Source organism: Aedoeadaptatus acetigenes (assembly GCF_025566985.1).
GTDB lineage: Bacteria > Bacillota > Clostridia > Tissierellales > Peptoniphilaceae > Aedoeadaptatus > Aedoeadaptatus acetigenes.
Genome location: NZ_JAOQJD010000003.1, coordinates 1 through 57671 on the forward strand (window position 1 = coordinate 1; position 57671 = coordinate 57671).

Here is a 57671-nt window from a genome sequence, read left to right on the forward strand (position 1 = left end):
CAGGATCAAACTCTCAATAAAAACTTTGAGTTTGCTTAGCTCGGATCCACTGACTGTGTTCCGCTTTAAGCTTATAGATTGTTATGGTTTAATCTCTTATACCATTTAATTAACTTGGTTCAGTGCTGTGTCTTGCGAAACAGCTTATTTAGTATATCCCGCAGGGGCTTTTTTGTCAAGCACTTTTTAAATCTTTGTAAAAAGTTTTTTTGACGTGCCTCACGTGACAACTTGTATAGTTTACCATGTCGGTAAGCTGTCGTCAAGCACTTTTTAAATCTTTTTTATTTAGACCGTGCTTGACCCGCCATCGATTTGATGACTTTGCTATTATACTAACTCTCCCGCCCCGTGTCAAGACGTAGTTATCATTCTTTTAGATTTTTGTAAAAGGATTCTTCAGACCATGCGCATGGCGTAGACATCGTCTTCCTTCATTTTCTTGTCAACGTAGGAGCAGTCTGCACGCACGCGAAGATCGTGATCGACGACGTAATTGATGAATGCTTCGAACAGGGCACCGGCTACGCCTTGCCCCCGCACGGCTTCGGTAGTTTCCGTGTGGTAAGCCTGTACGGTTTTGCCGTCGATGAACCGGTAATCCAATACGGCGTCCGGCGAATTTACATCGCCTACATAGAATCGTCCGTCGGTATGTTTAATCTTCATGGAATCTTCCTTTCTTATCCATTTGCTTACGCTGTTTTTACCTTTATACCCGCCCATGAAAAAAGTCCCCGACGAAGCGAGAACTTTCATTGTCTTTCTTATTCGTTTGTCGATTCACCCGTATCGGCTGCGTCGGAATTTTCTTGATTTGCTTTCTTTTGCTCTTGGATTTCATCGTAGTAGCCGATCTTGCCTTCAGCAAAGCGGCGCACTTGCTCTCTGGCCGACGCCTGATCGACGATGTAGTAATCAATGCTTCCGATCCGCTTGTTCTCTCCGACCAAGGTATCGGTTTGGATGTTTTCCCTGTCCATATCCAGGCCCATTTTCGCCAGGTAGGCGATTTGTCCGTAGGTCAGATTTGTCTCGATATTGTCTAAAGCGATGTCGATGAGCTCGGGAATTTTCAAGATCATCATGGGCCGCTTCAGTTTGTCGAAGAGCTGCATGATAAATCGCTGTTGCACTTGGATCCGGTCGATGTCTTGATCTTCATAGATCTTGCGTATACGCAAGTAGCGCACCGCATCGGCGCCATCAAGCTTTTGCTTGCCTTTTTTAAAGTCGATGTGCAGATTTGGCACCACGTAAGTATCTTCGTAGCTGTAATCAAAGGGGATATCCACATCGATGCCGCCCACGGCATCCACCAGGCGTTCCACGGCGTTGTAGTCCACGGTGGCGTAGTAGTCGATCTTCACGTCGAGGAAGTTTTCCACCGTCTCTTCCGCCAACTTTTCTCCGCCGTAGGCGTAGGCGTGGCCCAACTTGGTCTTTCCTTGGTGGCCTTCGATGTCGACATACGTATCTCGAGGCAAGGAAAGGAGTTGTGCCCGCTTGGTCACCGGATCGATGGTAACGAGCATGACCACGTCACTGCGCGTGGGATTGCCCTCCTCGGTCATGTCCGTCGTCGCCGTCTTGTCGATGCCGAAAAGCAAAATATGGAGCGGGTCGTCGCCGGTAAAGGGATTTGTCGTATCTAATTTATTTATTCTTTTCGTCGCCTCTTCCCGCGACAATTCGTGGCTTCTTTTTGTGATCGGTCGATCGACCAATTCATAGCCCAGCACCAAGGCCCCGGACAAGGCGGCGATTAAAAGCGCCGCCACGATGATTTTCAGTACTTTCATTTAACACCTCTTTTTAGTCTTTTACTATCTTACCGAAACAGAAAGGTCTTGGCAATATGGGATGATGCAGTTTTTTTCTTCGTTTTGCTTTCACACATTTGTTTCTATTCATTGTTCCGAGATACTCACATAGTGGACGTGGCGATCCATTTTTGTCTTGCTATAATTATATCTTCGCGATTCTTTCCGGGGGAGGGAAAAAGGGCGTTGCGATTGGATAGGTTACAATAATTAGGACAGTTTTCTTAAGGTGTGGTATCTTATGATCAACAAGGAGGATCAAATGGATAAAGCACCTAGAAAAAGAAGAGTCTTCTCAGACGAGTTCAAGCAGCACGTGGTGGACCTATACGAGGAAGGCATGAGTCGGCAAGAGATCATTCAGAAATATTCGTTAACCCCTTCAGCTTTTGACCGCTGGGTTAGTCAATTCCGCACCACCGGGACCTTCAAAGAGACGGTTTCGTTGAGTGAATCGGATCAGGAAAAGATTGCCTTGCGTAAAGAGATTCAACGACTCAAGATGGAGAATGATATTTTAAAGCAGGCCGCGCTGATACTTGCGGAGAAAAACGATACGTCATCGATCGTTTGAAGCACAAATACCCGGTATCAGCGCTTTGCAGAGTGTTAGGAATCAGCCGTTCCGCTTACTATTACCGGCCGAAGCCTCTTACCGATGAGGCCATCGAGCTGGAGATCAAGGTTCGCTCCATCTTTCGCGCAAGTCATAACGTCTATGGCGCGCGCAGGATAAAAAGTAAGTTAGAAGCAGAAAACATCGTCGCCTCTAGGCGACGAATTCGCGCCATCATGAAGAAACTTCACTTGGTATCCGTCTACACCAAAGCAAAATACAGACACCACCCGACCAGGAAAAACGAAGAGAAAGTACGCAACGTTCTCAACCGAGAATTTAGTCATCGTAAACCGCTGGAGGTCATCGTTTCCGACCTGACCTATGTTCGCATCAATCAGAGATGGGCCTACGTTTGTGCCATTACTGATCTTTTCAATCGCGAAGTCATCGGCTACTCCTGCGGCCTTCGTCGCGATGCTGCCCTTATTCAGGAAGCATTTAACACCATTCCCTACCCCCTCGACGCTGTCCAATACTTTCACACCGATCGAGGCAAAGAATTCGACAACAACACCATTTGTGCCATCTTAAAAGCAAACGGCATCAAACGATCCCTAAGCCGACCTGGCAATCCATACGACAACGCCGCGGCAGAAAACATATTTAAAAGTTTCAAAACCGAGTTTTTAGAGAGAGAAACCTTTCAAAGCCTTAACGAGTTAAGAGAAAAACTCAGCGACTATGTGCAGTGGTGGAACAACGACCGAGTGCACACAAGCCTTGAAAACATGACCCCGCTCGCATACAGGACAAAGAAAGCAGTGGAAGACAAAGACCGTTTACAGTTGACACCTTAAGAAAAGTGTCCAAAAAAGTGTTGCCATTCCACAACTATACATCCGTTTCGTGAAGGCTTCGCCTCCTCGAAACGGTGTAAGACTGCATCTGACCTTCCTACGACTCGCTTCGCTCGTCGGGATAGGTCATGAAATCGCAACGCCTTTTTCCCTCCCCCGGAAGTATCGGTTGAAGTAAAGGTGTGAATTAAAAAATGGTTTTGCTTGTCTCGTCTATCCGTTTTCATAAGAATGAAGACTTACTTAAAAAAAGAGTCCGTGGTCTGTTCCCTTTGGAGAAATATGTATTTTTAAATAGAGAAAGGACGTGTTTCCACGTCCTTTCTCTATTTGTTTGTTTTTTTGTTATTCTACAATCTTGGATACGACCCCGGAGGCGACGGTGCGGCCGCCTTCTCTGATGGCGAAGCGTAATCCTTCGTCCATGGCGACGGGGGTGATGAGTTCGACTTTGAAGGTGGCGTTGTCGCCGGGCATGACCATTTCGACACCGTCTGCTAAGGTGATGTCGCCGGTTACGTCGGTGGTTCTGAAGTAGAATTGGGGACGGTAGCCGTTAAAGAACGGGGTGTGGCGTCCGCCTTCTTCTTTGCTCAGGACGTAGACTTCGGCTTCGAATTTGGTGTGGGGATGGATGCTGCCGGGTTCTGCCAGTACTTGGCCGCGTTCGATTTCGTCTCTTTGAACGCCGCGGAGCAGAAGGCCGACGTTGTCGCCTGCTTCGGCTTGGTCGAGTTGTTTTCTGAACATTTCGACGCCGGTGACGACGACGGTTCTTTTTTCGGTGGTTAAGCCGACGATTTCGACGTTGTCGTTGACTTTGATGGTGCCGCGTTCAACACGACCGGTGGCGACGGTGCCGCGGCCGGTGATGGAGAAGATGTCTTCGACGGGCATGAGGAAGGGGTGATCGATGTCGCGGATGGGATCGTCGATCCATTCGTCGACGGTGTCCATGAGGGCGACGATTTTGTCTCCCCATTCTCCGTCGGGATCTTCCAATGCTTTTAAGGCGCTGCCCACGGTGATGGGGGTGTTGTCGCCGTCGAATTCGTATTCGCTTAAGAGATCTCTGACTTCCATTTCGACGAGTTCGATGAGTTCGTCGTCATCGACTTGGTCTTGTTTGTTTAAGAAGACGACGATTTTGGGGACGCCGACTTGGCGGGCCAAGAGGATGTGTTCGCGGGTTTGGGGCATGGGGCCGTCTGCCGCACTTACAACGAGGATGGCGCCGTCCATTTGGGCTGCGCCGGTGATCATGTTTTTAACGTAGTCGGCGTGGCCGGGGCAGTCGACGTGGGCGTAGTGGCGTTTTTCGGTCTCGTATTCGACGTGGGACGTGGAGATGGTGATGCCGCGTTCTCTTTCTTCGGGGGCTTTGTCGATGTTTGCGTAGTCGACGAATTCGCCGGAGCCGAAGCGTTTGTTTAATACGAGGGTGATTGCCGCCGTAAGGGTGGTCTTGCCGTGGTCGACGTGGCCGATGGTGCCGACGTTGACGTGGGGTTTGTTTCTTTCAAATTTTCCTTTTGCCATTGTATATCCTCCTTTAATTTGGATTTGACTTATTTATTTTTGCCGTTGAGTACTTCTTCGGACACGTTCTTGGGAACTTGTTCGTAGTGGTCGAATTGCATGGAGTAGTTTGCGCGGCCTTGGGTGTTGGAACGCAAGCTGGTTGCGTAGCCGAACATTTCAGCCAAGGGGACGTAGCAGGTGACGATTTGCGCACCGGCTACCAATTCCATCCCTTCCATACGGCCACGGCGGGAGTTAATGTCGCCGATAACATCGCCCATGTACTCTTCGGGAGTTACGATTTCGACTTTCATGACCGGTTCGAGCAGTACGGGATTGGCCTTGGATAAGGCATCGCGCAATGCCATGGAGCCGGCGATCTTAAATGCCATTTCCGAAGAGTCGACATCGTGGAAGGAGCCGTCGTAGAGGCTGACTTTGACATCGAGAACTTCGTAGCCGCCGAGAACACCGTTTTGCATGGCTTCTTCGATCCCTTGTTGGGTGGGTCCGATAAATTCCTTGGGAATGGCGCCACCAACGATGTTGTTTTCGAATTCAAAGCCTTTGCCCGCTTCGAGGGGTTCGACTTTGATCTTGGCGTGACCGTATTGACCGCGACCACCGGATTGACGAACGAATTTGCCTTCGCCGTCGGCGGATCCGAGGATGCCTTCGCGGTAGGATACTTTCGGGTTACCGATGTTTGCTTCAACTTTAAATTCGCGGAGCAGACGGTCGACGATAATATCCAAGTGCAATTCGCCCATGCCGGCGATGATGGTTTGACCGGTTTCTTCGTCGGTGTAGGTTCTGAAGGTCGGGTCTTCTTCGGCGAGTTTTTGCAGACCGATGGACATTTTGTCTTGAGACGCCTTGGTCTTCGGTTCGATGGCGACGGAGATAACGGGTTCCGGGAATTCCATGTTTTCCAAAATGATAAGATCATCTTCGGAACAGAGGGTGTCCCCGGTGGATGTATCTTTTAAACCGACGGCAGCGGCGATTTCACCGGCATAGATTTCTTCGACTTCTTCACGCTTGTTGGCGTGCATCAAAAGGATACGACCGACGCGTTCTCTCTTGCCCTTGCTGGAGTTGTAGACGTAGCTTCCGGCCTTTAATGTACCGGAGTAGACGCGGAAGTAGGAAAGTTTCCCTACATAGGGGTCGGTAACGATCTTAAATGCCAATGCGGAGAAGGGTTCGTCGTCGCTTGCGTGACGATCTTCTTCTTCGTCCGTATCGGGATCCACGCCGACAATGGCGGGAATGTCTACCGGCGAGGGCAGGTAGTCGATAATGGCATCGAGTAAGAGTTGTACCCCTTTGTTTTTGTAAGAGGAACCGCAGGTGACGGGCGTCATGGCCACGTCCAGGGTTCCCTTACGGATGGCGCGTTTAATGGCTTCTTGGGTGACTTCTTCGCCTTCCAAATAGGCCATCATTAAGTCTTCGTCGAATTCGGAGACTTTTTCGATCATGTTTTCGCGCCATTCTTCGGCTTGTGCCTTGTATTCTTCGGGCACTTCCGTGATTTCAATTTCGGTACCCATGTCATCTTTGTAGATTTCAGCTTCCATGGTGACCAAGTCGATCATGCCGATGAAGCTTTCTTCGGCGCCCATGGGAATTTGAATCGGGACGGGATTACCGTGTAATTTGTCTTCGATGGTTTTTACCGAACGGAAGAAGTCGGCACCGGTAACGTCCATTTTGTTAATGTGCGCGATTCTGGGAACGTGGTAGCGGTCAGCTTGGCGCCAAACCGTTTCCGATTGCGGTTCGACCCCGCTCTTCGCATCGAAGAGGGAAACGGCACCGTCGAGGACGCGAAGGGAACGTTCAACTTCTACGGTGAAGTCGACGTGGCCCGGTGTGTCGATGATGTTCAGGCGATAGCCTTTCCAGTGCGCGGTGGTAGCAGCGGAAGTGATCGTGATCCCACGTTCTTGCTCTTGCTCCATCCAGTCCATTTGGGCGCCACCGTCGTGGGTTTCCCCGATCTTGTGGATCCGACCGGTGTAATACAGAATCCGTTCGGTCGTCGTCGTTTTACCGGCGTCGATGTGCGCCATAATTCCGATATTGCGTACTTTATTAAGCGGCACTTCTCTAGCCACGTAATTTCCCCTTTCTTACCATCTGAAATGAGCAAAAGCTTTGTTTGCTTCTGCCGCACGATGCATTTCGTCCTTACGCTTCACTGCGCCGCCCAGGTCGTTGGATGCATCCAAAATTTCTTTGGATAAGCGTTCGACCATGGTTTTTTCACCGCGCTCTCTGGCGTAACGAACGATCCAGCGAAGGCCCAAGGTTTGACGTCTTTCGGGACGCACTTCCAAGGGGACTTGATAGTTGGCACCGCCGATACGGCGTGCTTTGACTTCCAAAACCGGCATGGCATTGTTTAATGCTTTGTAGAATACTTCTAAGGGATCCTCACCGGTTGCTTCTTTTACGGCATCCAGTGCGCCGTAGACGATTCGTTGGGCCGTGCCCCGTTTGCCGTCTAACATGACGTTGTTGATTAATTTGGTAATGACAACGTCGCCGTATACGGGATCGGGCATGACCTCTCTTTTAGGAATATGTCCTTTTCTTGGCATTCTCTTCCCTCCTTAACTATTTGGTTGAGAAAAATCAACGGTACTCGACAGATGTCGTGTGCCAAGAGCATCTATTGAAAAGATTGTGCTCTTTGATTAGTTACTTTTCGGTTTCTTTGCACCATATTTGGAACGCGCTTGTCTTCTTCCGTCGACGCCTGCCGTATCCAAGGTTCCCCGAACGACGTGGTAACGCACACCGGGAAGGTCCTTAACACGACCGCCGCGAACTAAGACGACACTGTGTTCTTGCAAGTTATGGCCAATTCCGGGAATGTATGCCATGACTTCGTAGCCGTTGGAAAGACGAACACGGGCAACTTTACGGAGCGCGGAGTTCGGTTTCTTCGGCGTTACAGTACGAACCGCGACGCAAACGCCTCTTTTTTGAGGGGAGTTAACGACGGTTTGTTCTTTTTGTAAGGAATCGTAGTTGAATCCCAAAGCCGGCGATTTCGACTTCGTTTCGGATCTCTTTCTACCCTTCTTTACAAGTTGGTTAATTGTAGGCACTTAGTGCACCTCCTTTAATTATTGTGTAGTTCTTACAGCACAAATCGATTTTCAATCATGAAAAACTACCCGTAGAGCGGGTAGTTCCTGATGCGTTCGATTTACACTTCGCTAGTGTACCATCTTTTCGTTCAATTTTCAAGCATTTTGCGGGATTTATCCCCCTTTATGCCCGGATTTCTTTTAAAAAACCCGGTTGCGTCGTATAGAGGCGTTCAGCCACCCATGCGACGGGGACGGCCTTCACTAAATCCACGGGTATAAAGGCGATCATGGTCTTAAACGCGGCGGCGAAATTTTCGCTGTTTGCGTACAAACTGATCAGGCCCGAGAAGTTAATGAGCAGGGCGCCGAAGACGACGAAAATCGCAAGAAATGTGAAGTAGCCGCGGCTTTTTGCTTTCTCAAGGGCAAGTCCCACGAAAAAGGGTGAGAGCAGGTAGCCGATAAAGTAGGAGCCGGTTAGGCCGAAAAAGACGGCCGCGCCGCTCCGTCCTCCGGGCAAGACCGGCAGGCCGATGGCGATGCATAGCAGAAAGATGAAGACGGTGAGGGTTCCGTTTTTCTTCCCGAGGACGGCGCCGGCCAGGGCGCACACCATGTTTTGAAGAACGATGGGCACGCCGAGAGGGGTGGGGATTGCAAGCAAGCCGCTTAAAATAATGATGGCGAGATACATGGCCATGGTAGTCAGTTGTTTTGTTTTCATGAATGAACCTCCATTTACAATGCTATTGTAAATTATGGTTCTTTACGATCTTTTTGTCAATAGAAAAACTCCGCCGAAGCGGAGTTTCATATCACATCTCAGGCCTTCATGCCTTCCAGAATATCTAATTCTTCTTTTCGCTTGTCTTCCTCTTCCCAGTAGACCGTGCCGTTTTGGCGGACGCCGGTCCCTGCGGGAATCAGTTGGCCGATGATGATGTTTTCTTTTAAGCCTTTCAGGTAATCTTGCTTGCCTTCGATGGCTGCATCGGTTAAGACGCGGGTCGTTTCCTGGAAGGATGCGGCGGAAAGGAAGGAATCCGTGGCCAGGGAAGCTTTGGTGATCCCGAGCAAAGTGGGAATGGCCGTGGCTTCTTGAAGACCGATCGCTTTCGCCTTTTCGTTGGCGTGTTCGAATTCTTTCTTGCTTACCATGCTGCCGGGCAAAAGACTTGTGCCGCCGGCTTCGTCGACGCGCACTTTGGACATCATTTGCTTGACGATGACTTCGATGTGTTTGTCGTCGATGTCGACCCCTTGCAGGCGGTAGACCCGTTGTACTTCTTTGACGATGTATTCCTGAACGCCCATGACGCCCTTGACGCGAAGGAGGTCTTGGGGATAGACGGAACCTTGGGTAAGCTCGTCGCCTTTTTCCACGCGGTCGCCGGGTTTTACCTTGACCCGTGCGCCGTAGACCACAGTGTAGGCTTCCGAAGCGCCGTCGTCTGCGGTAATGACGATTTCGCGTTTCTTCGCCGTTTCCCGAATGTCCACGGTCCCGCTGATTTCAGCGATAATGGCGAGACCTTTCGGTTTACGCACTTCGAAAAGTTCTTCGACACGGGGCAAACCTTGGGTGATATCCGCTGCCGCTGCGACGCCGCCGGTGTGGAAGGTACGCATGGTCAGCTGGGTTCCGGGCTCGCCGATGGATTGTGCGGCGATGACGCCGACGGCTTCCCCGATGCCTACCGGGCGTCCCGTGGCCATGTTTTCGCCGTAGCACTTGGCGCAGACGCCGTCTTCGGAATGGCATCCCAGGATGGAACGGATCTTCACTTCTTCAATGCCTGCGGCCACAATGGCGTCGGCTTCTTTGGATCCGATCATTTCCCCGCCTTTGGCCAGGAGATCGCCGGTTTCGGGATGGTGAATATCCTCGTATGCCGTACGGCCTTCGATTCGATCGTGAAGTTCTTCGATCATTTCGCGGCCGTCTTTAAAGGACTTGGCTACGATGTAGCTGTCCGTGCCGCAATCTTCTTCGGTGACGGTCACTTGTTGCGACACATCGACCAAACGGCGGGTCAGGTAGCCGGAGTCGGCGGTACGAAGGGCCGTATCCGCCAAACCTTTCCGCGAACCGTGGGTAGACATAAAGAATTCCAAGACGTCCAGGCCTTCACGGAAGTTTGAGGTAATGGGGACTTCGATGGTGCGCCCCGAAGGCGAAGCCATGAGCCCGCGCATGCCGGCCAATTGACGAATTTGGTTCTTGGAACCACGGGCTCCGGAATCGGCAAAGATGAAGATATTGTTCATTTCGCCGAAGCCTTCCATAACTTTGTCCGTTAAGTGATCCGTGGCTTCGTTCCAGATGTCGATGACGTGTTCGTAGCGTTCTTCGTCGCTGATCAGCCCTTTTCTGTAGGCTTTTTCGTATTTTTCCACGTCTAAATCCGCTTGATGGAGGATTTCCGGTTTTTCCACGGGAATTTCGACGTCGCCCATGGAAATGGACATGGCGCCCACGGTGGAGTAGTGGTAGCCCAGGCTCTTCACTTCGTCGAGGAAGGCCGCCGTTTCCAGATTGTCGTGGAGTTTGTAGCAGCGGTCGATGATTTTTCCTAAGAGCTTTTTGTCGATGACGCGGTCGATTTCCAGACTGTAGGGATCTTTTTCGCGATCCACAAAGCCCAAGTCTTGGGGAATGGCCTTGTTGATCAAGAAGCGCCCGACGGTGCTTTCCACGATCTTACCCCGCTTGTCGTCTTCATCTTTGAAGCGGCGTACCTTCACATGGGAATGGAGGTGCACCCAGCCGCAGGCGTAGGCGTGCATCATTTCTTTTTCGTCGATAAAGCTCATGCCGTCGCCTTTGACGTGGCCTTTTCTGTCTAAGGTCAGGTAGTACATACCGAGGACCATGTCTTGCGACGGCGTCGTAATGGGCTTGCCGTCTTTTAATGCCAAAATATTGTTTGTGGAGAGCATCAAGAGGCGGGCTTCCGCTTGGGCTTCCGCCGAAAGGGGCAAGTGAACCGCCATTTGGTCCCCGTCGAAGTCGGCGTTGTAGGCCGTACAGGCGAGGGGGTGCAGCTTAATGGCTTTGCCTTCAACCAAGACCGGTTCGAAGGCTTGAATCCCCAAACGGTGCAGGGTAGGCGCACGGTTCAGAAGCACCGGATGGTCTTTAATGACCTCTTCCAGCACGTCCCATACTTCCGGACGTACCCTTTCCACCATGCGCTTCGCGCTTTTGATGTTGTGGGCCAGTTCCCTCTCAACCAATTCGCGCATGACGAAGGGCTTAAAGAGCTCCAGCGCCATGTTCTTCGGCAGACCGCATTGATAGAATTTCAGTGACGGGCCGACGACGATAACGGAACGGCCGGAGTAGTCGACACGCTTGCCCAGCAAGTTTTGACGGAAGCGCCCTTGCTTGCCTTTCAGCATTTCGGAAAGGCTCTTTAAGGGCCGGTTGCCGGCGCCGGTGACGGGGCGGCCGCGACGGCCGTTGTCGATTAAAGCGTCGACGGATTCCTGAAGCATCCGCTTTTCGTTTCGTACGATAATTTCCGGCGCACCGATGTCCATGAGTTTTCTCAGGCGGTTGTTCCGGTTAATGACGCGGCGATACAAATCGTTTAAGTCACTGGTGGCGAAGCGGCCGCCGTCTAATTGCACCATGGGGCGCAGTTCCGGCGGAATGACGGGGATGCAATCGAGGATCATCCACTCGCATTTGTTGCCGGAGTTTCTGAAGGCCTCGATGACTTCCAAACGGCGGGTAATGCGCACCCGCTTTTGGCCCGTGGCATCGTCCAACTGATCTCTTAAATCCTTGGAAATCGCGTCTAAATCGGTTTTGCGCAAAAGATCGCGAATGGCTTCTGCGCCCATTTTTGCTTCGAATTTGTCGCCGTATTCCCGCTTAAATTCGCGGTATTCCGTTTCAGACAAGAGTTGCTTTTCATATAGATCCGGCACCCCTTCGTCCACGCGAGTGACGATGTAGGAAGCGAAGTAAAGGACTTTTTCCAGCGCCCGGGGGCTGATGTCCATGACCAGGCCCATGCGGGAGGGGATGCCCTTAAAGTACCAAATGTGAGAGACCGGCGCGGCCAGCTCGATGTGGCCCATGCGCTCTCTGCGCACCTTGGATTTGGTGACTTCCACGCCGCATTTTTCGCAGACCACGCCCTTATAGCGCAGGCGCTTGTATTTGCCGCAGGAACACTCCCAGTCTTTCGTGGGGCCGAAGATCTTTTCGCAGAACAGACCTTCTTTTTCGGGCTTCAGTGTTCTGTAATTAATAGTTTCCGGCTTCTTGACTTCCCCGTAGGACCAAGATCTGATTTTTTCCGAGGACGCTAAGCCGATTTTGATGGAATGAAATAATTCGTTTCTGCTCAAGGAGCAAGACTCCTTTCTTTAATAATACCTTCAACTGCCGAAGAGACTTATTCCTCTTCTTCGTCTTGTGTAAAACCTGTCGGAATCGCATCGCCGGAAATTTTGCGAATGCCGGCCAAGGCATTCACGGTGGGTTTTCCTTCGATGAGCTCCCCTGCATCTTCTCCGTCAATTTTTCCGTCCATGGAATCTAAGTGATTGAGATCGTCGTCGTCGGTACTTAGATCCACTTCGTTTTCGTTTTCGTCCAGTACTTGTATTTCAAGAGCTAGTGCTTCCAACTCTTTAATGAGAACTTTGAAAGATTCGGGAATCCCCGGTTGAGGAATGTTTTCGCCCTTGACAATGGCTTCGTAGGTCTTGACCCGGCCCACGATGTCGTCGGATTTTACCGTAAGCATTTCCTGCAAGGTGTGGCTTGCCCCGTAAGCTTCCAGAGCCCACACTTCCATTTCCCCGAAACGTTGGCCGCCGAATTGGGCGCGGCCGCCCAAGGGTTGTTGCGTTACCAGGGAGTAGGGTCCCGTGGAGCGGGAGTGAATCTTTTCATCGACCAAGTGGTGAAGCTTGAGCATGTACATGTAGCCCACGGTCACCGGGTGGTCGAAATCTTCCCCGGTGCGGCCGTCTCTTAATTGCACCTTGCCGTCGGCGGAGTAGCCGGCCTTTTCCAAGGTGTCGAAAATATCCTGCTCGTTGGCGCCGTCAAAGACGGGGGTGGCCACGTGCCAGCCCAGTTTCTTGGCGGCGAGGCCCAAGTGGACCTCCAATACTTGGCCCAAGTTCATCCGCGAGGGAACGCCCAGGGGATTCAATACGATTTGAATGGGCCGTCCGTCGGGCATGTAGGGCATGTCTTCCTTGGGAAGAACGCGGGAGATAACCCCTTTGTTTCCGTGGCGACCGCACATTTTATCGCCGACTTGAATCTTCCGCTTCGTGGCGATAAAGACGCGGACCATTTCGTTGACACCGGGCTGCAGCTCGTCGCCGTCGGCGCGGCTAAACACTTTCACGTCCACGACGATGCCCGCTTCCCCGTGGGGCAGGCGCAGGGAGGTGTCACGCACTTCCCTGGCCTTTTCGCCGAAGATGGCGCGCAATAGCCGCTCTTCCGCGGAAAGCTCCGTCTCGCCCTTGGGCGTTACCTTGCCGACGAGAATGTCGCCGGGGTTGACTTCCGCACCGACGCGGATAATGCCCCGTTCGTCCAGATCCTTGAGCATGTCGTCGCTCACATTGGAAATGTCGCGGGTAATTTCTTCCGGCCCTAATTTCGTGTCCCGGGCTTCGGCTTCGTATTCTTCAATGTGCAGGGAGGTTAAGACATCGTCGATAACCAGCTCTTCGTTGATAAGCATGGCGTCTTCGTAGTTGTAGCCTTCCCAGTTCATAAAGGCGATAAGGATGTTTTTGCCCAGGGCCATTTCCCCTAAATCCGTGGAGGGGCCATCGGCGATGACTTCGCCGCGTTTTACCTTTTGGCCTTCCACGACAATGGGCCGTTGATTAATCGTGGTCCCTTGGTTGGCCTTTTCAAATTTGTGGAGACGGAAGGCGATGTCTTCCTTGCCGCCTTCCGGCGAAAGGACGATTAGATTGCTCGATACCTTTTTAATGGTGCCGTCGTCCGTGGCGATGACGCAGACGCCGGAGTCCCGAGCGGCTTTGTATTCGATTCCCGTGGCGACGATGGGCGCTTCCGTCTTTAACAGAGGCACGGCTTGACGCTGCATGTTTGAACCCATGAGGGCACGGTTGGCGTCGTCGTTTTCAAGGAAGGGAATCATGCTGGTCCCGACGGCGACGATTTGTTGCGGGGACACGTCCATGTAGCTGATGTCTTCGCTCTTGTAAACGTCGACGAGGCCGTCGATGCCTCGGGCGATAACCCGGTCGTTAATGAAGTGGCCGTTTTCGTCTACTTTTTCGTCGGCTTGGGCGATGATGTTTTCATCTTCCACATCGGCGGTAATGTATTCGATCTCGTCAGTGACCAGGCCCTCTCCTTTGACGACCTTTCTGTAAGGCGCTTCAATGAAGCCGTATTCGTTAATACGGGCAAAGGTGGTGAGGGAGGTGATCAAGCCGATGTTCGGACCTTCCGGCGTCTCGATGGGACACATTCTTCCGTAGTGGGAGTTGTGTACGTCGCGGACTTCCATGCCGGCACGGTCTCTGGACAGACCGCCGGGCCCCAAAGCGGAGAGACGACGCTTGTGGGTCAGCTCCGAAAGGGGGTTGTTTTGGTCCATAAATTGCGACAATTGAGAGGAACCGAAGAATTCTTTAATGGCCGCCGTCACCGGACGGATATTGATTAAAGATTGGGGCGTGGCCGCGTCGGGATCCTGTACGGCCATGCGTTCGCGAATCACCCGTTCCATGCGGGTTAAGCCGATTCTAAATTGGTTTTGCAAAAGCTCGCCCACGGAGCGAATCCGGCGATTGCCCAAGTGGTCGATGTCGTCGGTTTTGCCGATGCCGTAGAACAAGTTGAATTCGTAGTTAACCGCCGCCAAAATATCATCCACCAAAATGTGTTTCGGCGACAGCTCTTTATAATGTAATTTAATCCGCGTACTGAGCTCTTCCCCTTCGTATTCTTCGAAGAGTTCCCTGAGGCGGGGCAGATAGATTTTTTCCTTAAAGCCCAGGGCTTCAAAGTCGATGTCCGTATCCAGGGCCGCGGGATCCACGAAATTGTTCCCCAAGAGGACGATCTTCATTTTTTCGTCCAGAGCGTTGGGATCGTCGACGAGGATTTCCACGCGGTTGATCCCGGCATTTTCGATGGCGATGGCGGCTTCGCGGCTCACACGCTCCCCGGCGGTACCCATGACTTCGCCGGTTTCGCCGTCGATGACATCTTCCGCCAGGATTTGGTTTTGCAGACGCTCTCTGAGAGCCAGCTTCTTGTTGAACTTGTAGCGGCCCACTTTCGCCATGTCGTAGCGACGGGCGTCGAAAAACATGTTTTCAAACAGAGACTGAGCACTTTCCACGGTGGGCGGCTCGCCGGGACGCAGCTTTTTGTAAATTTCCAAAAGGGCTTCCTGTTTGTTGCTGGTTTGATCTTTTTCAAAGACCTTTAAGAGCTCTTCCGTTTCGCCCATAAGGTTCGTGATTTCCAAATTGCTTTCCACGCCGATGGCTCTCAGTAAGATCGTAATGGGAATCTTCCGCGTGCGGTCGATGCGCACATTGACCACGCCTTGGGCGTCGGTTTCAAATTCCAGCCAGGCGCCGCGGTTGGGAATCAAGGTGGAAGAGAATAATTGTTTGCCCGTCTTGTCGAACTCGACTTTGTAGTAGGCGCCGGGAGAACGGACCAATTGGCTGACCACGACACGTTCCGCCCCGTTAATGACGAAGGTACCGGTGGAGCTCATGAGGGGCAAATCGCCCATAAAGACTTCCTGTTCCTTAACTTCCCCGGTTTCCGTATTGATCAGACGAACCTTTACTTTTAAAGGTGCCGAATAATTGGTGTCCTTTTCCTTTGCTTCCTCGAAATCGTACTTTTTCTCATCGGATACGTAGTAATCGACGAATTCCAGTATTAGATTTCCCGCAAAGTCTTCAATCGGCGAAATATCCCGAAACACTTCCCTGAGACCTTCGTCGATGAGCCACTTAAACGATTCCGTTTGGACCCCCAAAAGATTCGGTATCTCCAACACATCGTCGATTCTGGAATAACTCATTCTCTCCCGTTTGCCATATTGAACAGGATGTACCATTAAATTCCTCACCCCTTACAGTTCCTTCGAAAAACAAAAAATGTATGTGTAAGAGTCTCTTCAACATGAATCGTCAATAACTTACATATACATCATCTTTCGTAGCTGCGACCGTCTTTTCCATATAGTTTTAGATTATTATGCAATTTATTATATTAACACGAGGCGTTTTAAATAGCAAGAGTTTATTTCCCTTTTCCCACCAAAACTTTTCCGTCCACGGGGACGTAGCGGCTTTTTGCCACGGGGATGCGCCTTAATTCCCTTCCCTGCACCGAATAGACGGCGTAGGTGATGTAAATGGATCCGTCCACTTGTTGTCTCAGGATTTTGATTTCTCCCGGAGCCAGGTCCGTGGAATAAGCGACTTCCTTGGATGCCGGCAGATCCCGCACCTTCTCAGGCACCAGGTCGATGGTGTAGGGCTTTTCCTCCGCGGGCCCGTAGATTGTGCAGGTAAGCGTACCTTCCTTCGCCGTGGTTTCAATGTAGACGGGTTTCGTAAAGGGATTGGCGAAGATAAAATCTTTGTAGCCGTCGCTTACGGCGCAGTCCAGCCCCTCTTTGGCGTAGGGCACGGCCTTGGAGTGGTTAAACTTCGTCATGACATTGAGTCCAGATCGGGCCACAGCATTGTACATGGTGGTGGAGACCTGGCAGACGCCGCCGATGCCTTCCGTTTCTACGCCGTTTGACACGGTCTTGCCCTTGACAAAACCGTGGGCTTCGGTAATGCCGCCGATGGTGGAGAGAAACGAGAGCTTTTCCCCCGGCGCCAAGACGATGCGGCGAAAGTACCGGGCGCCGTTTTCCACATTGGTGGTGCGATTTTCATCCGCCGGATCGTAGGTGGTGACGGCTTCGGCTAATTTCCCGTCGATTCCCGCCAATTCCTGTGCTTCAATGGCGGGCTCCACGATTCTCGTATGAATCTCCACAGGGCTTTGAATACCGCGGGACAAATCCGCCCGCGCCTTGGCCGTGTCCGGCACTTCTCCCTTGTTTCCCGGCAGGATCACGGCCCTTTCGCCCTTCATGGCCACGGTGGCGGGCTTCGCCGTTTCGTACAGAACGCCGTTTAAATCCCGAAGCCTGCGGTTTAATGTGGCTTCGTCCACCGCGAGGGGCGTCTGCACCGCTTCCTTTTTGAAAACCTGGCCCATGCGGCCGAAAAACCGGCGGCCTCGACTTTCCGCCAGGGCGTCCATGGCCACTTGTTCCTCGTCCACGGACAGACCCAGCTGCGGTGGGGTGAGGGTGGTGGATTTCTTCTTGTGGGTCAAGACGACCTCGGCGGTTTGAAACTCTTTTTCGTACTTATTCAGCTTTTTTTCCGCTCCCTTCACCGTTAAAAAGCCCAGTGACTTTCCGCAGTAGTTCGTACCGGGGCTGATGATGCCGAAGGTGGGTAAAAAGCCGAGAATGATAAAACAGATCAGGACGACGGCGCCGGCCACGGTGGCCATGCGTCTTCGCTTCATGCGCTTTAAGTGGTGCCGTTTCTGTCGGCGAAAATGCAAATACTTTTGTTCCATTTATTCGGACGCTCCTTGATAATACCGGCAAAGATCGTTTAAGTCGCATTCCTCGCAAAGGGGGCGTTGAGCCTTACAGATGCGGCGGCCTAAAAAGATCAAGAGATGGTGGCCCTTCGTCCAACAGTCTTCGGGCCAAATGGCCATGAGCTGTTTCTCCGTACCGTCCACATTTTTGCTTTCGGCGAGGCCCAGTCGATTGGACACGCGGAAGACGTGGGTGTCCACGGCAATGGCGGGAATGCCCAGCACGTTGGAGGTCACCACATTGGCGGTCTTTCGCCCGACGCCGGGAAGAGTCATTAAATCCTCGATGGTGGGAGGAATCTCGCCGCCCCAGCTTTCGATAATGATGCGGGAAGCGGCCAAAATATTCTTCGCCTTGTTTCGATAGACGCCGCAGCTTTTTATGTAGCCTTCCAGCTCCTCTTGCGACAATCTCACCATTTTCTCCGGCGTGTCGTGTTCTTGAAAGAGCACTTTGGTGACTTTGTTGACCCGCACGTCCGTGCACTGGGCCGAAAGAATGGTGGCAATTAAAAGCTCGTAGGGCGTGGTGTAATCCAGTTCCGCCCGGGCATCCGGAAACATTTTTTCCAAGCGCTCGTACACTTCCATGGCTTCTTTTTTTGTTAAAGGCATTCTACTTCTTCCTCTCATTAAAATAACGGCGAATGTAGGCGGCGTTTTTCACCCACTGCTTCTTTCCCCGCCAGGATCCGCTGAGCCGGCCGTAGCGCTGTTTAAACGAACGGTTCGACTCCTCTTCCAGTCCATCGAGACAAATGTGGTGCACGGGATCCCGGCTTTCGTAAACCGCCTCGATCCCCTTGTTTTTCGGACAGACCATTTGGCACACGTCGCAGCCGTAGATCCAATCGGCCATGACCGCCCGCTCCCCTTCCGTAAGTTCGCCCCGCTTTTGGGTAATCCAGGAGCGGCAACGGCCGGGGTGCAGGATGCCCGTAAACTCGATGGCGCCTCCCGGGCAAGCATCCACACAGGCGCGGCAGTCGCCGCAATCGCCCGACATTTCACAGGCCTCTCCGCCTTCTAAATTTGTAAGCAAGAGTCCGATGGCCACGTAGCTTCCCAGTCGGCTGTGGATGAAGCTTCCGTTTCGACCGATGTAGCCTTTTCCGGTCATGGCGGCAAAGCCCCGCTCGTACAGGGGCCCGGTGTCCACTTGGCGGTAATACTCCACATCTGGGTACGCGTTCTTTAAATACTCCTCGAGACGGGCCATTTTTTCATTTAAAAGCAGGTGGTAATCCGTGTCTCTTGAAAAACTCGCCAGTCGTCCGTAGCCCTTCTTCGACTCCGGCTCCACGTCTGTGAAAGGCACTTGTTCGAAGGCCACGAAAATCGACTTCGCCGAAGGAAGGCTTCCCGCAGGATCCAGCCGCGCGTTTATGTCCTCGGGCTCGATGGAAAGCATCTCCCCGGCCTCTTTTCGCTTCATGAAGACGGAGGCCATGGCGTCTAATCGCTTAGCCGGCACCAGGGCCAAGTCGTGAAACCCGAGCTGCTCTTTGATTCTCTCTACTTCCATCCCAAGTCCTTTCTATTGATGTATAATAATAGTATCACACTCTGACAAAGGAGATACTATGTTTCACCGAAAGCTTTTTGAAAAAGTCAAGCCTTTTTTTATACGCATCAGTCCCGGAAAGCGGGATGTGGACCGCAGCTTAATTATCATCGTCGCGGCTATTACCATCATGGGCTTTGTGGCCCTTTCATCGGCCACCCTCTCTTACGGCAATCGCCCTTTTTTAATGAAACAGGGCATCGCCACCCTCTTGGGCGTCGCCATCGCCGCAGGGCTCATGCTTCTGGATTACCGCATTTGGCGCACCTACTATCCCTTTCTCTACGGCCTCAGCGTCCTCTTGCTTGCGGCCACCCTCCTCTTCGGCCACGGGGATACGACCTGGGGATCGAAAAGTTGGCTGGCCATCGGCCCGGTGAATTTTCAGCCGGCGGAATTTGTAAAGATTTTTCTCGTCATTTCCTTTGCCTTTTACCTGGAAAAGCACGGCGATCGAATCAACGAACCCAAGGAACTTCTTAAGGCTTTGGCCTTCGCGGGCTTCCCCGTGGGCCTGATCATGCTCCAGCCCGACTTCGGCACGGCCATGGTCTTTTTATTTTTTATCGCCGTCATGCTGTTTTTTTGCGATTTGGATTGGAAATACATTTTCGGCGCCATGGGGGCGGGCTTTCTGTCTTTACCCATCTTCTACGCCCGACTGGACGATTACCAGAAAGATCGCATTTTAAACTTTTTAAAACCCGACGCCAACACCTCCGGCAGCGGCTACCAAGCCTACGAAGGCCGTGTGGCCATCGGCGACGGCCGCCTCTTCGGCCGCGGCCTCTACCGGGGACCCCAGACCCAGTATAATTTCATCCCCACGAAGGAAACGGACTTTATTTTCCCCGTCCTCGTGGAGGAACTGGGCTTTCTCGGCGGCGCCCTTTTGCTCGTTCTTTACGCCCTGTTATTTTACCGCCTTCTGTCTCTCGCAAAACTCGCCAAGGACAAGGGCGGCCAACTCATGATCTTCGGTTTTTTAAGCGTTCTGTTCATTCACATATGGGAAAATATGGGGATGACCTTGGGGCTCATGCCCGTCACCGGCATTCCCCTCCCCTTTATCAGCTACGGCGGCACCTTTCAAATGGTAAACCTGGCCATGATCGGCCTCTGCTTAAGCGTGCGTTACCACCGCTACGGCACCCACGGCGTGGACCATATGCCGGCGTTTTTCACCGCCCTCGGCGATCGCATGGAAGACATTCGCAGTCGCCAGTGGCAAAAAGAGCGCATGAAACGCTGGCGGTCGTAGCGTCGAAGCCTTCGGTGCGTTTGAGGCGTGTCAGAAAAATGGGCTTATGTTATAATAAGTCTGCTTACTTTATCACGTGCAGTGAGAAAGGACTGTAACATGACGAACTATGAAATTATCACGGACGGCGCCTTAAACGTCAACCCGTCCTTTGTGGATCCCTCGGACTTCCGGATGATTCCCATGGTCGTCTCCATGGACGATGAAGAGTTTCTCATCGGAGAAAACACCCCTTCGGATGTTATTTCGGCCTTTTACCGGGACATTCGGGATTCCGTGGCCACGACCTCGCAGATCTCCCTGTCCATCTATGAAGCCTACTTTCAAAAATTTTTGAACGAAGGCAGGGATGTCTTGTATTTAAGCCTTTCCGGCGGCATCTCAGCCACCTATACCCAGGCTCTTTTGGCGAAAAAAAGTCTGCTCAATCAATACCCGGGCCGGTCCGTCGCTTGCATCGACACAAAAAACTGCGGGCCCGCCGGCGCTTTTCTCGTCAAGCGCGCCGTGTCCAATCGGGCGCGGGGCCTTTCCCTTCAAGAAAACGAACAAGACCTTTTGAATTATTTGGAGCGTGTGGTCTTTACAGGACTGATTACCAATTTGGATCACCTGAGGCGAAGCGGCCGCGCATCGGGCGGAATGGCCCTTTTGGGAAGCGCCCTGAACATTAAACCCATTCTACTTATGAACGACGACGGGGATCTTATCGTCTCCGACAAGGCGCGGGGCACAAAGCAGGCGGCGAAGCGCTTGGTACAAACTCTTCAGGGAAGCATGGACCCCGATGAAACCACGGTGCTTTTGTCCCACGGCGACGACGAAAAATTGGCCCTTACGGTAAAAGAAACCATTTTGGAAAAAACCCCCGCTACGGACGTTTACGTGGACGTATTAACCCCTGTGGTAAGCGCCCACATCGGTCAAGGTGCCTTGGGTATGAGTTTTATACAGAAAATTGCCCACTAACTTCGTCAAAACGTGGAAATGGCGGCCCGTTTCAGGTATAATATATTGTTGAGTAAACAAAGGAGGACACAATGAACACGATTAAATTAAATTTAGTAAAGCGCGAAGACTTAGGTACTTCCGGCGCTAAAAAGACCCGCGCCGAAGGTATGGTCCCCGGCATCTTCTATGCCAAGGATTCCGAACCCGTTGCCGTTGCGGCAAAGGCCAATGAATTGCAAAAAGTCGTCGACGAAGCCGGTACGTCCGCTTTGGTCGATGTCAATGTAAACGGGGAAGATCACAAGATTCTCTTTAAGGAAATCCAAGAACACCCCTTCAAGAACCAATTGCTCCACTTCGATGCCTATGGCGTAAACTTGAAAGAAAAAATCAAGCTCTCCATTCCCGTCGTCTTGGAAGGCCGCGACGACATTCGCGTCCAACCGTCCGTCTTGTTGCAACTTCTCGAAGAAGTCGAAGTCGAATGCTTGCCGACCAGCCTTCCCTCCGAAGGTGTTGTCAATGTCGCTGACATGCAAATCGGCGATACCTTAACCGTCGCCGACTTAGACGTGGCATCCATTGCCGACATCGAAGTCTTAACCGACTTGGACGAAGCCGTCTGCGCACTGCAAGAACCCCGCGAAGAATCCGTTGAAGACGAAGAAGAAGCAAGCGCCGATGCAGCTGACGTACCCACCGTCGGTGAAACCGAAGCGAGCGAAGAAGAAGCTGAAGAAGAATAATCGGACCGCCCCTGCGGTTTGCGAAAGAATAAGATCGGATCGCCGGTCTTATTTTTTTGGGCGCTTTTCCTTTTGCGGGCACGGAAAAAGCGCCGACGGTTTCGTCGACGCTCTGTTAAATCACGATTATTGAACTTGCGGCATATCCTTTTCGAAATCCCATTTGTCTTTGGGATCGGCGAAACGGATGAAAATCGAAGCCAGGGCGAAGAGAGCCAGCAGGCCTTGGTACCAGAGGAAGGGAATGATTTCCACGGGAGAGACAGCTGCCGCGCCCAGTTCCTTGGTGAGCCCGGCGGCGATTAAAATTTGTGCGCCGTAGGGAATGATCCCTTGCATGACGCAGGAAAAGGCGTCGAGCAAAGACGCCGAGCGCCTGGGATCCACCTTAAAGTCTTTGGAGATTTCCTTGGCCACGGGGCCGTCGATAATAATGGCCACCGTATTGTTGGCCGTGGCGGCGTCCGTTACAAGGGTCAAGAGGGCGATGGAAACTTCCGCCGACTTCACGTCCTTGGCAAAGCTGCGGATCTTTTGGACCAACCATTCGATGCCGCCGTTTTGCGAAACCATGTAGGACAGGCCGCCGGTTAACATGGACAGGAGGAAGATCTCGAACATGCCGCTAAAGCCGTCGAAAATGTTTTGGGCGAAGGTCATCATGGTGAGCCCGCCGGTGGCGATGCCGATAACACCTGAAAGCACGATGCCGCTGGCGAGAACCAAAAAGACATTCATGCCGGCCAGCGCCGAAATCAGCACGAACAAGTAGGGGATGATCAAGACGAAGCTGTAGCTTAAGTCGTCGAGCACCACTTCCCCCGTAGGCTTGCCTACAAAGAGAAAGATCACGAAGGTGATAATCGCAGCGGGAAGGGCGATTTTAATATTCGCCCGGAACTTGTCTTTCATTTCCACATTTTGCGTCCTGGTGGCGGCGATGGTGGTATCGGAAATGACGGAGAGATTGTCGCCGAACATGGCGCCGCCCACCAAAGCGCCGATAACCAGGGCCAGGGACAGATTTCCCTTTTGGGCCACGCCCACGGCAATGGGGCCCACCGCCGAAATGGTGCCCACGGATGTGCCGGTGGAGAGGGAAATGAAGCAACTGATGAGAAAAATCCCGGCGGTAATGTATTGAACGGGGATCATGGACAGGGCGAAGTTAACCACGGAGTCCACGCCGCCGGATGTTTTCGACACGGTGGCGAAGGCGCCGGCCAATATGTAAATCAAACACATGATGATGATGTTTTCGTCGCCGCAACCCCGCACAAAGGAATTGAATTTGTCGTCGATCGTGCCTTCAAACATAATAAAAGCGAGCACGATGGCCGGTAAGATACACACCGGTGCCGCCACTTGGTAAAAGGCCATTTCCACGCCTCTTGCATTTAAGATCAAGCCCGTGGCAAGGTAAACCAATACAAAGAGAATAAAGGGCAAGAGCGCCGCCCCGTTGGCTTTTACTTTCAATTTGCCGTCTTCCATGACTTCCTCCTTACGAACGTTAAAAAATAGTGCGGAATGCTCCCCTGTTTTTTGATGAGCAATCGTTTTTCCTTTAAATTATTATAGTGTTTGCGCCCGCATTTGTAAAGAAAGCTTGACTACCCTTCCGGGCAAGAAAAAACCCGCTTCGAAAAGCGGGTGTTTCGATCAGTCGTGCAGGAAATGGGAGACGCGCTTGTACAAGGCCAAGGTCGCCGCCGAAACGATGAGCCCCTTCACCAAATTAAAGGGCACGATGCAATAGACCATGAGGTCCCAAAGGGATTTCACCCGAGGCGTTACGGCCCGGCCCATGTTGATGATGGCTTCCATGGGCATGATCTTGCCGTAGAGGGGAAAGACCACGAAGTAATTGCTCAAGGTGGCCACGAGGGTCATGCCGATGACGCCCATCAACAAACCGACGACGGCGCCGCGATAGGTTCTATGGCGGCTGTAAAATTTCGCCGAGAGACCGACGAAGAGGGCGCCGACGATAAAGTTCGACAACTCCCCGACCCCGCCGGTGGTGGTGCCCCGAACGAAAAAGGTGAGGATGCACTTCACCAGTTCGATGGTGATCCCCGCCACGGGACCCATAGCGAAGCCGCCGATTAAGGCCGGCATGTCGGACAAGTCGATTTTTATAAATGGCGGCGCAATAAAGGCCAAGGGAAATTCGACGTACATAAGTAGAAATGCGATGACGGATAAGAGGGACAGACGCGTCAGGTTTCGTGTGGAATAACGCGCCTTCGTCCGCTGAATTTGATTCATGGTACCTCCTTGTCGGGCACAAAAAAAGCCCGCGTCCTCGGGCATAAAAACATGAAAAAAAAGATCTTCTTTCATCCGGACTTTTACCGTCGGTATTGGAATTGCACCAATTCAGTCTTTCGACACGTGGACTTTACCACCGATGAGGAATTCCACCTCGCCCTGAAGATTTATAATCTTTGATTTGTCCTTATTATACCACGTTTGTAGATAAATGAAAACCTTTTTCAGAAAATGTCGGCAACAAAAAAAGCCCCGCAGGGCTCTTTTGCGCAATCATGCTTTTTACTGGTTCTATGTCAACCATTGGGGAGTCTAGTGAAAACTAGGCTCCTTTTTGTTTTCCTAAAAGCCATTCATCACCGACCTTTTGAACAAACGAAAAGCAGTTTCGTTCGAAAATGATGAAAGTTTTGCATCCCAAAGGCCACACGCTTCACGGTCTTGATCTTGTTGTGCGTTCCTTCCACGTAGCCGTTACTCCACGGGTAATCAAAGCTGTTGGTAATCTCCTCGAACCAGTTGGTGTAAGCGCGCAAGCAGTAGCGCCACTCCTTTAGCCCGCTTTTCTTAGCCTCTTCCATCCATGTTGAAAGAGCAGTAGCAGCGGCTTCTTTGTTTTTCTGAGAAAGGACGTAGGTGTAAAAGCCTTCTTTTAAGACGTAAGCGGTTCGAATGGCATCGCTCTTTTCGAGCATGGTGGCGACGAGGCTTTTCTCCCCTTGAGTGAGGTCTTTAGCCGGCTTTTTCAGGAGGCTACGGCTTCGTTTAAACCATTTTCTTTCTGTTACCGTCATCCGTTTCTGTTCCCGCTTCCTGACGTTTTCCAAGGCCCAATGGACTTGGCGGATAAAATGGTACCGGTCGATGACGTGGGTACTTTGTGGAAAGAAAGCCTCTTGAACGCCTTTAAAGGTGCCGCACATATCGCTGACAAAGATTTCAACGCCGCGCCTTTCCGCTCGATCGATGGAAGAGAAATACGCGGCTAAATCCTTGCCGTAGCGCGTCGGAAGAATGTCGATGATCCGATGAGCCTCCCCATCGGCCAAGGTGGTTTGGTACTTGCTTCCGCCGCTGTCTCCCTTAAACTCGTCGATACAAAAGACGCGAGGCAACTTTTTTCTGGGCACAAATAAACAAGCCACGATACGGAAAATACTCGTCGTTGAAATCCCCACCTCCTTAGCCAGCTCCGATACAGACCGGATATCTCGAAACGCATCCACCACATAAGCGATTAAGCGCTTTGTCATCTGTTTGCCCTTGGCGGCAAAGGAAAGAGGTGCCTCAAAGCGCGCCCCGCAATCCTTGCAATCATACCGTGTCTTCTTAACCCGCAGAAGCACGTGCTTTCGGCGCATCGGTGCGTCCCGAAGCACTTGCTCCCGGTGATCGTGGACCCAAGCGTGGGTCGAGCCACAGTGAGGACAAACCCGATCATGAACGGGTTTGCAGTCAATGGTAATGAGCCGTCTTTCTTCTAAAACAGCGGTAACCTCGACGTCTTGGATTCCTAAAAGTAATGTGGTAATATTGTTTTGCACTTGTTTGACCCCCTTTATTATTTTGTGGTGATTTAATTTTAGGCGATAGGGAAAACAAGTGCTATCTTTTTGCACAAAAATATCCATTGAGGAGCTTACTCCCCAATGGATATTATAGAGCCTTTTTACTTGCCGACGATCATTTCGGAAAGACGCAGGGGTTCGATGTATTCGTCCCCTTTATAGACGCGCATATTGCCGCCGGAGACTTCGTCGATTAAAACGACTTCGTCGCTGCCTTCCAAGCGGCCGAATTCCAATTTAATGTCGTACATTTCAAGGCCCCGCGCCTTTAAGTCGTCGTAGATCACTTGAGAAATGGAGCGAGTGAGTTCCTTGATGCGGTCGTATTCCCCTTCTTTTAAAATGCCCAAAAGAACCAGGGCGTCTTCGTTGATCAGAGGATCTTGGCGTTCGTCGTCTTTTAAGGTAAATTCCACGTAACGATTTAAATCGTCGCCGTCCTTGGCGTATTTGCCGTAGCGGCGGATGAAGCTGCCCGTGGCTTTAAAGCGGCAGATCACTTCCAGGCCCTTACCGAATACTTTGGCGGGCTTGATTTCCATGAGACGATTGTCAACGTCGGCGGAAATGTAGTGCGTAGGGATTTTATCTGCTTCGAATTTTTCAAAAAAGTATTTGCTCATGGCGATGCATGCGCGGCCGGAACCTTCGATGGAAAGGCCTACTTGGTTTTCACCGGGATCGAAGACGCCGTCTTTGCCCGTGACGTCATCTTTAAAGTAGAAATAGGTCTTGCCGTCTTCTTGTCGAATGTCCTTCGTCTTTCCTTCGTAAATGGTTTTCAAAATACCCTCCTGTCATACAAGCAAATCGTACAACTTATTTTACAACAAATGGCCGCGGGAAAACAGGGCTCGGGCAAAATTTTCCTCTATTTTCACAGTAATTTTTCAATGGATGAAAAAAGCGCCCCGCGGCGCTTTTATCAGATGGCGTGTTTATTGGAATTATAGATGACTACGGGCATGCCCATAAAGGCATTTTCGTAGAAGGTCGGCGCTTTCGACGGAGGCGTGTTGACGCAGCCGTGGCTGCCGCCGCCTAAATAAATTCTGCCGCCGTAACTTCCCCGCCAGTTGGAGTCGTGAATGCCGCATCCCGTCCAGTTAAAGGGCATCCAATATTTCACATAGCTCTTCCAGGTTTCCCCGGTCAGGTAGCGGTTGCGCTCTTTGGCCCAGATTTCCTGGGTGCCGGTGGGCGTTCCGTTTCCGGCGTAGGGATTGCCGGTAACGACGGGGGCGTCGATGACGAGATTGCCTTCTTTGTAAAGCCACATGTGTTGGCGGGCGATGTCGATTTCGATGTAGCTGTTGCCCAAGTCGTTGACGTTTCGGCTCACGGCTTTTCGCTTGTACACCGGCTCCATGCTTTGAACTTTTTTATCCTTCATAGCGAGCATAAGCTGCTCGCGGGTCTTGGGCTGGTCGATTTGCCAACCGTAAATGCCCCCTTTGACGCGCATCATGGCGCCGCCGGTGGCTTGAAAATCCCGCGTGCCTCTGAAGGTGTCGTACTTTTCGCCCAGACCGGCCACGTATTCCTTCACTTTTTCTTCGTCCGGCTCCAGGCTGCCGTCGTCGGCAGATTTGTAAAGATTAATTAAATTTTCCCCGGCCAACACTTCTTCCCGATCGGAAAAGGTGTAGGTGAGCTTGTATTCCTCGATGGCGTTTAAGCTGGCCACGTGTTTTTTCATGTGGTCCAAATCTTCCGCCGGCACGGGCTTCAAATAGAGATCCGCTTTCTTCGCGTCCAGTTTTTTATCCTGTTTATGCAGAGATTTTAACACGGCTTCTTTGAGCTTCGGTCCGTCAAGGCGCGTGCCTTCCCTGGCTTCGGTAATGACATAGCCCTTGCCCTCTTCGTAGGCGATCATTTCCGGCGTCGGGTCCGTAATGTCTTTATCCGCCACCATGTGCATGCTTGCCAATGCCTTTTCAAGCTTTTCGTCGTCGTAGGTGATGGCGGTATTTACCTTGTAATCTTTCTTTGCAAAGGCATAAACCGGCCAGGCCCAGGGACTGTATTCCTTCATTTGAAAATCAGGCATGGTTTCTTTGTAGTCGATGCTCGACGCCTTTATCGTGTCGGTTTTTTCGTCTTTTCCCACGACGGTCAAGGCGTAATCCTTCCAGGACGCTTCGAAATTTCCCCTTAAATCGGCTCGCGGCTGAAGGGAAATATCCGCGCCGTTTACCGAGGTGTTCGGCATATAGACTTGCGTAAAGGCCAAAGCCCCGATCACATAGATAAGGGCCAACACGCCGAGGACGATGGCCGCTATTTTTCCGGTTCTGTTGCTCAAGATCCTTCTCCTTTTCTATTTAGTCGCTCTAATAGTGTATCATAAAATTTTCACTGTTCAAGATGATTTTTCCCTTTCTCTTCGCGTTCATGTGGTGTAATCTTATTATAGGAAACGATATAGACAATGAGGAGAATGTTATGGACAAGACGCCCCGAACCATTCAGTCCCTTGCACGGGCATTTGCTATTTTGGATTGCTTCGATGCCGTGCATCCGAAACTGAGTTTGTCGGAAATATCTAAACTAGTGAAATTAAATGTGAACACCACCCGCGGTTTGGTCAATACCCTGGTTCACTTTCAATACTTAAGCCGCGACGAAGCGGAAAATGACTACCACTTGGGCTTGGCTTTTATTCCCAAGGCCAATCTCGTGGAAGACCAATACTTATTTCACGTAAAAAATAAAATTCAGCCCATGCTTCGCGTTTGGGCCAATGCCTTTGAACTGAGCGCTCGTTTAAATATGGTGGAAGACGGCCAGCTTTTAACCGTATTTACGGAAGTGCCGGACAACACCCGCTACTTGATTATGACCCGCTCACGCACGCCCTTTCCCCTCCACGCCACGGCCTCGGGCAAGGCCTATTTGGCCAGTTTGCCGGAGACGGTGGTGGACAAATACATTAAAGACACGCGCCTGGTAGCCTACACGGACAAGACCATTACGAAAGATTCCGTCTTGAAAGAGGAGATGCAGGCCACGCGAGAAAAAGGCTACGCCCTAGAAATCGGCGAAATCAACGACGGCCTCGGCTCCATCGCCATTCCCATTTTCGACAAGCGAAGGGAATGCATCGGCACCATCTCTCTTTCCGGCGCCAACGAAGAAATTCTGGAGAATGAGCGCGAAGCCTTCGCCACGGTGCAGGATTTCCTCGACGAATTAAATCCCCTGTGGTAGAGAAAAAGCTATTGCCTGTGATCGGGCAATAGCTTTATTTTTATGCGTCGAAGACGGCGGTGACTTCGGCGGGAAAGGCAACGGCGCCTTTGATGTGAAGGACATTGATCATAATGATACCCCCCGCAGCGGGCACGCGATCCAAATTGGCCATGACTTCCACCTGGAATTTGTTTTCGTTGAGCCAAAAGCGTTGGGCCACCAAATCTCCCGCTTCGGCGGCTTCGGGGCCGGCGTCGGTGTTTAATGTTTCGTGGCCGATAGCGGCGATCTTCCGCGTGCGGCTCAAGTACTCGAGAGCCGCCACGGACCAGCCCGGCGTCACTTCCACACCGTCGTGGGTGTTGGTGAAGTCTTCTTGGGAATAAATCCGCTTGTACCAGCCCGAGGAGAAGGCCACGAAGGCCCCTTCCGGGATGGCGCCGTATTCTTGTTCGAAGGCCAAAATGTCGTCCACGGTGACGGCGTAGCCGGGATCTTCCTTGACCTTGTCTTCCAAGTGGAGGACGTAGAGAGGCAGGTAGCGCTCTTTCGGCGAAATATCCGATAAAATCTTTCCCCCGGCCATAAAATGGGCCGGTGCGTCCACGTGGGTGCCGTGGGAGGTGCCCAAGGTGTATTCCCGATTGTCCGAGCCCGTTTCCTCCAAGGTCGTGAGGACTCGCTCGCCCAAGGGATTAAAGGCCTGGTAAATGGCCATGTCTTTCGTCACTTCGTGGGTTAAACTCACCCAGCTCTTTTCTTTTAATGCGTGTAGTAAATCCTGTGTCTTCATAAACTCCCCTTTCGTCGTTTCTTTTCTGTCGTAATTTCATTATACCCTACGCCCTTATTTTCTGCATTTTTTCCGCGGCACAAAAAAAGAGGCCGAAGCCTCTTTTCTCCTACATGGCCAGGTAGGCCATAAGGGCGTAATTGATTAAGAATAAAATCGACGAGCCCACGATAATCGGGTGCAGCTCTTTGGCTTTTCCCTTCAAAATCATGACGACGCAGTAGAAAATAAAGCCTGCGGCGATGCCGTTGCTGATGGAGTAGCTGAAGCCCATGAAAATCGAAGCGAAGAAGGCCGGTACGGCGCATTCCAAATCTGTCCACTCAATTTCCGCAAAGCTTGCGCACATCATAATCCCGACGATGATCAGTACGGGAGCCGTGGCCTGTGCCGGAACCATGCCCGCCACCGGCGCGATGACGATGGCCAACAAGAACATGGCCGCCGTAACGACGGAGGTAAGCCCGGTGCGACCGCCGGCGCCGATGCCCGCGGCACTTTCTACAAAGGTGGTGGTGTTACTGGTGCCGATAAAGGCGCCGATGACCGTGCCGATGGAGTCGGCGAAAAGGGCCTTGTCCAGTTTCGATTTAAAGCCGGAGCTGGATTGCATATTGCGAATGTCTTCTTCGCTGAAAATTCCGGAGCGACGGCCGGTTCCGATAAAGGTGCCCAAGGTGTCGAAGGTATCGCTCAGTGAAAAGGCGAAGATGGTCATAAGCACCAGAGGAATCCGCGCCGGATCGGAAAAGAGGCCGAGGAGCCCTTCTTTGCCCAGGGCCACGCCGAAGACCGTGGAAAGGTCTTGGAAGGAGCTGGCCACGGAGGGGCTTTCCGAAAGTTTCGACAGATCCACGACGCCCATGGGGATGCCGATAAGGGTCGTGGCTAAAATACTGAGTAAGATGGCACCTTTCACATTCTTAATCACCAAGACCACGGTGATCAAAAGGCCGATTAAGGCGAGGAGCACGCCGGCATTGTTGAAATTCACCAAGGCGGGCACGGCGGCGGAGGAGCCGATAATGGTGCCGCCGTCCAGAGCCTGATAGGTGCCGGGATCCAGAGTAAAGTTCAAAAGGCCGCAGTTTTTAATGCCGATGTAGCCGATAAATACGCCGATGCCGCCGCTGATGGCGTGTTGCAGGGATTCGGGGATGGACGTAATAATCATCTTCCGAACTTTCGTAACGGTGATCAACACATTGATGACGCCGCACAAGAAGACCATGCCCAGGGCTTCTTTCCACGTAAAGCCCAAACCGAAGACGACGGTGTAGGTGAAAAAGGCATTGAGTCCCATGCCCGGTGCCAAGGCGTAGGGCACATTGGCGAAAAGCCCCATGACCAAGGTGGAGACCACCGAGGCGATAATCGTGGCTAAGAAGACGGCGCCCCAGGGAATGCCCGTTTGGGAAAGAATCGCCGGATTGACGAAAATAATGTAGCTCATGGCAAAGAACGTGGTCATGCCGGCTAAAATTTCCGTGGAAAAATCCGTGTTATTTTCCCGTAATTTAAAGAATGATTCCATAAACTTCCTCCTTAAAAATAGTTCGGAAACAGTATATCACGAAATTATCCGACGAACACTTGCTGAATTAAAAACATGTAAACCGCCGTGCCCAGGACAATGGAGAGAATGGATTTGCGCTTCCACAGATAACTTCCCGCCGTCACGAGACTCGCCACGGTCAGGGGAACGAAGCCTGCGAGGGAATCGAAGCGCATGGACCTGAGGCAGTAAATAATTAAAAGCCCCATCATGGAGTAGGGCAAAAGCACGCCCAGATCCTTTACGATTTTCGGAATGGTATCTCGTTTGGAAAAGAAAAACAAGGGGAACATGCGAATGAAAAAGGTAATGGCCACGGCGATGGCGATGGCGATATAGACTTCTTTAGTTGACATGTTTCCTCCTATAATACAGATTTCCGATTAAAATGCAGGCCATGGCGGGCAAGAGAAAGGCGTCGCGACCGAAAAGAAGGACGGCGAGAAGGGACGCGGCCAGGCCCAAAAGTGCCGGGAAGTGATGATCCGTTCCCTTCCACTGCTCGATAAAGGCGGTGATGAAAATGGCGGTCATCATAAAGTCGATGCCTTCCACACTGAAGGGAAGCACGCTCCCGAGCAGGGCGCCGAGTAGGGTGCCCGTCATCCAATACAGGCAATTTAAAAGCCCGATGCGAAACATATCCTCGGCTGAGGCCATGCCCCCGTCTTCCCCCGCCGTGATGTAGAGGGAGAAGGTTTCGTCGCTGCAGAAATGGGTGGTGAGTATTTTCTTCCACATGGGCTGCCCGCTCAGGGGATTTAAGAGAGAAATCGTGTAGAATAAATACCTTAAATTAATGGAAAAGGCCAAAATCACCAGCTCAAGCACGGCGAGGTGCTGCGCAAACAAACTGACCATGGCAAATTGCATGGCGCCGGCGTAAATGCCGAAACTCATCAAGAGGCTCACCAAAGTGGAGCGGCCCACGGAGCGAATCAATACGCCGAAGCCCATGCCCAGTAATAAATAACTGATCAATAGGGGAATGGTCTTGGGAAAAACCCGTTTAAATTCTTTCATACTATATTTTCACACTGCCCTTCTTCTGTTTTCCTACCTATTGATTATACACGCTCCCATGAAAAAAGTGTAAAAAATCCCTAAATTTCAACGCTTTAGCGAGGTGTCACAGTCGCGCTGATCCCGGTTAAAGGGAAAATTCTCTGCAAATAAATCCTGTTTTCCCGGAAAATGAATTTGGTTTTCACAGGGCTTTCCGAGGATTGACAGAACACAGAAAAAATGCAATAAAAAAAATCCCCACTCCGAAGAGTGAGGACTTTTCGTAAGACGATCTTACTTAACTTCGACAGTTGCGCCGACTTCTTCCAATTTAGCTTTGATTTCGTCAGCTTCTTCTTTGTTAGCGCCTTCTTTAACGGGCTTCGGAGCGCCGTCAACGAGAGCTTTTGCGTCTTTTAAGCCGAGGCCGGTGATGTCTTTAACGACTTTGACGACCTTAACTTTTTCTTGGCCTGCGGATTCGAGGATAACGTCGAATTCGGATTTTTCTTCAGCGGCTGCGCCTGCTGCTGCGGCTGCCGGTGCGCCTGCTGCTGCTACTGCGACGGGAGCTTGTGCGCTAACGCCGAATTCTTCTTCTAAAGCGCTAACTAAGTCAGCGAGTTCAATAACGGTTAATTCTTTGATCTCTTCAATAAGAGCGGTTACTTTTTCAGATGCCATAGTATATATACCTCCGTAAATGATTTGTGCCCTTAGGCGGTTTCTTCTTCCTTCTTTTCGCGGATTTGGTTAAGCGCAACGGCGAGACCGCGGATGTTTCCGGACAGGACAGTTGCCAGTCCTTGAATCGGTGCGTTTAAGCTGCCGAGCAATTGTGCAACAAGCACTTCGCGGCTCGGTAATTTTGCCAATGCCTTGACTTCGTCGATGGAAACGACGCGGCCGTCTAAGATACCGCCTTTAATTTCTAAGCGGTCGTTCTCTTCGGCGAAATCGTTTAAGATCTTTGCCGGTTGAACGGCATCTTCAATACCGAAAGCGGCGACGGTGGGGCCGACGAGCAATTCGTTGGCGTCTTCGTTGCCGGTAGCGTCGAAGGCACGTTTCAACATGGTGTTTTTGTACACCTTGTAGTCAACGCCGTGTTCGCGCAGTTCCTTTCTCAATTTGGTTACTTCTTCCACCGTTAAACCGTGGTTGTTAACCAAAACAATGGATTGAGACTTTTCGATCTTTTCCTTGATCTCATCGACTAAGGCAATTTTCGATTGGAGTAGCTCTTCTTTCACAGATTCACCTCCTCGTTTTCTACATAAAAAAATCACATTGCAGACACAATGCGAGTACTAAAATCAAATTCAGTCACCTCGGCAGGAAATTAAGGCGAACCACCTGCTGTCTGCGGTTTCAACTCATTCATAATACCAAAGAAAAGCCCCTGTGTAAAGGGACTTTTTCATTATTTATCATTTTTTATGATGGCACGGGCGATGCGATGGGCGGAGGCCAGGGCCCAGTGAATGTTGTAGCCGCCGCAGTCCCCGTCCACATCCAGCACTTCCCCGGCGGCGTAAAGACCCGGGGCGTAAAGGGACTCAAGATCCGCGCTAAAGCCCGAAAGGGCCATGCCGCCGCAGGTGACCTGGGCGTAGTCGAAGCCCCGCACACCGGTGACGGGCAAGGTAAAGGAAAAAAGCAGTTTCAAGAGGCGGTCTCTCTCTTCCCAGCTCAGCTGATCCATGGGCTCTCCCCCTTTCAGGCCGCATTCCTTTAAGACCACGTGCACCCATTTGTTGGAGAGAATGCCGTCGAGAAAATCCTTCGCCGACGCGGGGAGGTAGCTTCTCCCCTCCAGAATGTTTCGGTAATCCGGGAGTTGATCCAAATGATTGAGCATGGGGAATGAGACAGTGTACTCGCCCTTTCTCTCTCCCACGGCACGGGCAAGATCCAAGACCGGCGGCCCGCTGATACCGTCTTTGGCGAGAAGAATTTCCCCTTCTTCCGAGGCGATCCCCTCCCCGTTTCTGTAAAGGGTGATTCTACCCTGCACTTTCGTGCCGTTTAAGTGTTTTAAATAGGAACTTTCGCAGAGAAGCGCGGAGATTCCCGGAAAGATGCGGGTTTTCTTGTGGCCGAAGGCTTTCATGAGGCCGTAGCCCTTGCCGTCGGAGCCCGATTGGGGCATGGCCATGCCCCCGGTTGCCACGATGACTTTATCGGCGAAAAAAGAATTTTCCCCGCTAGCGAGCAGGAAGCCGCCCTTTGATTGCTCGATACTATCGATGCAGGTCTCCACCACTTCCTCGCCGCCGGATGCAAAAAAGCGGCGACGCAGAGCATTTAACACCGTGCGGGCCTGAAGGGTGGATGGGTAGAGCTTGCCCCGTTCCTCTTCGACCAAGTCGATCCCCAGGGCGTCGAAAAATTCCCGCCGCGCTTCGGCGGAAAAATACGTGCCGGGATCGAAGGGCAGGGGCGATTCGCTGTGCCAATGGTCCGAAGAGAGATCGGCATTGCTTACATTGGCGCGGCCGTTTCCCGTGGCCAGTAATTTTTTCCCCACCCGATTTTTTCGCTCGTAGATCGTCACGGCACATCCCGCCTCGGCCAGGAGACAGCCTGCCGTAAGGCCGCTCACGCCGCCGCCGATGATGGCGATTTTCATAGAAAAACCCCTTTCTTTTTCCCCGAGTATAGCACGCCCATGTGCTACAATACAAGTTAGGAAAAACGAAAGGAGATTCCATGAACATTACCGAACGACTGAAAAAATACGTACAAGTTTACACCACCAGCGACGAAAGTTCCACGACCTATCCTTCCACGGCGCGCCAATTCGATTTGGCCCATATCCTCGTGGACGAGCTCAAGGAGCTTGGACTTTCCGATGCCAAGGTCGACGAATACGGCTACGTCACCGCCCATCTGAAGCGCAATGTGGACAAAGACCTTCCCACCTTGGGCCTCTTATCCCACATGGACACGGCGCCCGCCGCAAAAGGCGAAGGCGTCAAGCCCCGCGTCATCCGCTACGAAGGCGGCGACATCCTTTTAAATAAAGAAAAAAACATCGTCCTCTCCGACAAAGATTTCCCCGCTTTAAAAGACGTAGTGGGCCTGGATCTCATGGTCACCGACGGCACCACCCTTTTAGGTGCCGACGACAAGGCGGGCATCGCCATTATTATGGACAGCCTCCGAACCCTCATCGAAGAGGACTTGCCCCACGGCGATTTGGCCATCGCCTTCACTCCCGACGAAGAGGTAGGCCGCGGCGTGGATCACTTCGACGTGGAGTCTTTCGGTGCCGACATTGCCTTTACCGTCGACGGCTCCCGCCTCGGCGAAGTGCAATACGAATGCTTTCACGCCGTCAGCGCCAAAGTTGAAATTCAGGGCGTGAGCGTCCACCCGGGCACGGCGAAAAATCACATGATCAACGCCATCAGCCTCGGCATGGAGCTGGACCGCATGCTTCCCGAACAGATGCGCCCTGAGTACACGGAAGGCTACGAAGGCTTTTTCCACTTGGATCAATTCCGCGGCAATGTGGAGGCGGCGGAAATGGACTACATCCTCCGCGACTTCGACGCCGATAAAGTAGAGAACATGAGCGCAATCCTTCAGGCCGCCGTGGATTTCTTAAACAGAAAATACGGCGAGCGCATCACCTTGACCCTGGAAGAAAGCTACCGCAACATGCGGGAAAAAATCGAGCCCCACATGGACCTTATCGATCTCTGCGTCGAGGTCATGGAAGAAGAGGGCATCGAGCCTGTAATCGAGCCCATTCGCGGCGGCACCGACGGCAGCCGACTCTCCTGGATGGGGCTGCCCACGCCGAATTTATTTACCGGCGGCATGAATTTCCACGGCCCCTACGAATACATTCCCATTCAACACATGGAAAAGAGCCGAGACGTGGTCGTGGGGCTCATTCAAAAAATGGCGACGAGGGCGTAAATGCAAGTCCTCTTTGCCGCAGCCGGCGGCGCTCTGGGCGCGACCAGTCGCTTCTTGATCTCCCGGCTGCCCCTTTCAGGTCACGGCCTGCCCCTTCCCACCTTTCTCGCCAATCTCATGGGATGCTTTCTCATGGGCCTTATCGCGGCCAAGGCCGAGGCCCGCGGCATGGATCCCAATGTGCAGATTTTATTAAAGACCGGCTTTTGCGGCGGCCTCACCACCTTCTCCACCTTCAGCGCGGAAACCGTGGCCATGATGGAAAAAGGCCACATGACCACCGCTGTTCTCTATGTCGTCGCCACGGTGGCGGCGGGCTTTATCGCCCTCTATGCCGGCGGCCAACTGTTTAAATAAAAAAGAGCTTCCCGCTCGGATTTTTTCCAAGCGCGGAAGCTTTTTTTATTAAGAAACGCGATCAGTCTCTAAATGGATGATTCGATCCGCTACAGTTAAAGAAGAGGGACGATGGCTCACCATGAGTACCGTCTTCTCCCCTGCCGTCTCTTTCAAAGACCGCAAAATCATGGCTTCATTTAAGCTGTCCAGATTCGATGTCGGTTCATCCAAGAGCAAAAAGGGCGCGTCATGCAAAAAGGCGCGGGCCAGACCCAGGCGTTGCCGTTCACCCGATGACAGGCGGCTACCCATTTCGCCGATTTTCGTGTCGTACCCCTTGGGGAGGGAAAGAACGAAATCGTGGACAGCGGCTCGGCGACAGGCCGCTTCCATTTCCTCCTTCGTGGCATCCAAGCGGGCCAAGCGCAAGTTCGATGCAATGGTCTCGTTAAACAAATAGGTTTCCTGGGTCATAAACCCTTCCGCTTTTCTTAAAGATGCTGTGTCGATGGCTCGAATATCTTCGCTCCCGATCTTCACGGAGCCGCCGTCTACGTCCCAAAAACGCATAAGAAGACGAAGAATCGTGGATTTTCCGGAACCCGACTTGCCCTGAAGGGCGAGGATTTCCCCTTTTTTTACTTCCAGATTCATGGCTTGCAAAATCGCCGTGTTTTCGTAGGAAAAATCCACCGCTTCCAGTGCGGCCCCCGTAAAATTCACGGCGACGCCATTTTCAACTTCTTCCACTTTCGGGCACTCATCTAAAATATCCAACACCCGATTGCCCGCAGCAAAGGTGGGCTGCAGGGTATTTCCCAAGGCGGCCAGGGCGAGCACAGGCCCGTAAGAGGAAAGAATATAAACCACCGCCGTAAAAAGCATGACCACATCTTCCGTGCCTCTCAGGTAGATCATGCCCGCCAAGACCACAAGCCCCAAGTGCAAGAGGCTTAACACCATGCCCGTCATCGCCATGCCGAAAGCCGTCTCATCTTTTAAGCGGCCGCCCGCCTCGATGCTTTCTCGGCTCATGGCTTTTAAATTCTTTAAATAGCTTTCCTCAAAACGATACTGGAGAATTTCTCTCAGTCCCCGCAAGCCGTCTAAGACAAAGCCGCTCAAGCGGCCGCTTGCATTTCGCGCATCGAGACCGAGGTTTTTGTTTCGCTTGGACAGATACAAGGGTAGCCCCACGCCGACGACGGTGTAGCCGAAGGCGGCATAGAGAGCCAAGAGCGGCTCCGCTTTCGCGAGAAGAGTCACAGATATGAGGGAGAAAATCAAGGCGATGGCCGCGGGGGAAATGGTGTGGGCGTAAAATACTTCCAACAATTCAATATCCGAGGTGATCAGGGTGATGAGATTGCCCTTATCTTTTCCTTCCAACTTCGCCGGGGCCAATTTTCGCAAAGAAGCAAACACCTTGCTCCGCAAAATGGCAAGAATTTTAAAGGCGATGTGGTGATTGCATAGCTGCTCGCCGTAGCGCAAGGGGCCCCGAAGAAAGCCGGCGATAAGAATGGCCGCCACCAAAGACGGTCCAACCCACACGCCGAAATAGGCCGATGCCAGGCCGTAGGCCGTTAAGGCGGAAATGGCCGTTGCCGAGAAAAAGCCCAGCACGCCCAGGGCAATGGCCAGTGCCATCACAGGCGCCAGGGGCTTGACCAGCCCGATGAGCCGCCCCATCACTTCCATTGGTTTACGCATACACTTCACCTCCCCGGTAGCTCTCAAGTTCCGCCTGTGTCTTCCACAGGGCGCTGTACATGCCGCCTTTTTCCAGCAACTCCTCGTGTCGGCCTTCTTCCACCAACTGCCCCTGATTGAGAACCAGGATCCTGCCGGCGTCTTTCACATTGGCCAGGCGATGGCTGATAAATAACACCAAGCGGGTTTCGGCCAGGGCGCGAATTTCGCCGACGATTTTTTCCTCGCTTTCCACGTCGATATTCGACGTCACCTCATCGAAAATGTAAACCGGCGTGTCGTGCAGTAGGGCCATGGCGAGGCTGAGCCGCTGCCGTTGGCCGCCGGAGAGATTGCTTCCGCCGCTTTGAATGATGGTATTCAGCCCATCTTCCGCGGCAAAATATTCTTTTAAATTTACACGCTCCAAGCTGTCCCACATGGCCGCCACCGAGGCCCGGGGATTGGCCATAGCCAAAAGTTCCCTTACACTTCCGCCTATTAAGTAGCTTTCGGCGCCTAAGTAGGTCACATGATCCAACAGGCTTTTTTCTTTCGTGTGGGAAAGTTCCACATCGCAAAAGGCCAAGGATCCGCCGTAGCCTTTCAGCTGCTTCGACAACACGGCGGCCAAAGTGGATTTCCCCGAGCCCGACGGCCCGACGATGCCCACAAGTTGCGGTCCTTTTACGTCGAAAGACAATTGATCCAAGGCATTTTTCTCACCGTCGTAAGACAGACTCAGACCCTGTGCCGTCAAGCGATCCGCCTCGGGCGCCATAGCCAGAGTACCGTCTTCTTCCTCCTCCAAGTCAAGAAGATCAAACATTCTGTCCGCCGCCGCCATGCCGTTCATGGCGATGTGGAAAAAAGATCCCAATTGCCGCATGGGCAAAAAATAATCCGCCGACAAAAGCAAGATAAACAGAGCATCAAAAAAATCTAAGCGGCCGCTCATGCAGGCTTTTAAACAAACCACCAAGGCGATGGCCGCGCCGCCGTAGGCAACGAAGTCCATGACGATGATGGAATTAAGCTGCATGGTCAAGACGCGCATGGTTTGTACGCGAAAAGCTTCCGCGGATTTTTCCATTTGCCTGTGGCGATAAGGATCGGTGCCGTAGATCTTCAAGGTGGTGAGGCCCTGAAGGTTTTCTAAAAACTCGTCCCCGACATCGGTGTATTCCGTCCAATACTTGGCGAAGGTTTTTTTCGCAAAGGTCTGAATCAATGCAATGGCCAAGGGAATCAGGGGCACACCGATTAAAAGCACAATGGCCACGGTCCACGACATGGAACCGATGAGGAAAAACAGAAAAACCGGCGCGATCATGCTATAAAAAAACTGGGGCAAGTAGGCGGAAAAGTAGATTTCCAATTGATCGATCCCCTCGCCGATCATCTGCACCGCCTCCGCCGAGCGCAGACGCTCTTTGTAGCGGACGCCAAAGTTCATAAGCTTTCGAAAGAGTGCACTGCGCATTTTTTCTTTTACAGATGCCGATGCGGCGTAGGCCAGGCGCACTTCTTTTTTTGCCACGACAAAGCGCAAGAGATAAATTATAAAACTGCCGATTACGGCAAAGGATAAGGACCTTTGCCAAGCACTTTCCGTAAAAAACAGGCGCAAGGCATAGACCAAAAGCCCCGTTGCCAAACTATTCAAAACCAAGAGCAGGCACTTCAGCCCCACGACTTGAGCGATGGCTTTTTTGGATTCGCTGAAATAGCGGAGTAATCGCTTGTCGATCAATCCTTTCCCTCCTTTCTTTCAAAAAATAAAAGGGCCGGCGAAGGCGCCGGCTCCCTTCTATTTTTGAATGATGACTTCGCGATTGGCTGCGTTCCAGTCCACTTTGGCGCCGGAAAGTTCGCCGATGGCGCGAATGGGCACCATGGTGCGGCCGCCCTTAATCATAGCGGGCACGTCGATGGCCGTTTCCTTGCCGTCGGCGCGAACAATTTTCTTCGAGCCGATGGTAAGTTTCATGGCCTTTGCGCCTTCGTCGACGGTGACCGTGCGGGTTTTTTGATCCCAACCCACTTTCAGCCCCAGGGCTTCAGAGATAAAGCGGACAGGCACCATGGTGCGACCGTCTTTGATAAATGCAGGGCTGTCTGTTTTGACTTCCTTCCCGTTGACCAAAATCGTAATGGCTTTTTTGTCGCCTTTGGCTTCGGGGGTTTTGTTCGATTCCGCCGCTTTGGTCATTTTTGCTTGAGACCAGTCGAAAACCAGGCGTGCCTTTTGTTCACCGGCACCGGGCGTGCCGCCTTGCATTTGGTCCATGACATCTACCCATACGGCGACGTCCACCATGTTTTCTTTTGCTCCGCTTTCAAAAGTGAAGCATTTTGTGTATTCGCCTTTGCCTGCGAGGCCGGTAGCTTCTCTACGGCCTCCCGTGAGGACAAAGAGATTGGTTAAATTTCCTTGTTGGTTCATGAAATTCAGGGGCTTTACATAGACTTTGTAGGTGAACTTGCCCCCTTCTTCCTTCACTTCTGCAACGGGAGAAAGAGCCTTGTTGGCCATGGATTCTTTTTCGGCTGTGGCATGTTTTAATGCCACGGGAACGTCGTAGGTTTTGCTCGATTCGGCATGGGCCATATTGGGCGCCAGTAAGCACACAAGGGCCAGGGCCAGGGATAAGATTTTTTTCATCGTCGTTCTCCTTATTTCATATCTTTTTTATCAATGGTGTACAACACTTGGGCGGCTTGGGCGCGGGTAAAGCTGCCTTTAGGCACGAAATTTCCGTTTCCGACGCCGGACAAGAGGCCTTGATTGGTCATTTTTTCGACGGATCCCTTTGCCCAGGATGAAATCGTTGTGCCGTCATTAAACTGAGCTTTGTTTGTCGAAGGATAGGTTTTTTTCTGATCGGCGAGGAATTTATCCAAAATCACGGCCATTTCTTCCCGCGTAATGGTGCGGTTCGGTTCAAACTTTCCGAAGCCCGTGCCTTTTACAATGCCTTTGGACTCCGCCCAAGCCACATAAGGGGCGTAGTAGGCATCGGCTTTGACATCGCGAAAGGCCGTCGACGCACCGGAGGAGGTGATACCGGCTTTTCTTCCGAGAATCGTCACAAATTCCGCGCGGGTTATAGCCCGGTTCGGCGCGAAGCGGGAATTCCCCTCTCCCTTGAAGTAGCCGCGGGCCACACTGTGAGCGATGGCGTCCACTGCCCAGTGATCGGCGCCCACATCGTTAAAGCGCTTCAAGATCGCGCTTCGCTCCGCCTCCTCTTGCACCTTGAGGGATTCTTTTTTCTTGTCTTCAGCGGATTTCTGTTCTTCTTTTTTCTTGTCTTCCGTTTTCTTCTCTTCTGTTTGCTTTTCAGGCGTCTTCACTTCACCGTCGATGCGGCGCGTTTCCCTTGCGCTGTTCCAGTCAAATTGCAGGTAAGCGTCTTGTTCGCCGGCTCCGGGCTTGCCCCCTTGCAGCTCGTCCATAATATCCACCCAAAGGGCAATTTTTTGGGATTGGACTTTCTCCCGTAAAGTGAAGGACCACAGGCCGTCGCCGTGATAAGAGGCTCGGCGTTTCGCGCCGCCGTCATAATAGAAGAGATTGGTCAGACGACCTTCCATATTGTTCATCTTCAAGGGTTTAAATTGAACATAATAGGTGTAGCGCCCGTTGTAGGCATCCACCGTGGCAGAGGTGCTCAGGGCCGAGGCGGCCATGGACTTTCCGCCGCCCACTCGCATCATTGTCACGGGAAGCTCGTAGCGCAGAGTTTGATCCTTTTTCGTATCGTCTTTTTTGTCGAGAGGCTTTTCATCCTTCGGCTTGTCTTTATTTTCATCCTTGGGCTTGGTCTCGTTGCCGTCTTTCGGCTTTTCTTTATTTCCATCTTCGGGCTTGGTTTCGTTGCCGTCCTTCGGCTTATCTTTATTTCCATCTTCGGGCTTGGTCTCGTTGCCGTCTTTCGGCTTGTCTTTATTTCCATCTTCGGGTTTGGTCTCGTTGCCGTCTTCCGGCTTCTCGGGCGTTTGTCCTTCCCCGCCCGGTTTCTTATCGCCGTCTTCCGGTTTGTCTTCTTCAATGCCGGAAAAATCGAATTTCAAACAGGCGTCTTGTTCGCCTTTGCCGGGGCCGCCTGCTAACTCGTCCATGATATCCACCCAAATGGCGATCTTTTGCGATTCCGCTTTCTCATTCAGTGTGAAAGACCACAGGCCGTCGCCATGGTTCGTCGCTTGGCGCTTTTCCGTGCCGTCGTAGTAGAAGAGATTGGTCAGGTGACCTTCCATGCCCATCGTCTTCATGGGAATGAATTGAACGTAGTAGGTGTAGCTGCCATTGGCGATTTCCACCTTCGCCGTCTTATTTATCGCCGACGCGGCCATGGATTTTCCGCCGTCGACTTTTACTAATTTCACGGGGAGTTCGTAGCTTCGGGATTGATCGTTATTTTTGTCTTGAGGCTTGTCCGGGGTCTTACCGCTCTCCTCGGGCGTTTGTCCTTCCCCGCCCGGTTTCTTTTCGCCATTGCTTTCATTCGCGCCGGAAAAATCAAAAGTCAGATAAGCGTCTTGTTTTTTCTTTTGACCATCTATATCGACCCATACGTGAACCTTTTGCCGTTCGACTTTTCCTTTCGTCGCAAAGGACCATCGGTGGCCGCCGTAGTTGTTCGCTTGTTTTTGAACGCCGGCTTCATCATAATAGAAAAGGTTTTCGAGATAGCCCTCTTCGTCGTCGGTTTCAAAGTACCTGAACTGAAGGGTGTAGGTGTAATCCTCGCCGTCGACATCGACCGTCGCCGTCGGATCCAAAATATCCCCTTCTATCAAAGGCGTTCCGTCTTCTTTCGTCAGTTTCACGGGAACTTGATGCGTAGCCTTTTCATTCATCTCAGGCTTCTTATCGCCTTCATCGTTCGCGCCTTCTGTCGGCCAAGCAACTTTTAACACCGCGCTCTTTTTCCCCGGCACGCCCATAATTCTTACATTGAAACCAAGAGCGATGCGATCCGCTTTTTGATCCAGGGTAATGGACCACACGCCGTCAGATACGGGGGTTGCCTTTTTCTCTTCCCCGTCCGCTGTGTAAAAGAGCTCCAGAATGACGCCGGCTCCGTTCATCATGGGCTGCGTTTTTATCGTGTAGGTGAACTTTCCCTTTTCTTCGACCACTTTCCCTTGAGAAATAATGGCCTTATTTGCCATGGACTTTTCGTTTTCGTTCTCTTCTTTAACCAATCGGTAGGTGACGTCGTAGGTTTTGGCTTCATTTGCCGACAGACTATTTTCCGATAAAGGCCTTGTCTGCGCTACTTCCCTTGCGACCGTCGGCGCACCGTAAGCCTGAACTTGAGTCGAAAAAATGGGCTGAGCCACGGCAGGGAGCACCATTAATGCCGCCAAGGCTAAACTCGTCTTTTGTTTTTTCATCGAATTCCTCCTTTTTCCAATTGTTCTGTGAAATACATTGCCGCTTCCTTCAGCTCCTCTTCCGTCGCCTCTCTGGATTTTTCGGAAGCCTCTTTCATTTGCTCCCTGGCATCCTTCGGCACAAAGACGAGCAGATCGATGCGGGCCGCCAATTTTTCGTCCACTTTTCCGGGACATAAGTAGGTGCCTAAGCTTTCTTTCTTGTGATCGAATAGGCATTTTTTAAGGCCCTCCATGGCCCGTTTTCCGTGCTCGGAATCGGGCATGGCGCCCATGGTTAAAAAGAGCCCGAGTTTTTTCGGCGCCCCTTCCAGGGCGTTCATCACCGCCTTGTCGGGCATGGCCCGGTCGCACCAGCCGCCGAGAAGGCCGTAATCGTAGATCGCCAGATCCGGTTTGTCCTTCAGATCCAAAAGGGTCATGTCCCGATTCTCCTTCAGCGCGTCGTACAAGTACTGTGCCATACGCTTTGTGTTTCCCGTCTTCGACGAGTAGGCTATAAATCCTTTCATCTAATCCTCCTTGGGTTTTACAATGGACGCGCCGCCGACCTCGATCAGCTCCAGCTCCGTGCCGTAGAGTTTACTAATGACGCGGCTGTTCAGCACCTCCTTGGGATCGCCTTGGTAGACGATTTTGCCGTGATACATGCCGATCACTTCATCGGAATAATTAATGGCCTGCATAATATCGTGGAGCACCATGACGATGGTGGTGTTGCGCTCTTCGTTGATCTTCTTTACCAGACGCAATATTTCCAACTGGTACTTAATGTCCAAATAGGTGGTGGGCTCGTCCAGCAGAAGAATATCGGAGCACTGCGCCAAAGCCATGGCGATAAACACCCGCTGCTTCTGCCCGCCGGACAGGGTTCTGATTTCCCTTTGCCCCAATTCCGTGATGCCGGTCATTTCCATGGCCCGTTCGATTTCTTCCATGTCCTCCGCCGAATACTTCTGCAGGGGCTTTAAGTAGGGATTTCTGCCGTAGGAAACGTAGTCTTTCACCTTTAAATCGCCGATGATGCGATTTTGTTGATGCACGATGCCAAGCTCGCGGGCGTAGTCTTTCGGCGGATAGGAGAAAATATCTTTTCCGTGCAAAAGCACCCGACCGCGGCTCGGCTTCATTTGGCGGCTCATAATTTTTAAAAGAGTGGATTTTCCCGAGCCGTTGGCGCCCATAAGGGTGGTAATGGCGCCGGGTGTCACTTTTAAATTGAGCTTGTTTAAAATCAAATGGCCCTTGGTATAGGCGTAGCTTAGGTTTTTAATCTCCATAGTTTTCGCCTCCCAGCTTCAACAATGCGATAAAGAAGGGCCCGCCGAAGACGGCCATAATCACCGCAGCCGGTATTTCGTAGGGGTAGGCCGCGATGCGCCCCACTGTGTCCGACAGAAGCAAGACCAAACTGCCGAGGAGCATATTGAAGGGCAGTAGGTATTTGTGATCGCCCCCGACGAGGACTCGGCCGATGTGGGGCACGATGAGGCCCAAAAAGCCGATGACCCCCGCCACCGCCGTGGTGACCGACGCCAAAATAATGGCGATGAGGGCCACGATAAAGCGGTCGCGATCCACACGCACGCCCAGGGCCCGGGCGGTCTTATCTTCCAGGCTCAATAAATTCAGGGAGCGAATGGTAAACAGCGCCGCCACCAAAAAGACAATGACGTAGAGGCAGAGAATATGCACGTCGCTCCAGGTTTTTTGCGCCACATTCCCTTCGATAATGGCCTGGGTGGCGCTTAAATTTCGACCCATGACGGATTTTATGCCTTCGCCGATGCCGATGAAGGTCATGTTCAGGGCCACGCCCACGAGAATTAATCGCGTGGGCCGCACGCCGCCGTCCCATGCCAGGGTGTAGATCAAAAAGTAGGCGAAAAGACCGCCGGCGATGGAGAATAGGGGCGAGAAGCCCATAAGGGCAGGCGATAAGGCGAGCACCATGGAATTCACGAAGTTTGCCGCCGCGGAAATGCCGATAATCCCGGGATCCGTTAAGGGGTTTTTCATCACCGCCTGCAAAAGGGTCCCCGATGTGGCCAGGGCCGCACCGGCCAACATAGCGATAAACACCCGCGGGAAGCGCAAATCGTAAATCCGCGCCACATCCCCGTCGTAGGAGACGAACAGCCCCCGCAGAATTTGACCCACGCCTAATTTTAAAGAGCCTGCCGTCAGGGAGAAGAAAAAGGCCACGACCAGGAGGACGGCGACAGCGGCGAAGGAAATCCATCGCCTGCGTACTTTTTGTTTTAATTCGTCAATTCCCTTGTCCATAGAACACCTTTTCTAAATCTCCCAGCGCCTCTTTGTAGGAAAAATTGGCGCTCATACCAAATAGCTTCGTGTTAAGGTCAAACACCTTGTCCTCCTTTACGGCGCGGAAGTGTTTCCACACATCGTTGGTTTTAAATTCGTCTTGAAACATTTCGTGCACCTTCTCGGGCATGGCGTGGGCCGTTCGGAGGATGATGTCCGGATCTTTTTCCAACATATCTTCCGTGTTCACCGTTAAAAACTGCTGATCCTCATCGGGATAGACATTTTCGCCCCCGGCCAGCTTGACCAAGCTGCCCACATAGGATTTGTCCGTCGCCACCACATAGGATCCGGGAAGGCCCATGAGGATCAAGACGCGGGGGGCGGGCCCTTTGTTTCGCGATTTGAAATCCTTCATGAAGTCTTCGTAATCTTTTACGAGAACCTCCGCTTCTTTTTCTCGATTTAAAAGACGGCCCAAGTCCTCGATGGAGCGATACATCCCCGGCACATTGGATAAATTCACGAAGCCGAAGTGGATGCCCGCCGCCTGATACTTTGGCAAGAGGTCGGGCATGAGGCTCGCCGGGGAAAAAACGTAGTCCGGATTCATGGAGGAAATTTTTTCCATATCCGGGCTCATGGCCATGCCGATGGTGGGAAGGTTTTTGTAACGCTCCGGCGGCGGTTGCAATTGCGATTCCGCAATGGCGACGAGGTCCACATCCAGCTTGTCCATGATGTCGGCACAAGCCGCCGATGTGGTGATGATGCGGGCGTGATCGCCGTCGATTCGCTTTTGTTGCTTTTCTTTTTGGTTCACGCAGCCGGTAAGCAGAACGAGGATGAAAGCGATGCTAAAAATCTTCAAAACTGAAGTCTTCATCGTCATCTTCCTCTCTTAATTCATTGAGCAGGCGCTTTTTCTGTGCCAAAACATAGAACACACAGCCAGCCGACAGGGCGCCGCAGGTCACAAAGACCAAAATCGCCATCATGGATGCGAAAACAATTCGCGTCACAGGCCCCCAAGGGGCTTTTTTCTTCGGCGCTTCGGTTTTGTCGCCTTTGGCAGCTTCGCCGTTTTCAAGGGATTGTATCTCCGGCGAATCTTCCGTTAACAGCCCGTGTTCGTAACCGATGTCGCTTTCCGTATCGCCAAGGCCCGAGGCGCCGCCGTGGGTTGGGGCAGCTTTTTCGGAACCGGATGCCTCTGCCGTCGGACTTTTTGCCACAGGGGACGGGCTTTGGGCCGCCGCAGCAGCCGGAGATGCGCCGTCGACTTTCGCTTTGGCGCCGACTGCACTTTTTGCCGGTGGCGATTGTTCCGTTGGGGGCTTTTGGGCCGCGCCTTGCGACAAGACGAAATCCGTATTCCCCGGCGTCCTATTTCCCATGTCGCCGTAAAAAACCACTTCCCGCCCCATGGCGTCGATAAACAAACTTAGGCGAATCACACAATCCTTCGCCGGCAGCTGAAAGCGAAAATCTTTCCACTCCCCGCCGCCTTGAGGCGAGTCGTAAGACACATTGCTGAATCCGCTCGCGCCGCGTTTTTGCGCGGCAATGCTTACTTTAGACACATTGTCCATCATGTGGAGGCGAATGGTTAAAAGGTGTTTTTCGCCCACTTCCTCGTAAAGGGCTTGTGGGTCAAGTACGCCCTCCGCCATGCCTTGACCGATGCCTTCGTTTTTCCCCGCATCTTCAATGGCCCCGGTAACCGGGTGGCTGTAAGCGGCATGCATTTCTACAATGGAAGGACTTTCGGCAAAGCCGATGCCCGGAACGAAGAGCAGCAAGGCCAGAAGAAGAGAAAATAACTTTTTCATCGGCTCTCCCTCTCTCTTTCCGCTTCATAGATCAATTCGTCCATATACATGCGGTAATACTTTCTCGTCATGTATGCGCCGCCGCCCAGTGCGGCGAAGATAATCGTCAAACAAAAAATAATCAGACCCGGCCTCTCTTTCTCTTGCATTGCTTCTTCGTTCAGGGGTGCCTTTCGAGTGCTCTCCCCGGCCACGGCCTCCTCGTCTACATCATAGGCGCCTTCTGCAAAAGCCGGTGCGTCCCCATCCGCCGTTGAATACTCAGGTGTCGACGAACTTGCAGCCGTGGGCGCACTCGTCGATGTTGCAGGGGGCGGGGCAGTCGATTTTACATGCTTCGGCCCCTGTCCCTTCGGCGGCTTCACGGCCTTCTGCTTTGCCTGTGGCTTCATCCTCAGGCCACTGCTTGTGACGGGCTTTGAAGGGGTTTTCGCCGTTTTGATGAAGAATGTGCCCAAGCTTTTCGTCGTGAAATGAATGCTTCCCTCTTTTATTTTTGACGGAAGCTTCTCCCCTTTTTCGTTGTAAATCTCCGCCACGGCCCCTTGAAAGGGAATGGCTGCCGCCACGGGCTTTTGCGGCGAAAGATTGGTTCCCAAGGCTTGAACCGAGCCGGTGTAATCTTTCGGAATCCTTTCAACGGGCTTTCGGCAGGCCAGATTGTACGCCTTGGTTCCCGCAGGAAGATTGAGCTTTCCGAGTGCGGTTTGAAGGTCACGCCCGTTAAGGGCGTTGGCGTAAAATTCAAATCCTTCGCTAAAGGCGCCCTCAGGCACAGAGAGCACCACGCCTTTGTCCGCGTAGCGATGGGCTTGGGCAAAAGAAGGCTTCTTCGGTCCCACCTCCGCCCGATGGGCCAAGGTGTTTTCGTCGGCCTCGATTTTTTTCACGCTTTGAAAATCCAATTTTAATCGCGCGTTTAAAGGCTCATCTCCCATCGGGGCCACTTTCGGATCCACCTTCAGTCGAATCATGGCCTTCTTTTCCTCGAGGGGCAGGGCAAAGATTCGCGGACGAGGGAGCGGCTCGTTCTCCGGCTTCAGATCGAAGCAGAGAGGGGCTGCCGCGGAAAATCCCTCGTCGGTTTCATAAAACACGCGACTCAACGAGGCCTGTATATTCGAAACTTTTAACGTCTTCGTGCCTAAAAACAAGGTTCCTTTTCCGTCTTTAACGAAAAGCTCCGCCTTCGGATCCAGGGCGCCATTGCCCATGGAAGGCTTATCTTCCGTTTCGTGCCACAGAGCCACATCGAGGGCATACAAACCATCTTCGAAATCAAGTGGCGCCGACGGGGTCAAAGGGGGCGTGTTTTTATTCGCCGCAGGCTCCGTCTTTTCGCCGCCCTTGTGCGGCCAGTCGATTTTTAAACGGGCCTCCTGCTCGCCAAAACCCATTTCTCCCATAACCGGCACATAAAACTTCAAGTCGTAAATGGCGCGATTGGGATCCACGGAAAAGGTGACGGTCTTCGGATAAAGCTTGCCCTTCATCCGCGGATCGCTTCCCTTTTGCGGGTCGTTGTAGCTGTCGTAATCCTTGTAGGAATCCGCCACCTGAACGCCTTGACCCTCTACGGTGACTTCGCCTAAATAGCCGCGGGTGCCCATAAAGTCTAAGGGCAAAAATTCCAGGGTGAGCAGGCGTTCATTGCCTTTTTCAATCCATTTCGCCTCCGGATTTAACGCCTTTTGCGCCATGGAAGGGACGTCTTCCGTTTTCTTTAACAGCATCACTTTCACCGTGCTCCCGCTCGCCCATGCACCGCCGGGAATCAGTAAAATGGCGAGGACAAGCAGAAGTATGAATTTATATCGTTTCATGTCCCCATCCTTTAAAATCCTATTCCTCTGCAGTTGCCGCCGACTGCGTAGGGATGCGCTTCAAAAAAATGTAGTAGTGAAGCACCAGCACCAGGGCCAGGGCCATGCGGGCGTGTTTCACGGGAATCGCAAAAAAGCAAATGGCCAACAGCAAGGTAATGAGCGCAAGCACTTTGCACTTCTTCTCCTTCGTCATGCCCTTTCCCTCAAGCAAGGGCTCGACATTTTCTCGATAGAGGGGCAATTCCGTGAGCCATCTGTGAAATTTTTCCGAGCCCCGGGCAAAGCACGCCGCCGCCAAAATCAAAAAGGGCGTCGTGGGAAGCACCGGCAGATACACGCCGATGAGGCCGATTCCCGTAAAGAGAAAGCCCAGAATCATAAATAGTATTTTCAACAATCCACTCCTTTCACTAACACTGTGCAAGATTTAAGACCAAGAGATAATTCGCTTCGGCTCGGTGGCCGGAAAAATTCACCGCCGCATAGGAGCGGAACCAAGTGTAGGCGATCAGCACGCCGCCGCCTAAATAGGTCCACTGGCCGAAAACATCCAAGGGAATTTCCGCCCGTCGGTCTTTAAAGGCAATGGCGTGGCTCTCTCCGTCTTTTTGGTAGACCAACTCTTTGACCGCACCGTGTTTCATATGCCCTTTGTGCTCTTTTTTTAGAGGACGGGTGGTGAATACCACGTGGGGCGAGTCGCCGATGACGAGCTCCGCCGTGTTTTCGAAAACCTTATTGGCCATGGACGGGCGAATCGCCGATTCCGCCTCGTCCACATGTTGCTGAAAAATCGTCAGGTGCACGGGATAGGTTTTCTTATCCAAAATCTCGAGAAGAAAATCTCCGTCCACCTTTTCTCCGGGATCCGGCAAATGCTCGAAGAGCTTCGATTTTTGCGACAGGAAACAGGCGATGCAATTCTCTCCCTTGCCGATCAGCTGCGAGGAGAAGATCGTGGCCCGATCTTCTTCAATGCCGAAAATACCCTGCATGGTTAGGGAAAGCAATTGCTTTTCCCGCTCCAATTTGTCTTTAATCAACGTGCCGATTTCGGTGACGTAGTAATCATTTTTCTGCTTATACAAAATCCCCGCCTTCACCATGCGGTCCAGCATTTTCTTTGCATTGGGCCTGGAACACGCAAAGATTTGACTTAAGTCAATAATCGTGCGACTGGGATGCTCGTCGGTAAAGCAAAGCAAATAATTTTGTTGTTGTTCTGTTAAACGTAAATCCGTCATTGCGTCATCCTTCCAATGAAATCATTGATATGTTTTATCATTTCATACACCTTTTCATTGTAAGTTTTTCTTGCCCTGCGTTCAATCATTTTTTAATCATGGAAAGGAATGCGGAATCACCCGCACCCCTCCATGGTTAATTGGCTGCCTTTTGAATTTCTTTATAGGCCCAGTGATTGGCGTCAACATCATTAAATTGCATCGTTCCGGGTCTTCCGACGACCTTAAAGGCGCGATTTACAATGACAACCAGTTCCGCGCGGGTGACCGTGCGCTCGCCGCCAAAGGTGCCGTCGGGGTAGCCTTGAATGATTCCAGCATTTTGCACGGCGCCGACGTAGCCGTTGTACCATGCACTGCCTTTCACGTCGTTAAAGCGGGCGTTGTCCACCTTTAGATTTAAGACGCGGGTCATGATGGCCGCAAGTTCCGCGCGGGTCATGCTTCCTTCCGGTCGCAAATTGCCGTCGTTGTAGCCGTTTAAAATGGACAGGCCGTAGAGTCGAGCCACGCTATTTCCGTACCATTCACTGCCGCTTACATCTTTCGGCAGGCGGTAGGCGTCGCTGTTTTGAATGAATTGATTCAAAATTTGAGCCACTTCTCCGCGGGTCACTTCCTTGTTCGGCTTAAAGCTGCCGTCGGGGAAGCCTTTTACATACGCTTTTTCAGGCGCTTTTACCGTAAAGCTGTGGGCTTTTTGTTCCGCAACTTTCGGCGCTTCCTTCTTCACCTCCGGTTGTTTTACCTCAGGTTGTTTTACCTCAGGCGCCGATGCTTGATGGCTCGGGCGATAAGAAGGCGCGGGCGATTCGCCTCTCGGCTCTTGGCGAGGCCAAGGATTCGGTTTCGGAACGGGATTCGGCTTCGGTGTCGGCACATTGGGCTGAGGATTCGGCCTCGGTGTCGGCACATCAGGCGTCGGCTTCGGCGTCGGCACATCCGGCTCAGGATTTGGCTTCGGCACATCCGGTGTCGGCTCAGGCTTCGGCGTTTCTTTTACCAATTGATCCATGGCGTTGTAAACAGACGTTACTGCTCGATTGATCTCCGATGCATTGTTGCCTTCTAACGCCGCCATGGCCGAATGAATGGCCTCTTCAAGCTTGGCTTTCGATTCCGCCGTGTACGATGGGGCGGCAAGTTTTGCTTCCGCTTTTTCAATGGCCTCCTTCAAAGCCGTTTTTGCTTTTTCAAGGCCGTCGTCCACCTTCGGCGGTTTTTCTTCCGATTCTTCGATCTTCTTCATGTTAGCGATATCATAGCTTAAACGCATGATATCTTCGTTAAAGCCCGGTCCGTTACCGATGACGTATTTTACTTTTACGAAATGTTCCGGACGAGGGTCTTTGTCCATGTCGATGGTGAACGAGCTTAAGTCGCCCATGGCATCGGTCACTTTGTCGATGACGGGCATGGCGTCCACTTTGCCTTCCCCGTCGGAGGAAGCAAAGAGAATGTCTTTTAAATGACCTTCCGTGTTCCCAAATGGAAGAACTTTGCAGTTGACGACGACACGGTAATGAACCTTGCCTTCTTTGTCCGTTGTCTTAATCACCTTCGCAGGGGATTTGAAGACGCCGGCGGCCATGGATTCCTGATCCTTGCTTGCGTGAAGGGCTCTAAAGGGAAGTTCGTAGATTTCCGTTTTTTCCACTTCTTGCGAGGGTTTTTCCAAAAGATCGATGGCTTCTTTTAAGGTCTTCCGTCCGTGTTTCAAACTGTCCAAACTGGAATTTTCGTCATCGGCAATCTTTTGTACGAAAGCGATGCGCTCTTGCAATTGCAACCAGCTCTTCGGCGTGTAATCACTTTCTTTGAGCTCGCGAGCCGCCAAAAGTTCTTGTTTTAACGCTTCCCGCTCGGCTTCACGCTCTTTCTTGCCCGTAACGGAGTGAAGTTTCGCCATGGCATCGGTTAATTCCTGTGCCGCGGCATTGACATCTTCTTGGGCGGGGAAGGGGCGATTGAAGATTTCTTCTGCCGCTTCCACTGCCAATTCCAAGCGGTCGAAGGATTCCGGCGTATAATCCTCTGCCTTGTATTGGGCCTCTCTGTAAGCTTTCAACGCGTCTTCCAATACTTTTTTGTCTACTAAAGCCGCATCGTCTTTTCGTTTCAATCCGTCAAGGGCCTCATTCAGATCCATGGCGGCAATATCCACCACGTCTTGATTCTTTTTCCCGTCGGGTTTTTGAAGGATGGCTTTCGCATCGTTTAAGGCTTTCGCTACTTCTTTCCAGGATTCATCGGTGTAGTCGTCCGCCTTTAAACCTTCCGCCCGCTTAATGGCCTTCTCTAATTTCGATTGATCGAAGCGAGATTCGCCTTTCTTGCGCAGCTTGCTGAGGCCCTCTCTTAAATTGTTGCAGACCTTGTCCACGTCATCTTGGCTTGCCTTGTCGTTGGCTATGGTTTGGTCCACTAAGGGCAGGTAAGCATCGATGTACTTCCAATTGCGAATATCTTCTTCCGTTTCGATGGCGTAGTCCGACTTATGGGCCAAGGCTTCGCGTGCCTTGGCAACTAATGCGCGAAGTTCATTCTTATCGACGTAATTGGGATCTTTTTCATTCAGCGGCGTAAGGGCGACGTTCCAGGCACTTGCATTGGAATTGGCGGCCCATGTTTTGGAACGTTTACTTAATCCGTAATAGCCGTCTTCCATATCTTGGAGTTCCACATGGGAAGGAATGAAATCGAGGCGTACGGTCTTTTCACTTACTCCCGGTGCAAATTCAATGTTTTGCTCCGTTCGGTACACGTCTTGACCGATTAACTTTAAGCGAAGGCCGCCCTCGTAGCCCTTACGGTTTAAGCGAACATTTAATTCTTTGCTTTCGATGCTGCGCACGTTCACGTTCTTCGTCAACAGTTTTTGGCTGTCCACGGTGAAATCTTCGCCGCCGTCGACCATGGCGTAATAGCCTTTTTGAATGCCGCTGACATCGATGGTGTAATTGCCTAAGGGCAGCTTAATGGTTCGAAGGCTGGGGTTTACAATGGTCGGTACGTATTCCTGTCCTTCCACGTCTTTATTTTTTATCAGGAGGGAGACATTCGCATTGTCCGGATTGGTCATACTGATATGAACATCTGCCGTATCCACGGATACGAAGCGGACTTCCAGCTCTTTCACAAGTTCGTCTTGTCTTATTTCGAATTCGCGGGTTTTCTCGCCGATTAATTTGTAGTTTCCGTCTTTTACATTGACCACAAGTACGTGCTTACCGGGAGAAAGATTATTGGGGTCTTCAATTTTTCCGTCGGGACTTTGTACCGTCCAGGTAAAGGCTTCTGCGGGCACGGGATCGTTGCCGACCAATGCCTTGATGCGCACGCTTCGTTCGCTACCGGTGCGTTCGCCGCTCGTCAGGGGATAGCGCAAATCGTTGCGGGCTTGGTCGTTAATTTCCACTTCGTAATCTTCGATCTTTATATTTTTTAAGTCGAAAACATATTTCCCGTTTTCCATCTTGGGCTCGATGGTGTCTTTGCCTTTTTTCAAGCGCACGGAAAGAATGCCGGAGCCGTTTTCGTCGATGGATTCGATGGTGTAGGTGCTCTTGTCGCCGTTAAAGTAGGCCTTCTTTACGCGGGGATACACTCTGTCCATGGTCATGGGAAATTCCATGACTTGGCTGTCTGCGCCGATGGATTTTCCGGCGGCGGCGACTTTTACCGTCATGTGGTATTTTCCGTCGGGAAGGGGCGTGCCCGATGAATCGGTGCCGTTCCATTGCCAGTGGGGCTTGGTGGTCATCATATTATTGGCAAACATATTGCCCACCCTCGGATCCACGAAGTAGTTTTTCACGCCGTGGTCTTCCGGGTTTTTGCTGTAATAAACCAGCTTGCCCTGATGATTTCTAATGGCGATTTCGACGCCGCCGTAGTTTCTCAGGAAGGTCGCCATAAAGATGGCCTTGTCCGCTCTGCCGTCGCCGTTGGGCGAGAAGGCGATCTTTTCTTTATCGAAGATGGGATTTGCCTTCGTCGATTTCGCTTGCGCGCCCAATACGATGAGGTTTTTGTCGATTTCGCCGCCGATATTGGTGCCGTAGTAATCGTCTTCGCCGCCTTTGTCGTAGTAATAGGAGCGCTTATTTGCCTTTACCAAATCGTAAAGGGGTGTCTCCGCTATTTCCAGCTTGTCGAAATTGCCGTGGAAGCCCACAAAGGGCGCGGATAAATTCACGCCGCCCTGTTCTTCGCAGAAGACAAAACCTTCCAGGAAGAAGCCGTTGGGCATGGTTTCTTTCAGCTTGTCCAGTCCCGTCACGGGAAGTTCCACGGTTAATTCTACGGATTCGTGTGCTTCCACGGTCACGGTTTTATTTTCGCTTTCGGAAATCTTTTGAGGACGCAAGAGGATCTTGCCGCCTTCGACCTGATCCGTGTTTAACACGCCGTAATAGGTGTAGGTCTTGGCCTTATCTGACAAATTAACAATTTTAAAGGGCACGGTGACTTTGTCACCACTTAAGTTTTTGCCTAGATTGATGGAGGTTAAGCCGTGGGACCCTTCGATAAAGGCGGTGGCTGTAATGGCTTTATCCACTTGCATCAGGCCCGAGCCTTGTTGACGGGGCGATGCGTAGGCGCCGGAATCATTGTATTTGTACGGTTGGGCCGTAGACATTAACAGCTTTTTAATGAGATCGTACTTCTTATCGCCGCGAATGCCGGAGAAGTCTTTCTCGACCCGTTGTTTCACAAGGGCCACGCCGCCGGCCACGTGGGGTGCGGCCATGGACGTGCCGTCCATAACGCCGTATTGATTGTCGTTTAATGAAGAGAGGATGCCGCCACCCGGTGCCGCAATGTCCGGCTTCAAATTGCCGTTTGGCGTCAAGCCCCAAGAGGAAAATTCCGACGGTTGGCCGCCGTCTTCGCTAAGGCTGTAAACATACTCGTCGTTAAAACGAATTTGCGCCCGGGGATTTCTTTCGACGATGTTCTTTAAATAAAGGCCGTCTTTCCTGTTGACGAAGGCCGCGGGAATGGTCGTCCCCGGTGCCTCCACTTGAATCAAAGGCATGTTCGGCTCGTTATCGTAAATAATCACACCGGCATAGCCCTTGTCCCGCGCGTTGTTGATCTTGTCCGCAAAGGAAAGGGGTTCGCCGGCAACCGGGCCCGGCTCGCCGCGCTCGATTAAAGCGTAGGTGTTTTCATTTCCCTGTTCTTTAAAATCATCCGGCCGTCCGTAACCGCAATCTTTTAAGAAAACCCATTGATCCGTTACCTTGCCAATTTTCGTCGGCTGGAAACTTAACACGCGGTCGTCGCCCATCAATTGAATGCCCTTTTTGGCCACTTTCATGTTTTGAATGGAGGCCACGGAAAGAGAATTGGGGCTGACGGAGGGATCGGCCAACATGCCGATGTCCGGATTTTCCGCTTTCGGTTTGCTGTTTGAACCGGGAGAGTAGCCGAAGAAGCCGTTGTTCCCCGCCGCAATGGCCACGAGGATTCCCGCTTGCTTCGCTTTTTCAAGGGCGAGCACGGTGTTGGGGAAGACGTAATCTTCCGTACCTGCCGGGGAACCGATGCTGATGTTCATGGAATCCACGCCCAGTTTAATGGCGTCGTCAATGGCCTTGGTATAAATTTCCGCCGAAGTGCCGTTTCCGAAGACGCCGCCGCCAAAGACGCGCATAAAGACGATTTGCGCTTCCGGCGCTACCCCTTGGATTTTTTCGCTGTTCCCTGCCACAATGCCCGAGACGTGCATGCCGTGGCTCATGGGATCGAATTCTTTGATGGAGGTGGATTTGTTGGCGTAGTTGTAGCCAAAGGGAATTTTCGAGCTGAAGTAATCGCCGCGGGCGATGTCCAAATCGTCGATCAACTTCTTGACTTCGCCTTGGCTTTTGATGCGGCCGCTGTTCGGGTCGCTGAGCTTCATGGCTTCGTGGTAAGGATCCACGCCGGAGTCGATGACGGCGATGACGCTGCCTTTTCCGGCGTAGCTTTTTTTCCACGCCTTGTTTGCTTCCACCATGTTATTGGACGAGATGTCCGTCTTTCCGAAGGAGCGGGGCATGATGGGTTTTTTCGGCGCCTTGAACTGTTGGGAAATTTCCACCGAGGCGACGTCTGTCATTTTTTCAATGGCGCCAATGTCTTTCCTCTGCACTTCCAAAGCGACGCCGGTGTAGGCCACGTCGTAGGTTTCTACGACATTGTACTTAATTCCCGCGTCCTTTAAACTCTTGTAAAAAGTTTCCCGCGCCGCACGGGCATAGGCCACTTGCGCGCGAATATTCTCTCTTGTATTTAAATCTTCGGCATCCACCGACGGTAATCCCGTTCTCTTTTCTCGCTTGCGCTCTTTCAGTGCGACGAGCAAGGTAATTTTTTCCGATGGATCTTTGTCGCCAAAGGAGGCAGCTTTGGCCGTCCCATTGGGGGCGGCTGCAAAGCTCGGACTCATCATGGCTGTAAAGAGCATTAAGAAACTTAATACCACAGGTATGACAAATCGTCTGAAACGAACTCCTTGTTTACTCATTGGATGAGCATCCTCTCTTTCTTACTTTTTCCGCAATTAGTTGGCGGCTTTTTGAATGTCCTCGTAAGCCCAGTGGTTTTCCGGCAAATCGCTGAACGCTTTGCGGGATTGTTTCTTGGGAATATTGAATGCGCGGTTAATCATGGCGATAATTTCCGCACGGGTAATGAC

The 57671-nt window shown here is 51.9% G+C and carries 45 protein-coding genes, 1 riboswitch and 1 other annotated feature (1 of these 47 running past the window's edge); of the genes, 7 read left to right on the forward strand and 38 right to left on the reverse strand.

The window, feature by feature from the left end; translation table 11 throughout:
* Window positions 1-399: 399 nt before the first annotated feature.
* Together OCV31_RS01775 and OCV31_RS01780 are read right to left on the reverse strand one after the other, a co-directional pair.
* Window positions 400-669 (reverse strand): GNAT family N-acetyltransferase, encoded by a 270-nt coding sequence (locus OCV31_RS01775; RefSeq protein ID WP_267303741.1) that lies wholly within the window; start codon window positions 667-669, stop codon window positions 400-402.
* Between the two features lie 98 nt (window positions 670-767).
* Window positions 768-1802 carry an LCP family protein gene (locus OCV31_RS01780; RefSeq protein ID WP_148472053.1) on the reverse strand — a complete coding sequence of 345 codons (1035 nt, stop codon included), beginning with the start codon at window positions 1800-1802 and terminating at the stop codon, window positions 768-770.
* A gap of 283 nt (window positions 1803-2085) precedes the next feature.
* Here OCV31_RS01780 and OCV31_RS01785 point away from each other — a divergent pair.
* Window positions 2086-3239 (forward strand): IS3 family transposase gene (locus OCV31_RS01785; protein ID WP_394800629.1). Its coding sequence is split into 2 segments (ribosomal slippage): window positions 2086-2364 and window positions 2367-3239, totalling 1152 coding nucleotides; the frame shifts between segments, so codons are not numbered across the junction.
* A 345-nt stretch (window positions 3240-3584) separates the two neighbouring features.
* Here the strand turns inward: OCV31_RS01785 and tuf are convergent.
* From tuf to OCV31_RS01835, 10 genes are all read right to left on the reverse strand, one after another.
* Entirely contained in the window at window positions 3585-4778 is a 1194-nt protein-coding gene (tuf, locus tag OCV31_RS01790) for an elongation factor Tu (protein WP_148472057.1), read from the reverse strand.
* Between the two features lie 29 nt (window positions 4779-4807).
* Window positions 4808-6883, reverse strand: a complete 2076-nt coding sequence (gene fusA, locus OCV31_RS01795; protein WP_148472059.1) for an elongation factor G — start codon at window positions 6881-6883, stop codon at window positions 4808-4810.
* A gap of 15 nt (window positions 6884-6898) precedes the next feature.
* Entirely contained in the window at window positions 6899-7369 is a 471-nt protein-coding gene (rpsG, locus tag OCV31_RS01800; RefSeq protein WP_108831902.1) for a 30S ribosomal protein S7, read from the reverse strand.
* Between the two features lie 96 nt (window positions 7370-7465).
* Window positions 7466-7882: a 30S ribosomal protein S12 gene (gene rpsL / locus OCV31_RS01805; RefSeq protein ID WP_108831901.1), complete on the reverse strand. Its 417-nt coding sequence runs from the start codon at window positions 7880-7882 to the stop codon at window positions 7466-7468.
* Between the two features lie 166 nt (window positions 7883-8048).
* Entirely contained in the window at window positions 8049-8591 is a 543-nt protein-coding gene (locus OCV31_RS01810) for a biotin transporter BioY (protein ID WP_148472061.1), read from the reverse strand.
* Window positions 8592-8689: 98 nt separating this feature from the next.
* Window positions 8690-12229 (reverse strand): DNA-directed RNA polymerase subunit beta', encoded by a 3540-nt coding sequence (gene rpoC, locus OCV31_RS01815; RefSeq protein WP_148472063.1) that lies wholly within the window; start codon window positions 12227-12229, stop codon window positions 8690-8692.
* Window positions 12230-12276: 47 nt separating this feature from the next.
* Window positions 12277-15972 carry a DNA-directed RNA polymerase subunit beta gene (gene rpoB, locus OCV31_RS01820; RefSeq protein WP_148472065.1) on the reverse strand — a complete coding sequence of 1232 codons (3696 nt, stop codon included), beginning with the start codon at window positions 15970-15972 and terminating at the stop codon, window positions 12277-12279.
* A gap of 185 nt (window positions 15973-16157) precedes the next feature.
* Entirely contained in the window at window positions 16158-17507 is a 1350-nt protein-coding gene (locus OCV31_RS01825; RefSeq protein ID WP_148472068.1) for a VanW family protein, read from the reverse strand.
* Window positions 17508-18149 (reverse strand): endonuclease III, encoded by a 642-nt coding sequence (gene nth / locus OCV31_RS01830; RefSeq protein ID WP_148472070.1) that lies wholly within the window; start codon window positions 18147-18149, stop codon window positions 17508-17510.
* Between the two features lies 1 nt (window position 18150).
* Window positions 18151-19059 (reverse strand): epoxyqueuosine reductase, encoded by a 909-nt coding sequence (locus tag OCV31_RS01835; RefSeq protein WP_148472072.1) that lies wholly within the window; start codon window positions 19057-19059, stop codon window positions 18151-18153.
* 58 nt (window positions 19060-19117) lie between these two features.
* Here OCV31_RS01835 and rodA point away from each other — a divergent pair, with 58 nt between their 5' ends.
* The 3 genes from rodA to OCV31_RS01850 all read left to right on the forward strand — a co-directional run bounded on the left by rodA (window position 19118) and on the right by OCV31_RS01850 (window position 22056).
* Window positions 19118-20359, forward strand: a complete 1242-nt coding sequence (rodA, locus tag OCV31_RS01840; protein WP_148472074.1) for a rod shape-determining protein RodA — start codon at window positions 19118-19120, stop codon at window positions 20357-20359.
* A 99-nt stretch (window positions 20360-20458) separates the two neighbouring features.
* Window positions 20459-21328, forward strand: a complete 870-nt coding sequence (locus tag OCV31_RS01845; RefSeq protein ID WP_148472076.1) for a DegV family protein — start codon at window positions 20459-20461, stop codon at window positions 21326-21328.
* A gap of 71 nt (window positions 21329-21399) precedes the next feature.
* Window positions 21400-22056, forward strand: a complete 657-nt coding sequence (locus tag OCV31_RS01850) for a 50S ribosomal protein L25 (protein ID WP_148472078.1) — start codon at window positions 21400-21402, stop codon at window positions 22054-22056.
* Between the two features lie 126 nt (window positions 22057-22182).
* Here OCV31_RS01850 and OCV31_RS01855 read toward each other — a convergent pair whose 3' ends face one another.
* The 5 genes from OCV31_RS01855 to OCV31_RS01875 all read right to left on the reverse strand — a co-directional run bounded on the left by OCV31_RS01855 (window position 22183) and on the right by OCV31_RS01875 (window position 28206).
* Entirely contained in the window at window positions 22183-23550 is a 1368-nt protein-coding gene (locus OCV31_RS01855) for a Na+/H+ antiporter NhaC family protein (RefSeq protein ID WP_148472080.1), read from the reverse strand.
* Window positions 23551-23718: 168 nt separating this feature from the next.
* Window positions 23719-24327 carry an ECF transporter S component gene (locus OCV31_RS01860; RefSeq protein ID WP_148472082.1) on the reverse strand — a complete coding sequence of 203 codons (609 nt, stop codon included), beginning with the start codon at window positions 24325-24327 and terminating at the stop codon, window positions 23719-23721.
* Between the two features lie 59 nt (window positions 24328-24386).
* Window positions 24387-24501: riboswitch (FMN riboswitch) on the reverse strand.
* A 185-nt stretch (window positions 24502-24686) separates the two neighbouring features.
* Window positions 24687-25961 carry an ISL3 family transposase gene (locus tag OCV31_RS01865; protein ID WP_148472084.1) on the reverse strand — a complete coding sequence of 425 codons (1275 nt, stop codon included), beginning with the start codon at window positions 25959-25961 and terminating at the stop codon, window positions 24687-24689.
* Window positions 25962-25999: 38 nt separating this feature from the next.
* Window positions 26000-26683, reverse strand: a complete 684-nt coding sequence (locus OCV31_RS01870) for a phosphoribosylaminoimidazolesuccinocarboxamide synthase (RefSeq protein WP_148472086.1) — start codon at window positions 26681-26683, stop codon at window positions 26000-26002.
* A gap of 140 nt (window positions 26684-26823) precedes the next feature.
* Complete coding sequence (locus OCV31_RS01875) at window positions 26824-28206, reverse strand: L,D-transpeptidase family protein (RefSeq protein ID WP_148472088.1); 1383 nt, start codon at window positions 28204-28206, stop codon at window positions 26824-26826.
* A gap of 140 nt (window positions 28207-28346) precedes the next feature.
* Between OCV31_RS01875 and OCV31_RS01880 the strand changes: the two genes are divergently transcribed.
* The gene (locus OCV31_RS01880) at window positions 28347-29111 is read left to right on the forward strand and encodes an IclR family transcriptional regulator (RefSeq protein ID WP_267303742.1); all 765 of its coding nucleotides are present in this window, start codon (window positions 28347-28349) and stop codon (window positions 29109-29111) included.
* A gap of 40 nt (window positions 29112-29151) precedes the next feature.
* Here the strand turns inward: OCV31_RS01880 and OCV31_RS01885 are convergent, their stop codons facing one another.
* From OCV31_RS01885 to OCV31_RS01915, 7 genes are all read right to left on the reverse strand, one after another.
* Window positions 29152-29886: a cyclase family protein gene (locus OCV31_RS01885; RefSeq protein ID WP_148472092.1), complete on the reverse strand. Its 735-nt coding sequence runs from the start codon at window positions 29884-29886 to the stop codon at window positions 29152-29154.
* A gap of 109 nt (window positions 29887-29995) precedes the next feature.
* Entirely contained in the window at window positions 29996-31420 is a 1425-nt protein-coding gene (locus OCV31_RS01890; protein ID WP_148472094.1) for an NCS2 family permease, read from the reverse strand.
* Window positions 31421-31464: 44 nt separating this feature from the next.
* Window positions 31465-31797, reverse strand: a complete 333-nt coding sequence (locus OCV31_RS01895) for a branched-chain amino acid transporter permease (protein WP_148472096.1) — start codon at window positions 31795-31797, stop codon at window positions 31465-31467.
* A complete protein-coding gene (locus OCV31_RS01900) occupies window positions 31787-32464 on the reverse strand; it encodes an AzlC family ABC transporter permease (protein ID WP_148472098.1) in 678 nt (225 codons plus the stop codon). Before OCV31_RS01900 ends, OCV31_RS01895 begins: the two co-directional genes overlap by 11 nt.
* A 276-nt stretch (window positions 32465-32740) precedes the next feature.
* Window positions 32741-33130: a 50S ribosomal protein L7/L12 gene (gene rplL, locus OCV31_RS01905; protein ID WP_148472100.1), complete on the reverse strand. Its 390-nt coding sequence runs from the start codon at window positions 33128-33130 to the stop codon at window positions 32741-32743.
* 32 nt (window positions 33131-33162) lie between these two features.
* Window positions 33163-33699, reverse strand: coding sequence for a 50S ribosomal protein L10 (gene rplJ / locus OCV31_RS01910; protein ID WP_148472103.1), 537 nt, complete (start codon window positions 33697-33699; stop codon window positions 33163-33165).
* A 17-nt stretch (window positions 33700-33716) separates the two neighbouring features.
* Window positions 33717-33833 (reverse strand) — a sequence feature (ribosomal protein L10 leader region).
* 36 nt (window positions 33834-33869) lie between these two features.
* Entirely contained in the window at window positions 33870-35078 is a 1209-nt protein-coding gene (locus OCV31_RS01915) for a BaiN/RdsA family NAD(P)/FAD-dependent oxidoreductase (RefSeq protein WP_148472105.1), read from the reverse strand.
* An 80-nt stretch (window positions 35079-35158) separates the two neighbouring features.
* On the opposite strand from OCV31_RS01915, the gene pepT reads away from it, so the two are divergent.
* On the forward strand, window positions 35159-36376 hold the full coding sequence (gene pepT, locus OCV31_RS01920) for a peptidase T (protein WP_148472107.1): 1218 nt from the start codon (window positions 35159-35161) through the stop codon (window positions 36374-36376).
* The gene (crcB, locus tag OCV31_RS01925) at window positions 36377-36733 is read left to right on the forward strand and encodes a fluoride efflux transporter CrcB (protein WP_148472109.1); all 357 of its coding nucleotides are present in this window, start codon (window positions 36377-36379) and stop codon (window positions 36731-36733) included. It abuts the gene before it with no gap.
* A gap of 48 nt (window positions 36734-36781) precedes the next feature.
* Here crcB and OCV31_RS01930 read toward each other — a convergent pair whose 3' ends face one another.
* The 14 genes from OCV31_RS01930 to OCV31_RS01995 all read right to left on the reverse strand — a co-directional run.
* Entirely contained in the window at window positions 36782-38428 is a 1647-nt protein-coding gene (locus OCV31_RS01930) for an amino acid ABC transporter ATP-binding/permease protein (RefSeq protein ID WP_267303743.1), read from the reverse strand.
* Complete coding sequence (locus tag OCV31_RS01935) at window positions 38421-40160, reverse strand: ABC transporter ATP-binding protein/permease (protein ID WP_148472111.1); 1740 nt, start codon at window positions 40158-40160, stop codon at window positions 38421-38423. Before OCV31_RS01935 ends, OCV31_RS01930 begins: the two co-directional genes overlap by 8 nt.
* Before the next feature lie 57 nt (window positions 40161-40217).
* Window positions 40218-41072 (reverse strand): stalk domain-containing protein, encoded by an 855-nt coding sequence (locus tag OCV31_RS01940; RefSeq protein WP_148472113.1) that lies wholly within the window; start codon window positions 41070-41072, stop codon window positions 40218-40220.
* 11 nt (window positions 41073-41083) lie between these two features.
* On the reverse strand, window positions 41084-43813 hold the full coding sequence (locus tag OCV31_RS01945) for an S-layer homology domain-containing protein (protein ID WP_148472115.1): 2730 nt from the start codon (window positions 43811-43813) through the stop codon (window positions 41084-41086).
* The gene (locus OCV31_RS01950; protein ID WP_148472117.1) at window positions 43810-44325 is read right to left on the reverse strand and encodes a flavodoxin family protein; all 516 of its coding nucleotides are present in this window, start codon (window positions 44323-44325) and stop codon (window positions 43810-43812) included. Before OCV31_RS01950 ends, OCV31_RS01945 begins: the two co-directional genes overlap by 4 nt.
* The gene (locus OCV31_RS01955; RefSeq protein ID WP_148472119.1) at window positions 44326-45093 is read right to left on the reverse strand and encodes an ABC transporter ATP-binding protein; all 768 of its coding nucleotides are present in this window, start codon (window positions 45091-45093) and stop codon (window positions 44326-44328) included.
* Window positions 45083-46099, reverse strand: a complete 1017-nt coding sequence (locus OCV31_RS01960; RefSeq protein ID WP_148472121.1) for a FecCD family ABC transporter permease — start codon at window positions 46097-46099, stop codon at window positions 45083-45085. The genes OCV31_RS01955 and OCV31_RS01960 overlap by 11 nt, the downstream gene beginning before the upstream one ends.
* The gene (gene isdE, locus OCV31_RS01965) at window positions 46083-46967 is read right to left on the reverse strand and encodes a heme ABC transporter substrate-binding protein IsdE (protein ID WP_108831872.1); all 885 of its coding nucleotides are present in this window, start codon (window positions 46965-46967) and stop codon (window positions 46083-46085) included. The genes OCV31_RS01960 and isdE overlap by 17 nt, the downstream gene beginning before the upstream one ends.
* On the reverse strand, window positions 46939-47913 hold the full coding sequence (locus tag OCV31_RS01970; protein ID WP_148472123.1) for a heme-binding Shp domain-containing protein: 975 nt from the start codon (window positions 47911-47913) through the stop codon (window positions 46939-46941). Before OCV31_RS01970 ends, isdE begins: the two co-directional genes overlap by 29 nt.
* Window positions 47910-49736, reverse strand: coding sequence for an NEAT domain-containing protein (locus OCV31_RS01975; protein ID WP_148472125.1), 1827 nt, complete (start codon window positions 49734-49736; stop codon window positions 47910-47912). The genes OCV31_RS01970 and OCV31_RS01975 overlap by 4 nt, the downstream gene beginning before the upstream one ends.
* Window positions 49737-49755: 19 nt before the next feature.
* On the reverse strand, window positions 49756-50133 hold the full coding sequence (locus OCV31_RS01980) for a YbaN family protein (protein ID WP_148472127.1): 378 nt from the start codon (window positions 50131-50133) through the stop codon (window positions 49756-49758).
* Window positions 50134-50149: 16 nt separating this feature from the next.
* Window positions 50150-50983 (reverse strand): MarR family winged helix-turn-helix transcriptional regulator, encoded by an 834-nt coding sequence (locus tag OCV31_RS01985; protein ID WP_148472129.1) that lies wholly within the window; start codon window positions 50981-50983, stop codon window positions 50150-50152.
* Between the two features lie 136 nt (window positions 50984-51119).
* Window positions 51120-57500, reverse strand: coding sequence for a S8 family serine peptidase (locus OCV31_RS01990; protein WP_148472131.1), 6381 nt, complete (start codon window positions 57498-57500; stop codon window positions 51120-51122).
* Window positions 57501-57536: 36 nt separating this feature from the next.
* Window positions 57537-57671: the end of an S-layer homology domain-containing protein gene (locus OCV31_RS01995; RefSeq protein ID WP_148472133.1), read on the reverse strand. The gene runs 6405 nt beyond the window's last position; the window shows 135 of its 6540 coding nt (coding positions 6406-6540); its start codon lies off the right edge, out of view — the gene reads right to left on this strand; it ends in the stop codon at window positions 57537-57539.

Bases quoted from the DNA above. Each gene is read 5' to 3' on its own strand.
- OCV31_RS01775 (WP_267303741.1), bottom strand. From the start codon at position 669: ATGAAGATTAAACATACCGACGGACGATTCTATGTAGGCGATGTAAAT.
- OCV31_RS01780 (WP_148472053.1), bottom strand. From the start codon at position 1,802: ATGAAAGTACTGAAAATCATCGTGGCGGCGCTTTTAATCGCCGCCTTG.
- tuf (WP_148472057.1), bottom strand. From the start codon at position 4,778: ATGGCAAAAGGAAAATTTGAAAGAAACAAACCCCACGTCAACGTCGGC.
- rpsG (WP_108831902.1), bottom strand. From the start codon at position 7,369: ATGCCAAGAAAAGGACATATTCCTAAAAGAGAGGTCATGCCCGATCCC.
- OCV31_RS01810 (WP_148472061.1), bottom strand. From the start codon at position 8,591: ATGAAAACAAAACAACTGACTACCATGGCCATGTATCTCGCCATCATT.
- rpoB (WP_148472065.1), bottom strand. From the start codon at position 15,972: ATGGTACATCCTGTTCAATATGGCAAACGGGAGAGAATGAGTTATTCC.
- OCV31_RS01825 (WP_148472068.1), bottom strand. From the start codon at position 17,507: ATGGAACAAAAGTATTTGCATTTTCGCCGACAGAAACGGCACCACTTA.
- nth (WP_148472070.1), bottom strand. From the start codon at position 18,149: ATGCCTTTAACAAAAAAAGAAGCCATGGAAGTGTACGAGCGCTTGGAA.
- OCV31_RS01835 (WP_148472072.1), bottom strand. From the start codon at position 19,059: ATGGAAGTAGAGAGAATCAAAGAGCAGCTCGGGTTTCACGACTTGGCC.
- rodA (WP_148472074.1), top strand. From the start codon at position 19,118: ATGTTTCACCGAAAGCTTTTTGAAAAAGTCAAGCCTTTTTTTATACGC.
- OCV31_RS01845 (WP_148472076.1), top strand. From the start codon at position 20,459: ATGACGAACTATGAAATTATCACGGACGGCGCCTTAAACGTCAACCCG.
- OCV31_RS01850 (WP_148472078.1), top strand. From the start codon at position 21,400: ATGAACACGATTAAATTAAATTTAGTAAAGCGCGAAGACTTAGGTACT.
- OCV31_RS01855 (WP_148472080.1), bottom strand. From the start codon at position 23,550: ATGGAAGACGGCAAATTGAAAGTAAAAGCCAACGGGGCGGCGCTCTTG.
- OCV31_RS01860 (WP_148472082.1), bottom strand. From the start codon at position 24,327: ATGAATCAAATTCAGCGGACGAAGGCGCGTTATTCCACACGAAACCTG.
- OCV31_RS01865 (WP_148472084.1), bottom strand. From the start codon at position 25,961: ATGGATATTTTTGTGCAAAAAGATAGCACTTGTTTTCCCTATCGCCTA.
- OCV31_RS01880 (WP_267303742.1), top strand. From the start codon at position 28,347: ATGGACAAGACGCCCCGAACCATTCAGTCCCTTGCACGGGCATTTGCT.
- OCV31_RS01885 (WP_148472092.1), bottom strand. From the start codon at position 29,886: ATGAAGACACAGGATTTACTACACGCATTAAAAGAAAAGAGCTGGGTG.
- OCV31_RS01890 (WP_148472094.1), bottom strand. From the start codon at position 31,420: ATGGAATCATTCTTTAAATTACGGGAAAATAACACGGATTTTTCCACG.
- OCV31_RS01895 (WP_148472096.1), bottom strand. From the start codon at position 31,797: ATGTCAACTAAAGAAGTCTATATCGCCATCGCCATCGCCGTGGCCATT.
- OCV31_RS01900 (WP_148472098.1), bottom strand. From the start codon at position 32,464: ATGAAAGAATTTAAACGGGTTTTTCCCAAGACCATTCCCCTATTGATC.
- rplL (WP_148472100.1), bottom strand. From the start codon at position 33,130: ATGGCATCTGAAAAAGTAACCGCTCTTATTGAAGAGATCAAAGAATTA.
- OCV31_RS01915 (WP_148472105.1), bottom strand. From the start codon at position 35,078: ATGAAAATCGCCATCATCGGCGGCGGCGTGAGCGGCCTTACGGCAGGC.
- pepT (WP_148472107.1), top strand. From the start codon at position 35,159: ATGAACATTACCGAACGACTGAAAAAATACGTACAAGTTTACACCACC.
- crcB (WP_148472109.1), top strand. From the start codon at position 36,377: ATGCAAGTCCTCTTTGCCGCAGCCGGCGGCGCTCTGGGCGCGACCAGT.
- OCV31_RS01930 (WP_267303743.1), bottom strand. From the start codon at position 38,428: ATGCGTAAACCAATGGAAGTGATGGGGCGGCTCATCGGGCTGGTCAAG.
- OCV31_RS01940 (WP_148472113.1), bottom strand. From the start codon at position 41,072: ATGAAAAAAATCTTATCCCTGGCCCTGGCCCTTGTGTGCTTACTGGCG.
- OCV31_RS01945 (WP_148472115.1), bottom strand. From the start codon at position 43,813: ATGAAAAAACAAAAGACGAGTTTAGCCTTGGCGGCATTAATGGTGCTC.
- OCV31_RS01950 (WP_148472117.1), bottom strand. From the start codon at position 44,325: ATGAAAGGATTTATAGCCTACTCGTCGAAGACGGGAAACACAAAGCGT.
- OCV31_RS01955 (WP_148472119.1), bottom strand. From the start codon at position 45,093: ATGGAGATTAAAAACCTAAGCTACGCCTATACCAAGGGCCATTTGATT.
- OCV31_RS01960 (WP_148472121.1), bottom strand. From the start codon at position 46,099: ATGGACAAGGGAATTGACGAATTAAAACAAAAAGTACGCAGGCGATGG.
- isdE (WP_108831872.1), bottom strand. From the start codon at position 46,967: ATGAAGACTTCAGTTTTGAAGATTTTTAGCATCGCTTTCATCCTCGTT.
- OCV31_RS01970 (WP_148472123.1), bottom strand. From the start codon at position 47,913: ATGAAAAAGTTATTTTCTCTTCTTCTGGCCTTGCTGCTCTTCGTTCCG.
- OCV31_RS01975 (WP_148472125.1), bottom strand. From the start codon at position 49,736: ATGAAACGATATAAATTCATACTTCTGCTTGTCCTCGCCATTTTACTG.
- OCV31_RS01985 (WP_148472129.1), bottom strand. From the start codon at position 50,983: ATGACGGATTTACGTTTAACAGAACAACAACAAAATTATTTGCTTTGC.
- OCV31_RS01990 (WP_148472131.1), bottom strand. From the start codon at position 57,500: ATGAGTAAACAAGGAGTTCGTTTCAGACGATTTGTCATACCTGTGGTA.